Source organism: Ruegeria sp. HKCCSA071, assembly GCF_017872555.1.
Lineage (GTDB): Bacteria > Pseudomonadota > Alphaproteobacteria > Rhodobacterales > Rhodobacteraceae > Ruegeria.
This window is the reverse complement of the sequence record NZ_JAEDOX010000001.1, coordinates 680,331-736,172: the sequence shown is the minus strand read 5'-3', so window position 1 is coordinate 736,172 and position 55,842 is coordinate 680,331. Positions and strand designations below refer to the sequence as shown.

56 protein-coding genes, 3 tRNA genes and 1 pseudogene (2 of these 60 running past the window's edge) are annotated in these 55,842 nt (G+C 56.6%); 28 read left to right on the top strand and 32 right to left on the bottom strand.

Annotated elements, in window-relative coordinates; translation table 11 throughout:
• A protein-coding gene (locus I9188_RS03700; protein WP_209504078.1) for a molybdopterin-binding protein crosses the window boundary here: on the top strand, positions 1-189 show its final stretch. Its footprint begins 813 nt before the window's first position; the window shows 189 of its 1,002 coding nt (coding positions 814-1,002); its start codon lies beyond the left edge, outside the window; its stop codon occupies positions 187-189.
• Between the two features lie 64 nt (positions 190-253).
• Here the strand turns inward: I9188_RS03700 and I9188_RS03695 are convergent, their stop codons facing one another.
• Positions 254-1,153, bottom strand: coding sequence for a MurR/RpiR family transcriptional regulator (locus I9188_RS03695; RefSeq protein ID WP_209504897.1), 900 nt, complete (start codon positions 1,151-1,153; stop codon positions 254-256).
• A gap of 86 nt (positions 1,154-1,239) precedes the next feature.
• Here I9188_RS03695 and I9188_RS03690 point away from each other — a divergent pair, with 86 nt between their 5' ends.
• Complete coding sequence (locus I9188_RS03690) at positions 1,240-2,013, top strand: 3-keto-5-aminohexanoate cleavage protein (protein WP_209504077.1); 774 nt, start codon at positions 1,240-1,242, stop codon at positions 2,011-2,013.
• The gene (locus I9188_RS03685) at positions 2,010-3,326 is read left to right on the top strand and encodes an aspartate aminotransferase family protein (protein ID WP_209504076.1); all 1,317 of its coding nucleotides are present in this window, start codon (positions 2,010-2,012) and stop codon (positions 3,324-3,326) included. Before I9188_RS03690 ends, I9188_RS03685 begins: the two co-directional genes overlap by 4 nt.
• A 67-nt stretch (positions 3,327-3,393) precedes the next feature.
• On the opposite strand, the gene infC is transcribed toward I9188_RS03685, so the two are convergent.
• The 7 genes and pseudogenes from infC to cobA form a co-directional block, all read right to left on the bottom strand.
• On the bottom strand, positions 3,394-3,942 hold the full coding sequence (gene infC, locus I9188_RS03680; protein WP_209504896.1) for a translation initiation factor IF-3: 549 nt from the start codon (positions 3,940-3,942) through the stop codon (positions 3,394-3,396).
• Positions 3,943-4,100: 158 nt separating this feature from the next.
• The gene (locus I9188_RS03675; protein WP_209504075.1) at positions 4,101-4,934 is read right to left on the bottom strand and encodes a ferredoxin--NADP reductase; all 834 of its coding nucleotides are present in this window, start codon (positions 4,932-4,934) and stop codon (positions 4,101-4,103) included.
• A 108-nt stretch (positions 4,935-5,042) separates the two neighbouring features.
• Complete coding sequence (locus I9188_RS03670) at positions 5,043-5,450, bottom strand: DUF934 domain-containing protein (RefSeq protein WP_209504074.1); 408 nt, start codon at positions 5,448-5,450, stop codon at positions 5,043-5,045.
• A complete protein-coding gene (locus I9188_RS03665) occupies positions 5,447-6,208 on the bottom strand; it encodes a phosphoadenylyl-sulfate reductase (protein WP_209504073.1) in 762 nt (253 codons plus the stop codon). The genes I9188_RS03670 and I9188_RS03665 overlap by 4 nt, the downstream gene beginning before the upstream one ends.
• A complete protein-coding gene (locus I9188_RS03660) occupies positions 6,198-7,862 on the bottom strand; it encodes a nitrite/sulfite reductase (protein ID WP_209504072.1) in 1,665 nt (554 codons plus the stop codon). Before I9188_RS03660 ends, I9188_RS03665 begins: the two co-directional genes overlap by 11 nt.
• A 66-nt stretch (positions 7,863-7,928) precedes the next feature.
• The gene (locus tag I9188_RS03655) at positions 7,929-8,243 is read right to left on the bottom strand and encodes a DUF2849 domain-containing protein (RefSeq protein ID WP_209504071.1); all 315 of its coding nucleotides are present in this window, start codon (positions 8,241-8,243) and stop codon (positions 7,929-7,931) included.
• Positions 8,243-8,989, bottom strand: a pseudogene (cobA, locus tag I9188_RS03650) (uroporphyrinogen-III C-methyltransferase); the annotation flags it as partial. The gene I9188_RS03655 and the pseudogene cobA, both read right to left, overlap by 1 nt.
• Positions 8,990-9,163: 174 nt before the next feature.
• On the opposite strand from cobA, the gene I9188_RS03645 reads away from it, so the two are divergent.
• Positions 9,164-9,646, top strand: coding sequence for an Lrp/AsnC family transcriptional regulator (locus I9188_RS03645; RefSeq protein WP_209504069.1), 483 nt, complete (start codon positions 9,164-9,166; stop codon positions 9,644-9,646).
• A 45-nt stretch (positions 9,647-9,691) separates the two neighbouring features.
• On the opposite strand, the gene I9188_RS03640 is transcribed toward I9188_RS03645, so the two are convergent.
• Complete coding sequence (locus I9188_RS03640) at positions 9,692-10,873, bottom strand: cytochrome P450 (RefSeq protein WP_209504068.1); 1,182 nt, start codon at positions 10,871-10,873, stop codon at positions 9,692-9,694.
• Positions 10,874-10,919: 46 nt separating this feature from the next.
• Between I9188_RS03640 and I9188_RS03635 the strand changes: the two genes are divergently transcribed.
• From I9188_RS03635 to I9188_RS03605, 7 genes are all read left to right on the top strand, one after another.
• Positions 10,920-12,653: an ATP-binding protein gene (locus I9188_RS03635; RefSeq protein ID WP_209504895.1), complete on the top strand. Its 1,734-nt coding sequence runs from the start codon at positions 10,920-10,922 to the stop codon at positions 12,651-12,653.
• The gene (locus I9188_RS03630; RefSeq protein WP_209504067.1) at positions 12,650-13,879 is read left to right on the top strand and encodes a sigma-54 dependent transcriptional regulator; all 1,230 of its coding nucleotides are present in this window, start codon (positions 12,650-12,652) and stop codon (positions 13,877-13,879) included. Before I9188_RS03635 ends, I9188_RS03630 begins: the two co-directional genes overlap by 4 nt.
• Positions 13,880-14,166: 287 nt before the next feature.
• Complete coding sequence (locus I9188_RS03625; RefSeq protein ID WP_209504066.1) at positions 14,167-15,168, top strand: DctP family TRAP transporter solute-binding subunit; 1,002 nt, start codon at positions 14,167-14,169, stop codon at positions 15,166-15,168.
• A 116-nt stretch (positions 15,169-15,284) separates the two neighbouring features.
• The gene (locus I9188_RS03620) at positions 15,285-15,962 is read left to right on the top strand and encodes a TRAP transporter small permease (protein WP_209504065.1); all 678 of its coding nucleotides are present in this window, start codon (positions 15,285-15,287) and stop codon (positions 15,960-15,962) included.
• Positions 15,962-17,338: a TRAP transporter large permease gene (locus tag I9188_RS03615; protein ID WP_209504064.1), complete on the top strand. Its 1,377-nt coding sequence runs from the start codon at positions 15,962-15,964 to the stop codon at positions 17,336-17,338. Before I9188_RS03620 ends, I9188_RS03615 begins: the two co-directional genes overlap by 1 nt.
• Before the next feature lie 153 nt (positions 17,339-17,491).
• Positions 17,492-17,803 carry a multidrug efflux SMR transporter gene (locus I9188_RS03610; RefSeq protein WP_209504063.1) on the top strand — a complete coding sequence of 104 codons (312 nt, stop codon included), beginning with the start codon at positions 17,492-17,494 and terminating at the stop codon, positions 17,801-17,803.
• Positions 17,804-17,868: 65 nt separating this feature from the next.
• On the top strand, positions 17,869-18,315 hold the full coding sequence (locus I9188_RS03605) for a nucleoside deaminase (RefSeq protein ID WP_209504062.1): 447 nt from the start codon (positions 17,869-17,871) through the stop codon (positions 18,313-18,315).
• 9 nt (positions 18,316-18,324) lie between these two features.
• Here I9188_RS03605 and tpiA read toward each other — a convergent pair whose 3' ends face one another.
• Entirely contained in the window at positions 18,325-19,074 is a 750-nt protein-coding gene (gene tpiA / locus I9188_RS03600; RefSeq protein ID WP_209504061.1) for a triose-phosphate isomerase, read from the bottom strand.
• A gap of 149 nt (positions 19,075-19,223) precedes the next feature.
• On the bottom strand, positions 19,224-19,589 hold the full coding sequence (locus I9188_RS03595) for an iron-sulfur cluster assembly accessory protein (protein WP_209504060.1): 366 nt from the start codon (positions 19,587-19,589) through the stop codon (positions 19,224-19,226).
• Between the two features lie 250 nt (positions 19,590-19,839).
• Between I9188_RS03595 and I9188_RS03590 the strand changes: the two genes are divergently transcribed.
• Positions 19,840-20,148, top strand: coding sequence for a hypothetical protein (locus I9188_RS03590; RefSeq protein WP_245220463.1), 309 nt, complete (start codon positions 19,840-19,842; stop codon positions 20,146-20,148).
• Between the two features lie 232 nt (positions 20,149-20,380).
• On the opposite strand, the gene I9188_RS03585 is transcribed toward I9188_RS03590, so the two are convergent.
• The 3 genes from I9188_RS03585 to I9188_RS03575 form a co-directional block, all read right to left on the bottom strand.
• Complete coding sequence (locus I9188_RS03585) at positions 20,381-20,743, bottom strand: SUF system Fe-S cluster assembly protein (protein WP_209504059.1); 363 nt, start codon at positions 20,741-20,743, stop codon at positions 20,381-20,383.
• A gap of 94 nt (positions 20,744-20,837) precedes the next feature.
• Positions 20,838-21,116: a hypothetical protein gene (locus I9188_RS03580; protein ID WP_209504058.1), complete on the bottom strand. Its 279-nt coding sequence runs from the start codon at positions 21,114-21,116 to the stop codon at positions 20,838-20,840.
• Positions 21,116-22,006, bottom strand: coding sequence for an SPFH domain-containing protein (locus I9188_RS03575; protein ID WP_209504057.1), 891 nt, complete (start codon positions 22,004-22,006; stop codon positions 21,116-21,118). Before I9188_RS03575 ends, I9188_RS03580 begins: the two co-directional genes overlap by 1 nt.
• A gap of 175 nt (positions 22,007-22,181) precedes the next feature.
• Between I9188_RS03575 and I9188_RS03570 the strand changes: the two genes are divergently transcribed.
• The 3 genes from I9188_RS03570 to lon all read left to right on the top strand — a co-directional run bounded on the left by I9188_RS03570 (position 22,182) and on the right by lon (position 26,975).
• Positions 22,182-23,093: a nucleoside hydrolase gene (locus I9188_RS03570; protein ID WP_209504056.1), complete on the top strand. Its 912-nt coding sequence runs from the start codon at positions 22,182-22,184 to the stop codon at positions 23,091-23,093.
• Between the two features lie 63 nt (positions 23,094-23,156).
• Entirely contained in the window at positions 23,157-24,287 is a 1,131-nt protein-coding gene (gene tgt, locus I9188_RS03565; RefSeq protein ID WP_209504055.1) for a tRNA guanosine(34) transglycosylase Tgt, read from the top strand.
• Positions 24,288-24,566: 279 nt separating this feature from the next.
• Positions 24,567-26,975, top strand: coding sequence for an endopeptidase La (gene lon / locus I9188_RS03560; protein ID WP_209504054.1), 2,409 nt, complete (start codon positions 24,567-24,569; stop codon positions 26,973-26,975).
• A gap of 140 nt (positions 26,976-27,115) precedes the next feature.
• Here lon and I9188_RS03555 read toward each other — a convergent pair.
• Positions 27,116-27,190: transfer RNA gene (locus tag I9188_RS03555), tRNA-Val, on the bottom strand.
• A gap of 181 nt (positions 27,191-27,371) precedes the next feature.
• On the opposite strand from I9188_RS03555, the gene I9188_RS03550 reads away from it, so the two are divergent.
• From I9188_RS03550 to uvrA, 3 genes are all read left to right on the top strand, one after another.
• Positions 27,372-27,448: transfer RNA gene (locus I9188_RS03550), tRNA-Asp, on the top strand.
• A 45-nt stretch (positions 27,449-27,493) separates the two neighbouring features.
• Positions 27,494-27,570: transfer RNA gene (locus I9188_RS03545), tRNA-Asp, on the top strand.
• A gap of 177 nt (positions 27,571-27,747) precedes the next feature.
• Complete coding sequence (gene uvrA, locus I9188_RS03540; protein WP_209504053.1) at positions 27,748-30,606, top strand: excinuclease ABC subunit UvrA; 2,859 nt, start codon at positions 27,748-27,750, stop codon at positions 30,604-30,606.
• A gap of 16 nt (positions 30,607-30,622) precedes the next feature.
• Here uvrA and I9188_RS03535 read toward each other — a convergent pair whose 3' ends face one another.
• The 5 genes from I9188_RS03535 to I9188_RS03515 all read right to left on the bottom strand — a co-directional run bounded on the left by I9188_RS03535 (position 30,623) and on the right by I9188_RS03515 (position 35,346).
• Positions 30,623-30,946, bottom strand: a complete 324-nt coding sequence (locus tag I9188_RS03535; RefSeq protein WP_209504052.1) for a hypothetical protein — start codon at positions 30,944-30,946, stop codon at positions 30,623-30,625.
• Positions 30,947-31,053: 107 nt separating this feature from the next.
• Positions 31,054-31,926 (bottom strand): 3-hydroxyisobutyrate dehydrogenase, encoded by an 873-nt coding sequence (gene mmsB, locus I9188_RS03530; protein ID WP_209504051.1) that lies wholly within the window; start codon positions 31,924-31,926, stop codon positions 31,054-31,056.
• Between the two features lie 3 nt (positions 31,927-31,929).
• Positions 31,930-32,970, bottom strand: a complete 1,041-nt coding sequence (locus I9188_RS03525) for a 3-hydroxyisobutyryl-CoA hydrolase (RefSeq protein WP_209504050.1) — start codon at positions 32,968-32,970, stop codon at positions 31,930-31,932.
• A gap of 7 nt (positions 32,971-32,977) precedes the next feature.
• Entirely contained in the window at positions 32,978-34,120 is a 1,143-nt protein-coding gene (locus I9188_RS03520; protein WP_209504049.1) for an acyl-CoA dehydrogenase family protein, read from the bottom strand.
• 110 nt (positions 34,121-34,230) lie between these two features.
• The gene (locus I9188_RS03515) at positions 34,231-35,346 is read right to left on the bottom strand and encodes a carboxylate-amine ligase (protein ID WP_209504048.1); all 1,116 of its coding nucleotides are present in this window, start codon (positions 35,344-35,346) and stop codon (positions 34,231-34,233) included.
• A 137-nt stretch (positions 35,347-35,483) separates the two neighbouring features.
• Here I9188_RS03515 and I9188_RS03510 point away from each other — a divergent pair, with 137 nt between their 5' ends.
• On the top strand, positions 35,484-36,335 hold the full coding sequence (locus tag I9188_RS03510) for a class I SAM-dependent methyltransferase (RefSeq protein ID WP_209504047.1): 852 nt from the start codon (positions 35,484-35,486) through the stop codon (positions 36,333-36,335).
• A 71-nt stretch (positions 36,336-36,406) separates the two neighbouring features.
• Positions 36,407-36,883: a fasciclin domain-containing protein gene (locus I9188_RS03505; protein ID WP_209504046.1), complete on the top strand. Its 477-nt coding sequence runs from the start codon at positions 36,407-36,409 to the stop codon at positions 36,881-36,883.
• Positions 36,884-36,951: 68 nt separating this feature from the next.
• On the opposite strand, the gene I9188_RS03500 is transcribed toward I9188_RS03505, so the two are convergent.
• Positions 36,952-37,551, bottom strand: coding sequence for a L,D-transpeptidase (locus I9188_RS03500; RefSeq protein ID WP_209504045.1), 600 nt, complete (start codon positions 37,549-37,551; stop codon positions 36,952-36,954).
• 185 nt (positions 37,552-37,736) lie between these two features.
• Positions 37,737-39,236, bottom strand: a complete 1,500-nt coding sequence (locus I9188_RS03495) for a CoA-acylating methylmalonate-semialdehyde dehydrogenase (RefSeq protein WP_209504044.1) — start codon at positions 39,234-39,236, stop codon at positions 37,737-37,739.
• A 104-nt stretch (positions 39,237-39,340) separates the two neighbouring features.
• Between I9188_RS03495 and I9188_RS03490 the strand changes: the two genes are divergently transcribed.
• The 3 genes from I9188_RS03490 to coaD all read left to right on the top strand — a co-directional run bounded on the left by I9188_RS03490 (position 39,341) and on the right by coaD (position 41,318).
• Complete coding sequence (locus I9188_RS03490; RefSeq protein WP_209504043.1) at positions 39,341-40,243, top strand: LysR family transcriptional regulator; 903 nt, start codon at positions 39,341-39,343, stop codon at positions 40,241-40,243.
• A 60-nt stretch (positions 40,244-40,303) separates the two neighbouring features.
• The gene (locus tag I9188_RS03485; RefSeq protein ID WP_209504042.1) at positions 40,304-40,741 is read left to right on the top strand and encodes a CBS domain-containing protein; all 438 of its coding nucleotides are present in this window, start codon (positions 40,304-40,306) and stop codon (positions 40,739-40,741) included.
• Positions 40,742-40,826: 85 nt separating this feature from the next.
• Entirely contained in the window at positions 40,827-41,318 is a 492-nt protein-coding gene (coaD, locus tag I9188_RS03480) for a pantetheine-phosphate adenylyltransferase (RefSeq protein WP_209504041.1), read from the top strand.
• On the opposite strand, the gene gap (I9188_RS03475) is transcribed toward coaD, so the two are convergent.
• The 3 genes from gap (I9188_RS03475) to gap (I9188_RS03465) form a co-directional block, all read right to left on the bottom strand.
• Positions 41,310-42,314: a type I glyceraldehyde-3-phosphate dehydrogenase gene (gap, locus tag I9188_RS03475; protein ID WP_209504040.1), complete on the bottom strand. Its 1,005-nt coding sequence runs from the start codon at positions 42,312-42,314 to the stop codon at positions 41,310-41,312. The two genes, coaD and gap (I9188_RS03475), sit on opposite strands and share 9 nt — an antisense overlap.
• An 81-nt stretch (positions 42,315-42,395) precedes the next feature.
• Positions 42,396-42,539, bottom strand: a complete 144-nt coding sequence (locus tag I9188_RS03470; RefSeq protein WP_209599562.1) for a hypothetical protein — start codon at positions 42,537-42,539, stop codon at positions 42,396-42,398.
• Between the two features lie 71 nt (positions 42,540-42,610).
• Positions 42,611-43,612 carry a type I glyceraldehyde-3-phosphate dehydrogenase gene (gap, locus tag I9188_RS03465; protein ID WP_209504039.1) on the bottom strand — a complete coding sequence of 334 codons (1,002 nt, stop codon included), beginning with the start codon at positions 43,610-43,612 and terminating at the stop codon, positions 42,611-42,613.
• A gap of 181 nt (positions 43,613-43,793) precedes the next feature.
• On the opposite strand from gap (I9188_RS03465), the gene I9188_RS03460 reads away from it, so the two are divergent.
• Together I9188_RS03460 and I9188_RS03455 are read left to right on the top strand one after the other, a co-directional pair.
• Positions 43,794-44,753 (top strand): DUF808 domain-containing protein, encoded by a 960-nt coding sequence (locus I9188_RS03460; RefSeq protein ID WP_209504038.1) that lies wholly within the window; start codon positions 43,794-43,796, stop codon positions 44,751-44,753.
• Positions 44,740-45,162 (top strand): hypothetical protein, encoded by a 423-nt coding sequence (locus I9188_RS03455; protein ID WP_209599561.1) that lies wholly within the window; start codon positions 44,740-44,742, stop codon positions 45,160-45,162. The genes I9188_RS03460 and I9188_RS03455 overlap by 14 nt, the downstream gene beginning before the upstream one ends.
• Before the next feature lie 45 nt (positions 45,163-45,207).
• Here I9188_RS03455 and tkt read toward each other — a convergent pair whose 3' ends face one another.
• Positions 45,208-47,232, bottom strand: a complete 2,025-nt coding sequence (gene tkt / locus I9188_RS03450) for a transketolase (protein ID WP_209504036.1) — start codon at positions 47,230-47,232, stop codon at positions 45,208-45,210.
• Between the two features lie 236 nt (positions 47,233-47,468).
• Between tkt and I9188_RS03445 the strand changes: the two genes are divergently transcribed.
• The 3 genes from I9188_RS03445 to I9188_RS03435 are packed head-to-tail and all read left to right on the top strand — an operon-like array spanning position 47,469 to position 48,951.
• Positions 47,469-48,212 carry a hypothetical protein gene (locus I9188_RS03445; protein WP_209504035.1) on the top strand — a complete coding sequence of 248 codons (744 nt, stop codon included), beginning with the start codon at positions 47,469-47,471 and terminating at the stop codon, positions 48,210-48,212.
• Positions 48,212-48,607 carry a cell division protein ZapA gene (locus tag I9188_RS03440; protein ID WP_209504034.1) on the top strand — a complete coding sequence of 132 codons (396 nt, stop codon included), beginning with the start codon at positions 48,212-48,214 and terminating at the stop codon, positions 48,605-48,607. Before I9188_RS03445 ends, I9188_RS03440 begins: the two co-directional genes overlap by 1 nt.
• Positions 48,604-48,951, top strand: a complete 348-nt coding sequence (locus tag I9188_RS03435; RefSeq protein WP_209504033.1) for an MliC family protein — start codon at positions 48,604-48,606, stop codon at positions 48,949-48,951. The genes I9188_RS03440 and I9188_RS03435 overlap by 4 nt, the downstream gene beginning before the upstream one ends.
• Before the next feature lie 6 nt (positions 48,952-48,957).
• Here I9188_RS03435 and grxD read toward each other — a convergent pair whose 3' ends face one another.
• From grxD to I9188_RS03405, 6 genes are all read right to left on the bottom strand, one after another.
• Positions 48,958-49,320: a Grx4 family monothiol glutaredoxin gene (gene grxD, locus I9188_RS03430; protein WP_209504032.1), complete on the bottom strand. Its 363-nt coding sequence runs from the start codon at positions 49,318-49,320 to the stop codon at positions 48,958-48,960.
• On the bottom strand, positions 49,307-49,597 hold the full coding sequence (locus I9188_RS03425; RefSeq protein WP_209599560.1) for a hypothetical protein: 291 nt from the start codon (positions 49,595-49,597) through the stop codon (positions 49,307-49,309). The genes grxD and I9188_RS03425 overlap by 14 nt, the downstream gene beginning before the upstream one ends.
• A gap of 185 nt (positions 49,598-49,782) precedes the next feature.
• A complete protein-coding gene (locus I9188_RS03420; protein ID WP_209504030.1) occupies positions 49,783-50,019 on the bottom strand; it encodes a BolA/IbaG family iron-sulfur metabolism protein in 237 nt (78 codons plus the stop codon).
• A 135-nt stretch (positions 50,020-50,154) separates the two neighbouring features.
• A complete protein-coding gene (gene purL, locus I9188_RS03415) occupies positions 50,155-52,314 on the bottom strand; it encodes a phosphoribosylformylglycinamidine synthase subunit PurL (RefSeq protein ID WP_209504029.1) in 2,160 nt (719 codons plus the stop codon).
• Between the two features lie 180 nt (positions 52,315-52,494).
• Positions 52,495-54,741 carry a mechanosensitive ion channel family protein gene (locus tag I9188_RS03410; RefSeq protein ID WP_209504028.1) on the bottom strand — a complete coding sequence of 749 codons (2,247 nt, stop codon included), beginning with the start codon at positions 54,739-54,741 and terminating at the stop codon, positions 52,495-52,497.
• 271 nt (positions 54,742-55,012) lie between these two features.
• On the bottom strand, positions 55,013-55,842 hold the 3' portion of the coding sequence (locus I9188_RS03405; RefSeq protein ID WP_209504894.1) for a LysR family transcriptional regulator. Its footprint extends 79 nt past the window's final position; the window shows 830 of its 909 coding nt (coding positions 80-909); its start codon lies off the right edge, out of view; its stop codon occupies positions 55,013-55,015.

Genomic DNA, 55,842 nt, shown 5'->3' with positions numbered 1-55,842 from the left:
CAGGGCCAACCTGTGATCGGTTTGCCGGGATGCGCCCGCTCTCCGGCGTTGAATGGGGCGGATTGGGTGCTTTCGCGTGTTGCATGCGGGATTGAAACAACAGGTGCAGATATTGCCGGAATGGGTGTTGGCGGATTGCTGAAGGAAATCCCGACCAGACCTCAGCCGCGAGCGAAACGAAACGACTGACCGCCGCCAAGGTTCGTGATATGGCATATCACACCGCGCTTGCGGCCAATTTATTACTGATATTCTAGGGTTTTCTCATCCTTGGCAACACGCCGGGTCGCCAATACGCGCCGGTGTCCTCCCGCGCTTTCTGAAACTGTTCGACCCTATCCCGGGCAGCTTCGCCCCCTGCATCAAAGAGATGACCGAGCAGGCATTCCAGAACCGCCATCGCGCCAGAAAAGCTTGAAAACGGATGTAATGTGCGGGTGCTGACGCTCAGAACCACATCCGGATTGACGCCGGGGGCAATCACCTCGCTATCCGACAGCAACACAATCTTCATGGCGCGGTCGCGGGCAAAGCGCATCGACTGGATCGTATCTGCGGAATAGGGATGGACCGTGACGGCAAACAAACAATCCTCGGACGTGGCCTCGACAAGGTCATCGATGGCCGAGCCCATGTGCCGAGGTATCAGCTGTAATCCGGGATGGGCCATGCGGCCGGCGTAGTGAAAATAATAGGCCAGCGCATGGCTGGCCCTTGTGGCGGTCACATAACAGCGACGTGCAGACACCATGTACTCAACGGCACGCTTGGCCAAATTCGGCTCCATCAGACGCAGAGAGCGGGACACAACATTCATCTCATTGCGCGCGAATCTGGCCTGTGCGCCGTGGAAAAGGTCTTGGCCGGGTGATGTGGTTAGCCACCCTTGACCTATCCTGTCTTCGCTGTCTGTTGTGAGGGCAAGGCGAAATGGGTGGCGGAAGGCGTCAAAACTGTCGAAACCCATACGCTGCGCCAGTCGAACAAGAACACTGGTGCTGATGCCGATCCGGTCAGCGGTCACCCGGACCGGGTTCAGGCCGAAATCACCGGGATGGTCGATGATATATTTCGCCGCGACTTGCATCTGCGCAGGCATCTCGTCGATCTCGCGTCGAATTTGGCTGGTCAAAGCTGTAAGGGTGGGTGCCATACCAAAAAGAAACATATGTTTTCTTTTGTGTAAATTGAAAACGGCGTCCAGCGACTCTAACTGAAGGCAAAGACTTGGGTGGTGCTATGACATCAATAACAACTGACAGCTTGGACAGGCCCTACATTCTGGTTGCGCCAAACGGTGCCCGGCGGAACGCGTTGGATCATCCCGCCTTGCCGCTCAGGATTGACCAGATCGTCATATCTGCACGGGATTGCCATGCCGCAGGTGCGGATGGGTTGCATCTGCATATTCGGGATTCTGACGGACTGCATTCACTGGACGCCGGATTGTACCTGGAAATGCTCGCGGAATTGCAGCGAGAGGTTCCAAAAATGGAGCTACAGATCACGACCGAAGCCGTTGGACGGTTTGACGTAGCATCGCAACTGGACTGTTTGCAAAAGGTGCGACCTGAATGGGCCTCAATCTCGGTGCGTGAAATCGCCCGCGACCTGAACCTTGCGCCCAGGGTCTATGCACAATGCGCGGATCAGGGCACGCGGGTTCAGCATATTCTGTATGATGCTGACGATGCACGACTACTGGACCAGTGGCTCGCTTTGGGAATCGTACAGGCGGATCAGACAGATCGTTTGCTTGTTCTGGGGCGATACAGCGATGGCCAACAATCTATGCCATCCGATCTCGACGCCTTTCCAAAATGCCAGGCTCGTTGGATGGTGTGCGCCTTTGGAGCGCAAGAACATGCCTGTCTGGCCGAGGCTGCGCGACACGGTGGTGACTTGCGGGTTGGTTTTGAAAACAGTCTGACGGGGGCCGATGGCAGACCGTGGGCAGATAACGCGGCTTCGGTCGCAGCATTAGTTGAATTGCTTGGAAGGGCACAGAAATGAGTCATGTTTTCCCACGTCACACGAAATCGGACCTCCCTGTCGCGATTTGCGGCGATGGCTGTTATCTGATTGATGCAGAGGGCAAGCGTTACCTGGATTGCGGTGATGCGGCGGTGTCATGTCTGGGCCATTCGAATCAGGCCGTGATCCAAGCGGTACAGCAACAGGTGGAACAGATCGCTTTTGCACATACCGGGTTCATGACATCGGAACCGGCCGAAGCTTTGGCTGAATTGTTGATCCGGCACGCGCCGGGTGATCTGGACCGGGTGTATTTTGTTTCGGGCGGGTCCGAGGCGACCGAGGCGGCAATCAAACTGGCGCGCCAGTACTTTCTAGAAATCGGACAACCTGAACGCCGTCACGTTATCGCGCGAAAGCAAAGCTATCACGGCAACACTTTAGGGGCTTTGTCCGCTGGGGGTAACGCATGGAGACGGGCGCAATTCGCCCCGATGCTGATCGAGATGACCCATATCTCAGCCTGCTACGAATATGCCGAAAAACCGGAAGACGAGAGCAGCTTTGACTATGGCCAGCGTGTGGCGAATGAGCTGGAAACCGAAATCCTGCGGTTGGGTCCCGATACGGTCATGGCATTTATGGCCGAACCAGTGGTTGGGGCCACCCTTGGCGCGGTCCCGGCGGTTGAAGGGTACTTCAAGCGTATTCGCGAGATCTGCGACCACTATGGTGTGTTGCTGATTTTGGATGAGGTGATGTGCGGTATGGGCCGAACCGGTCACATGTTTGCCTGCGATCATGACGGAATCGCGCCAGATATTTTGTGTATCGCCAAGGGGTTGGGGGCCGGATATCAACCAATCGGAGCTATGCTGTGCACCGGCAAAATCTATGACGCGATCCGCGACGGATCAGGGTTTTTCCAGCATGGGCACACCTATGTCGGTCATCCGGTCGCCACAGCGGCTGCATTGGCGGTAGTCCGTGAGTTGACCGAACGGGAATTACCTGCGCGTGCCGGGGTCATGGGCAACAAGCTGCAATCCGCCCTCGAGGCTGCATTCGGACAGCACCCGAACGTGGGAGATATCCGTGGGCGCGGGTTGTTCCGTGGTGTTGAACTGGTCGCTGACCGTGACTCCAAGGCACCCTTTGATCCATCACGTGGCGTCGCAGGAAAGGTGAAAAAGGCAGCGCTGTCCGAAGGGTTGATTTGCTATCCCATGGCTGGCACGCGGGATGGCCGGAATGGCGATCATGTCCTGCTGGCGCCGCCCTTTATCATCGAGGATGCCCAGATTGAGGAGCTAGTACAAAAACTTGGTCGCGCACTGGCTGTTGCTATCTAACACCGTGACAACAAAAAAGGCTCTCGCTAAATCAGCGAGAGCCCTTAGTCTTTCAACTGGTTTTCGATTACTTCTGCGGAAGCGGGCCGATCATCATGACCATCTGACGGCCTTCCATCTTCGGCATGTTTTCTATCTTGCCGACCTCTTTGATGTCTTCAGCCACACGTTCCAGCAATTCGCGACCCAGATTCTGGTGTGCCATTTCACGGCCACGAAAGCGCAAGGTGACTTTGACCTTGTCGCCCTTTTCCAGAAACTTAAAGACGTTCTTCATTTTGACGTCATAGTCATGCGTGTCGGTGTTTGGTCGGAACTTGACCTCTTTTACCTCGATGATCTTTTGCTTCTTGCGGGCTTCGGCTTCGCGTTTTTGCGTTTCGTATTTGAATTTGCCGAAATCCATGATCTTGCAGACCGGCGGGTTTGCGTTAGGCGAGATTTCGACCAGATCAAGACCTGCATCTGCGGCCATCTGCATGGCTTTGGCGGGATGAACCACCCCGACGTTTTCACCTTCGGCGCCAATCAGGCGAATTTCGGGGGCACGGATCTTATCATTGACGCGCGGGCCGGTGTCTCTTTGTGGCGGCGCGTTGTGAGGTCTGCGAGCTATGGGTTCATTCCTTTGATGATTGCAGAATTTCGAGCCCGGAATTTAAACCGGGCAGGGCCGCACTTCAAGCGGCATAAATACAGGGTAATGCGAAAAAACTTGTTTTCTGCCGGTGTTTTTCGCGTTCAGGGCGGCCAAGTCCTGAACGCAAGCCCACTTTAACCGACAAAGGCTTTTTCGATAACAAACTCCTTGGGTTCCGAGTTGGCACCTTCGCGCAATCCAAACCCTTCTAGGATTTCCTTGATATCCAAGTTGAAAGCCAGCGAGCCGCAGACCATTGCACGATCGGTTTCAGGCTTGATGCCGCCGTCAATACCCAGGTCGGAAAACACGGTGCCGTCCTGAAGCAAGGTAGTGATGCGGCCCATCTTGGGGCTCTCTTCCCGTGTGGTAGTCGGGTAATAGCGGATCTTGTCGGCAAATCCTTCACCGATCAGTTCGGCCAACAGTTCGTCCTGACGGATGCTGTCGATCAGTTGACGGCCATATTCCAGCTCTGCCACTTCGCGACAGGTGTGGGTGATGATGACCTCATCATAATCCTCATAGGTCTGCGGTTCACGCAGCAGCGAGGCAAAGGGCGCAAAGCCGGTGCCGGTCGCAAAGAACCACAGGCGTTTGCCGGGCAGCAGGGCGTCATGCACCAAGGTGCCAACCGGTTTTGGACGCAGGATGATCTGGTCACCCGGTTTGATATGTTGCAATTTCGAGGTCAGCGGGCCGTTCTGAACCTTGATCGAATAAAACTCCAGCTCTTCATCCCACGAGGGCGAGGCGATGGAATAGGCGCGCAGCAACGGCTTGCCGTTGTCGCCCAGAAGACCAATCATCACAAACTCGCCCGAGCGGAAACGCAGCGAGGCCGGGCGCGACACCTTGAAAGAAAACAGGCTGTCGGTCCAGTGTTTGACATCGGTTACAGTTTGCGCGTCCGGCAGGACGGGGACTTTTACGGCGGTTGCTTCGCTCACGGGCTTCATCTCTGTCATCGTTTACCTGCCGGTCTGCTAAACCGACATCTCCGTTTAATCTTTGATCCAAGTCAGGAAAAGGGGACAGATTGCCCCCTTTGCGTCACAAGCTGGCGAGTTCGGGGCTCAGCCGCGCAGGCGGGCCTGATAGTTATTCTCTTTCCAGTTCGCGCGGGCCAGCCACTGATCTTCGGGTTGGCGGTCCGCCAGTTCTCCGTCGATCTCGACCTCGTCAAAGCCGCTGCGGCGCGCCATGGCGTATTGATCGGCAAGCACATGCCCTTTGGCGCGCAACCGGCCTTTGTAGCCCTTCAAGCGCAATGTGCGGGCGATGGTAAAGCCGCGACCATCTGCGAAAGACGGGAAGTCTATCCGAACCAGCCTGGTGCCGCCCAACCGATCAAACAATTCGTCTGGGTCAGTCTCGGAACTGACGTCCAGCGCGACCACGTCATTGGCGGCGTCATCCAGAGTGACAAAGCCGTCGGTCCAGTCATCGGGCGAAAAGCCCTGATCCGTTACGATTACGTTCATGTTTTCTCTCCGACGCGCATCATCTTGCCATCGACAAAATGGATGCCGCATTCTTCCTTGTTCTGGTCGCGCCAGCGTCCGGCGCGGGGGTCTTCGCCCTCTTTGACCGGCGAGGTGCAGGGCGCACAGCCGATCGAAGGGTATCCTTTGGCCACCAGCGGGTGCCGGGGCAGGTTGTTTTCTTCCATATAGGCCCGCACATCCTCGGGCGCCCAATGGGCAAGCGGGTTGACCTTGATCCGGCCTGTTCCATCCTCGACCTCGAAGAATTCCAGCGTGGCGCGCGTGCCTGCCTGAAACCGCTTGCGTCCGGTTATCCAGCCATCGAACCCCACCAGTGCTTTTTGCAGCGGGAACGTCTTGCGCAGGTTGCAGCACGCGTCCGTGTCGCGCAGGCGCAACGCGCCGTATGGGTCTTCGCGCTCAACTTCTGCATCCTCGGCCCGGATGATGCGAATGTTGGTAAGCCCCAGACGCTCGCTCACCTCCTGCTGGTATTCCAGCGTTTCGGTGAAAAGCATTTGCGTGTCCACGAAAAGAACGGGCGTTGCCTTGTTCACCACCGCCGCCATGTGCAACAGAACGACGGATTCCGCACCAAAGCTCGAGACCAGAGCAAGCTCATCGATCTCATCGATCGCTCCATGCATGACATCATGGGCGCTGTGGTGCCGGAACCGGGCATTCAGGTCTTCGACACGTTCAGTCAGTTCGCGTCTGTCCCGGCCCAGTTCCGTCTGGATCAGGTCAAGCGGCATTTGCGCGGGCCTCGGGGTAGAGGGCGTCTTTGAACGGCGCCATGCCCACCCGGCGATATGTTTCCAGGAATGTCTCCTCTGCGCTTGCACGCTGGTTCAGATAGGTGTCGACAATGCGCTCCACGGCAGGAACGATTTCGTCATAGGCAAAGCCCGGACCGGTGCGATCACCAATTGCCGCAGTTTCGGTCGCATCGCCACCCAAAGTGATTTGGTAGTTTTCGACACCTGCGCGGTCCAGACCCAGAATGCCGATGTGGCCAACATGGTGATGACCGCAGGCGTTGATGCAGCCTGAGATCTTGATCTTCAGGTGGCCGATGTCATGCTCAAGCTTCAGGTTTTCAAACCGCGTTGCAATTTCCTGAGCAACCGGGATCGAACGCGCCGTCGCCAGCGCGCAATAATCCATACCGGGGCAGGCGATGATATCGCTGATCAGGCCTATATTGGCGGTGGCCAGTTCGTGCTCTTTCAGCTTGGCGTGGATCGCGGGCAGGTCCGATTTGTGGACATGCGGCAGGATCACGTTCTGCTCGTGGCTGATGCGCAGCTCGTCATAGGCGAACTCTTCGGCCAGACCGGCCATCACGCGCATCTGCTCGGCAGTTGCATCGCCCGGCGTTGCCCCATGCTTCTTGATCGAGATCGTGACAATCGCATGGTCCGCGTTCTTGTGCGGCGCGATGTTGGTGTCGACCCACGACCGGAAGACCGGATCGTTGGTATAGGCGCTTTCAAACGACGCGACCGAAGCCTGGCGGTAGGCAGGTGGTGCAAAGTGGCCCTTGATCTCTTCCAGCAGGTTCATATCCGCGCCTTTGAACTGCGGGCGGACCTTCAGGAAGCGTTCGTTGACCTTGGCGCGGATAGCGTCGATGCCATGCTCGTGAACGGTGATCTTGATACGTGCTTTGTACTTGTTGTCGCGGCGACCAATCTGGTTCCATACGGAAACGGTGGCTTCCAGATAGGCCAGCAGGTCGTCAAAGGCGACGAACTCGGACAATTCCTTGCCGATCATGGGCGTACGGCCAAGGCCACCACCAACAATGACGCGAGCGCCCAGAACGCCGTCTCGTTCGACCAGTTGCAGGCCGATGTCATGCGCTTTGATCACGGCGCGGTCGTTTTCACTGCCAGTGATGGCGATCTTGAACTTTCTCGGCATGAACTGGAATTCCGGGTGGTCGGTCGACCATTGGCGCAGAAGCTCAGCATAGGGGCGCGGGTCGGCGACCTCATCCGCGGCGGCACCGGCGAAATGGTCGGCCGTCACGTTGCGGATGGTGTTGCCCGAGGTCTGGATGGCGTGCATGCCAACCTCGGCCAGCGCGTCCAGCATATCCGGTACGTCGTTCAGCTTTGGCCAGTTGTACTGGATGTTCTGACGCGTGGTGAAATGGCCATAGCCTTTGTCCCACTTCTCGGCCAGCAGCGCCAGTTGACGCATCTGCGCACTGTTCAGCGTGCCGTAGGGAATGGCGACACGCAGCATGTAGGCGTGCAGTTGCAGGTACAGCCCATTCATCAGGCGCAGCGGCTTGAATTCGTCTTCGGTCAACGAGCCGTCAATGCGACGCTCGACCTGGGCACGGAACTGCGCGTTACGTTCTGCCAAAAATGCTGTGTCGAACTCGGAGTAGCGATACATGTCTAGCTGTCCTTGTTTGCAGCCCCGAACCTAGGGGCCTTGAAAGGGGAGAGTGATGGCCAGAGGTCAGGCCCGGGGCTGCGGGGAAGTTTCCTGTTTGCCGTGGGCATAGTTGGACGGACCAGTCCGGCGGAAATCTTCCCGAAAATGGGTGGGTTCTGGGCCGTTTTTGCCAGCAACGGCATCGGCCAGATAGGCGCCCACGACTTTACTTGCCTGACGCGCCGCATCCAGCAGACGCACCTGTGCATGTGCTTCGTCAGTGATCAGTTCCGCCTGCGACAGTTCACGCGTCCAACTGTCATCTTCGGTCTGGTAAATGACGTCACCTACCAGCAAGTCATTTGCGGTGACGACTTTGGGGGTAAAAGCGCGGGCCATCAGGCAAGCTCCTTGTTGAATTCGGTTACAGCCTGCGCCGCTTCGCGCGGGGCAAGGCCATAGAATGTCAGGGCCGGTCCATCCATTTCGGCGGCGGCCAGATCGGCGGGCAGTTGATCCAGTGTGGTGGCCAGTATCCGCTGGTTCGGACGCGAAGCGTTTTCGACCAGTGTGACAGGGGTGGCGCGATCGGCGCCATGCATGATCAGGCGACCCTGGATAAAGCGGGCAGATTTCTTGCCCATATAGATCGCAGCAACCGAACCGGCCCTTGCCAGGGCATTCCAGTCATGATCGGCAAAACCTTTCATGTCGTGCCCGGTCAGGAACCGCAACGAGGAATTCCGGCCGCGTTGAGTCAGGCTTTGGCCGATGCCTGCCACCGCGGCAGAGGCCGCTGTGATCCCAGGAACGATCTGCCACGAAATACCCGCCGCCTCGACGGCCTCGATCTCTTCATCCAGACGGCCAAAGACAGTGGGATCGCCAGATTTAAGGCGGACCACGCGGTTACCTTTCAAGGCATATTCGACCAAAAGCGCGTCGATATCACTTTGCTTCCAGGATGGGCCGAACCCGGCTTTGCCGACATCAACCAAGGCGGCGCTTTGACCGGCTATGTCCAGTACGGGTTCACTGATAAGGCGGTCATGCAGCACAACATCAGCCCGCTCAAACGCAGTCAACGCCTTGAGCGTCAGTAACTCAGGGTCGCCCGGACCTGCGCCGACAAAGTCGACATGTCCTTTGGGGCCTGTTGTGCGAACGTCCTGCATCGGATCATCTCGGGTGTGGTTTGACTTGATCCTCAATATAGGAAATATTCCCACCAAAGTGCCATATGGGCGCTTAAATAAGGACAAACGTTCCATCAAAACGAAAATTTGGAACGAAAGCTTCGATGCGGAAGGAAAATTGGAATGTCGGTGCGGATAGATGATACGGATCGGAAAATTCTGGCCGAGCTGCAGCGCGATGCAGGGCAGTCACTGGACGAAATAGCGGCTCGTGTCGGCAGTTCAAAGACGCCTGTCTGGAATCGAATACGCAAGCTCAAGAGTGCGGGAATCATTGGTCAGCAAACGGTTTTGCTGGATGCCGAGGCGCTTGGGTTTGAAGCGACTTTCTTTGTTTTGATCCGAACGTCGGAGCACGAAGCTGAGTGGCAGCGAAAGTTCCTTAAAGCACTGCGCGATCATCCCGAAGTGCAGGAGGCGCACCGGCTGGCGGGTGACATTGATTATATCCTCAAGGTTCGGGTCAAGAACGCGCGCGCCTATGATCAATTCTACCAGTCGCTGATTTCGGAAGTGCGGGTGCACAACGTGACCGCGCTTTTGTCGATGGAAGAAATCAAGTCCACAACGATGCTTCCCCTCAGCGCATTGGCTGAAGGGGTATAGAAGGCAGGTGCTGCCAGCGCCGGATCGAGCGGCGCCTTATACAGGTCAGACCTGAACCATTAACCGTTCCAGACCATGGAAGTGATAGCTGTCTGAATAGGTTGGCGTTACGGCGAGCCGCAGGTTCGGGCAGCTGCTATACAGAAAGGGCAGGGCAATGCGCATTTCCAACCTTGCCAAAGGGGCGCCGACGCAGAAGTGGATGCCTCCACCAAAACTTGTGTTGACCTCAATCGAGCGCGTCGGATTAAACCTTTCGGGTTCATCCCAGACGGCAGGGTCGCGGTTTGCAGCGCCAAGCAAAAGCGCGACCTGGTCACCGCGCCTGAACGAATGCCCAAATATGTCAACGTCTTCATACGCATACCGTGTGAACATATGCAAAGGCGGGTCATAGCGCAGGATTTCTTCGATCGTTGCGTCGATCTGGTCCGGTGCCAGAACGTCGGGGCTGGTATGGGTTTGCAACAGGGTTTTCACACCGTTCGCCAGCGAATGCACGGTTGCTTCGTGTCCTGCATTCAGTAGCAAGATGCATGTTGCGACCAGCTCGTCGATGGACAGCTTTTCGCCTTCCTCCTCGGCGCTGATAAGCCGGGTGATCAAATCGTCACGCGGATCATTGCGTCGCTGGTTAATGTATCCTAACAGGAACTCAGTGAACTCCTGAGACGACTTGGCGGCCTTATCCTCGGTCGCCTGCGTCCGGTTGGCCTGATACATTGCGACCATGTCATGTGACCACTGCAACAGGTTGGGTGCCATGTCTTCGGGAACGCCCAGCAGTCGGCAGATGGTTATCACCGGGACCTGCGTGCAGTAAGCACTCAGCAAGTCGAAAGGTGTATTCGGAAACGTCTCGATAAGACTGTGGCATAGGGATTCAATGGAAGGCTGTAATGCAGAAATTTCCCGCGACGTGAAAGCGCGCATGACAAGCGCTCTTAGGCGGGTATGTCGCGGGGGTTCAGCTTCAAGCAGCGAATGGGCCTCGATAGCCAGCCAGGGGGCCAGATGGGCAGGGCCCTGTGTTGCGCATTCAGGCGGAGCTTCCCGCCCAAACCGGCGGTCGCGAAGAAGTGTCCGCACCGCCTGGCAGGACGTCGCAGCAACCATATCGTAGTCGCGCCAATAGAACAGATCACCAGCAGCGCGGGCCTGATCATAGAAAGGGTAGGGGTTCTGAACGAAACCCGGGTCTGTCGGGGATTGCGAGAATGACTTCATGCGACGCACACTTGCCACGAGCCGCGTTGAATGCAAGACCCTGTCTATGCAGAGAGTTTGGATCATTGCCGGTTTTTTGTCCGCTGTCGGGCTGCTGTCAGGTTTTGTTTGGTCTTATGGCTATCGTCAGGCGCTGTCTCAGCTAAGTGACAAGGCCGAAGCTGACCTTGAACTGGCGGCGGATCGGCTCAGCACCCAGATGCAGGTCTACCAAGAATTGGCGGTTCTGATGGCGACACATCCCGCTTTGCACGCGTTGGATACACCAACACAGGTACATGACGCGCAAGCGATGTTGCTGGACGTTGCTGACAAGACAGCGGCCGTCAACATGATGTACCTGGATCGCAAGGGTCGGGTTCTGGTCGCTGCACAGCCAGTGACACAGCGAGACATGTCCGCACATCCAGCGTTCAGGCGCGCTATGCAAGGGGCGGCGGGCACCGCGCATGAGGTGGTTACAGACAGTGGCGACCGGATATACTCCTATGCCGCTCCGACTTTTGCTCCGTCTGGGCAAGTCGAAGGAGCAGTGATGGTGGTTGCCGATGTCCAGGACATTGAACAAACCTGGCGGGGCAGTACCGAAGCCGTTTTCTTTGTTGATTCTGACGGTGTCGTCTTCATCTCGAACCGGTCGGACTTGCTGTTCTGGAGCCGCGAGGTTGGCCAGTCCGGGCTGTCACCGCCAGAGGGTGCGCCAGTGGATTTTGCTGAGACGCGGGTCGGCCAGCATGAATTGTGGCGGCTGAACTGGGGGCGGTACTTGCCACGCGATGCGTTGCACCTAACGCTTGAATTGCCTGTCATCGATATGACCGCCGAGGTTCTGGTGGACGTGGCCCCGGCCCGGCGACTTGCCGGGTTGCAGGCGGCGGCGGTCGCAGCGATCTGTCTGGCGTTTGGTGCGATGTTGTATCTTGCCATGGAGCGGCGACGGACGCTGGCTAATGCCAACACGGTTCTGGAAAGCCGGGTGGCGCAGCGTACCCGAGCATTGACCCAAGCAAACACCGCGTTGCGCCGCGAAGTTGCAGAACGTCAGGAGGCCGAAGCCGCACTGAAAAAAGCGCAGGCCGAGCTGGTGCAGGCAGGTAAGCTCAGCGCGTTGGGGCAGATGTCGGCGGGGATCAGCCACGAACTTAACCAACCGTTGATGGCGATCCAGCAATTCGCCGACAATGGTACGGCCTTTCTTGAACGTGGCAAAGGCGACAGGGCCAGCGAAAACCTTGGGCGTATTTCGGAAATGGCCGCCCGCATGGCCCGCATCATCAAGAACCTGCGCGCGTTTGCGCGCAACGAAAGCGAACCGATGGGCCGGGTCGATCTGGTGCAGGTTCTGAAAACTGCCGTCGAATTGACCGAAACCCGATTGCGTGACGATGATGTGACGCTGGAATGGGAACCGGGACAGTCTGCGGTTTATGTTTGGGGGGGTGAAGTCCGTTTGGTGCAGGTCTTTGTTAATCTGATCAACAACGCGGCGGATGCAATGCTGGGGCGACCCAAGCGGCACATATCGATTGTGATGCACGAAGAAGACCGGTTGCGTGTTTCTGTGCAGGATACCGGTCCGGGGATTGAAGACCCCGACCGGGTGTTCGAGCCGTTTTATTCGACCAAAAGCGTAGGATCCTCTGAAGGTCTGGGGCTTGGTCTTTCAATATCATATGGTCTTGTTCAAAGCTTTGGGGGTGAAATCCGCGGAGCAAACACGGCTGATGGCGCAGTGTTTACTGTCGAGTTGGAGCCCTATGGAAAAGAAGAGGCAGCATGATGCGCAGGGTTCTGTTGGTCGATGATGACGCAGCTGTTCGCGAGGCATTGGCGCAAACCATTGAACTGGCGGATTATGCACCGACAACAGCCGGATCTTTTGTGGCGGCCAAGGATCATATTCGGCGGGATTTCCCCGGTGTGATTGTTTCGGACATCCGAATGCCCGGTCGTGATGGCTTTCACTTGTTGGCGTTTGCTCGGGAAATCGACCCCGAGCTTCCAGTGATCCTTTTGACCGGAGAAGGAGATATCCCAATGGCCGTGGAAGCCATGGGAAAAGGAGCGTTCGATTTTCTCGAGAAACCCTGCGCTGCGTCTGACCTGATGGACGTTCTTGAACGCGCATTCGCAGCCCGCACCCAAGTGTTGGAACAGCGCGCCTTAAAATCCGAACTTGAAAGGGGGGACCCGGCAGCACGTTTGCTTTTTGGTCTGTCTCCGCAAGCCGAAGCGCTGCGGGACCGCGTGCGGACCGTCGCACCGACAGGGGCCGAAGTTCTTGTTACAGGCCCACCGGGCAGCGGCATATCCAAAGTGGCCGAAGTGGTTCACCTGATGTCACCCGCTGGTCAGGGGCCTTTTGTCAAACGTCCGGCTTCAAGCCTAAGCCCCGATGATCTTGCCCGAAGCTGCGGCGATGCCGTGGGTGGTTCCCTGTTTCTGGACGAAGTGTCCGCCATGCCCCAAGCCACGCAGTTTGCGGCGTTGGAGATCATCGAGCGCGGTCCGGGGGGGCGTATTATTGCAGGAACAACCGCCGACCTATCCGCGTTAAGTTCGGAAGGGCGGTTCAACGCTGATCTGTTTTATCGTTTGGATGTAATGCGGGTGCGTGTTCCTTCACTGGCGGAACGCCCCGACGACATTCCGGTCATCTTTCGCCACTATGTGGCGCAAGCGGCCGAGCAGGCAGGCATCGCAATTCCCGAGATTTCGTCTGAACATCTGGCGGCCTTGATGGCCAGCGATTGGCCGGGCAACGCCCGTTCTCTGATGTCAGCAGCAATGCGGTTTGTTCTTGGAATGCCCGAGGAGGTTACGCAGGCAACGGATCTGGGGTTGAGCGAACAGATGGCGCGGGTTGAACGATCCTTGTTGATTGCAGCTTTGGGCCGCCACAATGGAAAAGCGTCAGATGCGGCCAAGGCGCTGAAGCTGCCGCGCAAGACCTTTTACGACAAGCTGGCGCGCTATCAGATTCGTCCCGAGGATTACCGCAGATAAGCAGGAACCGGATTGGCGCATCTGATTCGGATGAACTGATTCGAAATTTGTGCGGAAATCCGCACAAGCCTCTCTGAGAATGTGCGAGTTTTCGCACGGCTCAGAACTGTGAAGTGCATAACCCGAACCAACAAAGCCGTAACGCTTTGGTATTAAACAGGTAATCAGACATTTCATGTAGTCGCAGTCAAAAGTTGTGTGCTTTACCCTGAGTCGCTTCACTGCACGCCATACGGCGCTTACCCGGCGTCGACTGCAAGTTTCAAAGAACTCTGGGAGGATATCAGATGAAGCTTTTGACAACGGCAGCAACTGCGCTTGCTCTGACGGTAACCGCAACGGCTGGTATGGCTGCATGCGATGAAGGCGAAATCGTCGTTAAGTTCGCACATGTGACGAACACCGACAAACACCCCAAAGGCATCGCGGCATCGCTGTTAGAGCAGCGGGTCAACGATGAAATGAACGGCACAATGTGTGTTGAGGTCTACCCGAACTCGACTCTCTACAACGATGACAAAGTTCTCGAAGCGATGTTGCAGGGCGACGTGCAACTGGCCGCGCCCTCGCTGTCGAAATTCGAGAAGTTCACCAAACAGTTCCGCCTGTTTGACCTGCCGTTCATGTTCAAGAATGTCGACGCTGTAGACGCGTTCCAGGCCTCGGCCGAGGGGCAGGCGATGAAAGACAGCATGCAGCGTCGTGGCCTGCAAGGTCTGGCGTTCTGGCACAATGGCATGAAGCAGATGTCGGCCAACAAGGCTTTGGTTGATCCGTCGGATGCAAACGGTCTGAAGTTCCGCGTGCAGTCGTCAGATGTGCTGGTTGCACAGATGGAAGCCATCGGTGGTAGCCCGCAGAAAATGGCATTCTCGGAAGTGTATGGCGCGCTCCAACAGGGCGTTGTGGACGGGCAGGAGAACACTTGGTCGAACATCTACGGCAAGAAGTTCTTTGAGGTGCAGGACGGTATCACCGAAACCAACCACGGCATCATCGACTATCTGGTCGTGACATCGGTGGATTGGCTGGACAGTCTTGATCCGGCGGTGCGGGATCAGTTCCTGACTATTCTGGCCGAAGTTACAGAGACCCGGAACAAAGAAGCCTTTGCTGTGAACGAAGCGGCCAAAGCGTCGATCATCGATGCAGGCGGCGTCATCCGTGAACTGACCCCTGAACAGCGTCAGGCCTGGGTCGACGCGATGAAACCGGTTTGGGACAAATTCGCCGGTGACGTGGGTCAGGACAAGATCGACGCGGCACAGGCCATCAACGCCGGGTTCTGATCCGGTCAAAGACCGCGCGTCCGGGGACTGGGGAGTATTCGACGCGCAGGCCGGGCGGGCTGAAATGGCCCGCCCCATTCTCAACTCTCTCTTCAATAAAATGCGGGGACTGAAAGATGTCTGGTGCGAACTCCGGCCAGGGCGGGCTGATCGACCATATCGAAGAAACCCTGATCGCGTTGCTTTTGGGCCTTATGACGGTCGTTACATTTGCCAACGTGATTGCGCGGTTTGTCTTTAATTCCAATATCCTATGGGCACTTGAGTTGACAGTGTTCACGTTTGGCTGGCTGGTGCTCCTGGGCGCGTCTTACGCAGTCAAGAAACATGCTCATCTGGGCGTGGATGCAATCCTGAACATGCTGGCGCCAGCACCGAGGCGCCTAATGGCGCTGGTCTCGGTTGGATGCTGTCTGGTGTTTTCTCTGCTGATGCTCAAAGGGGCATATGATTATTGGGCCGTCTTTGCAGATCTGCCGCCAACATCGGGCCGCTGGTTCCCTACCGGGTTTGATTTCGGCGCACGCAGCCAGAGTTTCTACGAGGTAGACGACATCCCCATGGTCGCGCCGCTGCGCTTTCTGGAAGACCTGATCAACTATGGCGAGGGGTATGAAAAACTGCCCAAGGTCGTACCTTACCTGGTTCTGCCGGTATCCATGCTGCTGCTCGTGATCCGGTTTACGCAGGTCGCCGTTCAAATTTGGCGTGGTGAGACCGATCGCCTTGTCGCCAGCCACGAAGTCGAGGACGAGATTGAGGAAGTCCGCGCACAACAAGGGGTGCATGACTGATGGACGTTATCCTTCTTTTCTCGATGGTCATCGGCCTGCTGCTGATCGGCGTTCCGATTGCGGTTGCACTTGGCCTCAGCTCGACCCTGTTCCTGCTGATCTATTCCGACAGTTCGCTGGCTTCAGTCGCAGGCACGCTGTTTGAGGCGTTCGAGGGGCATTTCACCCTGTTGGCGATCCCGTTCTTCATTCTCGCCTCGTCCTTCATGACGACAGGCGGCGTAGCGCGTCGGATCATCCGTTTCTCGATTGCTTGCGTAGGGCATCTGCCCGGCGGTCTGGCGATTGCGGGCGTGTTTGCTTGTATGCTGTTTGCCGCGCTGTCAGGATCGTCCCCGGCCACGGTTGTAGCTATCGGTTCGATCGTCATCGCAGGTATGCGCCAGGTTGGGTATTCCAAAGAGTTTGCCGCCGGTGTGATCTGTAACGCGGGTACGCTGGGCATCCTGATCCCACCGTCCATCGTGATGGTTGTGTATGCCGCCGCCGTCGAAGTTTCAGTTGGGCGCATGTTTCTGGCTGGCGTTATTCCCGGTCTGATGGCTGGTTTCATGCTGATGATCACCATTTATGTCATGGCAAAGGTCAAGAACCTGCCCAAGGGTGAATGGAAGGGGTGGGGTGAGGTCTTCACCTCGGCCCGCGAGGCCGGTTGGGGCCTCTTCTTGATCGTTATCATTCTGGGTGGCATTTATGGGGGTATCTTTACCCCGACCGAGGCTGCCGCGGTTGCTGCCGTCTATGCCTTCTTCATTGCCAGTTTCGTCTATAAGGACATGGGGCCGCTGAGTACGGAAGGGGACGCACAGAACCTGCCGCTGCTGAAAAAGCCCTACGCTTTGGTCACGGCGTTCTTTCATCCCGACACCAAGCATACTCTGTTCGAGGCAGGAAAGCTGACGGTGACGCTGTTGTTCGTGATCGCTAACGCGCTGATCCTCAAACATGTTCTAACGGACGAACAGGTGCCGCAGCACATTGCTAGCGCCATGCTTTCAGCGGGTCTTGGACCGGTAACCTTCCTGATCGTGGTCAACGTAATCCTGCTGATCGGTGGTCAGTTCATGGAGCCGTCGGGCTTGCTGGTGATCGTCGCACCGCTGGTGTTCCCGATTGCCATCGAGTTGGGTATTGATCCGATCCATCTGGGCATCATCATGGTTGTGAATATGGAGATCGGGATGATCACACCTCCGGTCGGTTTGAACCTGTTCGTAACGTCGGGTGTTGCGGGTATGCCGATGATGAGCGTTGTGAAGGCGGCGCTGCCGTTCCTTGCTGTCCTGTTCGTCTTCCTGATTATGGTGACATATATCCCTTGGCTTTCGACCTTCCTGCCCAACACGTTCATGGGGCCGGAAATCGTGACCAACTAGGCAATTTGACCACGTGCAAAGCCTGGCGGTTTCGACCGTCCGGCTTTTTTGCATCTTGAAACCGCGCACCGGGTTCATATCTCGGGTTCAGAGGACGACCTCCCCATATCGGGACATCATTCGGGACGACCCGAACGGATACGAGGTTGTCTTATGCCCTGGGTATTCCTTCTATTTGCTGGCCTGTTGGAAATCGTCTGGGCCGTAGCGATGAAGCAATCGGCTGGTTTCACCCGATTGTGGCCTACAGCCTTGATGGGGCTTTCGATGATCGGGTCTTTCGGTCTTCTTGCGCTGGCGATGCGGGACCTGCCGTTGGGCACAGCTTATACCATCTGGACGGGTATTGGGGCAGTGGGGGCGTTCTGTGTAGGTATCCTGTTTCTGGGCGAAGCCCTAAGCCCTGCGCGGATTCTCGCGGCCCTTCTGATCGTGTCAGGTCTTATCGTGATGAAGCTGTCGTGAGGCCGTCATTGACCAAGTCTTTGCGCTTGGGCAGGGTTTGGGAAACACGGGAAATGGAGACCGGAATGTTGACCGAGACCGACAAGCGCTTGCTACGCGTGGCTTATGACGAGGCCAAAGCCGGGTTTGATGAAGGTGGATGCCCGATCGGGTCAGTTCTGGCGCGGGGTGGCGAAATTGTTTCACAAGGGCGCAATCAACGTGTGCAGGGCGGGGATCCGATCGCACATGGGGAAATGGATGCCTTACGCAAAGCGGGGCGTCAGAAAACCTATCGGGATACGGTTCTTTACACGTCATTGTCACCTTGCATGATGTGCTCGGGCACTATCGTTCAGTTTGGTATCCCGCGTGTGGTGATCGGCGATACCCAGAACTTTGGTGGCAACGAAGACTTTCTGCGCGAACGCGGCGTCGAGGTGGCGATAGCCAACGATCCCGACTGTATCGCGCTGATGCAGCGGTTCATCGAAGAAAAGCCAGAGCTTTGGGCCGAAGATATTGCCGAGTAAAGGCGAATCCTAGGCGCTCTCCAGTGCCTGAATAATGCCCGTGAAACCCCCAGCCTTCAGGCTGGCGCCGCCCACAAGCGCACCATCGACATTTGAAACCGCAAAGATCTCCGCCGCGTTGGAGGGTTTGACTGAACCGCCATACAGAAGACGGACAGAGCGACCCACACCTTCGCCAAAGCGGCGCTCTAACCGGGCGCGGATGAAGTCGTGAACCTCTCCGATCTCATCAAGCGTTGGAACCTTGCCAGTGCCGATGGCCCAGATCGGTTCATATGCAATTATCAGGTTCTCGCCGGTTGCCTGATCCGGGATCGACCCCGACATCTGACCGCCGATAATGTCGAGCGTATTGGCCGCCTCTCGTTGCTCCAGACTTTCGCCTACGCAAATGATCGCTTTTAACCCCGCGTCCATCGCTGCACGGGCCTTGGCGCGTATATCCTCGTCATGCTCTTCATGGTCCACGCGCCGTTCGGAATGACCCAGAATGACTGATGTCGCGCCCGCGTCCAACAGCATCCCGGCGCTGATGTCGCCTGTATGCGCGCCCGCGCTTGCGGCGTGGCAATCCTGCCCGCCGATGGTAACCGCTGACCCGCGTACGGTGTCAGCTGCGCGGCTGAGCAATGTTGCCGGAGGGCAGATTAGGATATCGACCGAAGCGTCTGGGTGGGACTTGCACAGTGCTTCAAGTTCGCTCAGCGCAGCACCGGTTCCGTTCATTTTCCAGTTTCCTGCCGCAAGCTTGCGCCGCATACCCATATCTCCCTGATCATTCGATAATTTAGGATGCGGATAACATTGTCGGCGCGATCTTACAATTCCACGGATCGGGTGGGTTCACGCGCTTTGATCGACAACACGGCGTTCGGGCGGGCCCGTGTCACAGAATTATCCGGTGCAAACTAGGATTGCTGCGCGATACTGTCATCGAACTTGATGGATTCACCGCAGCCGCAGGCGTCGACAACATTCGGGTTCCTGAACTTGAAACCTGATTCCAGCAACGACACCTCGTAATCGATTTCAGTCCCAAACAGGAACATCTGCGCCATTGGCGCGATCATGACGCGTGCTCCATCCTGTTCGACAACTTCGTCATGCGGATCAGCCTGATCGACATATTCCATGGTATATTCCATGCCTGCACAGCCGCCTTTCTTGACGCCAATGCGCAAGCCAGCGTGGCCACCCGAGTTCATCAGGCGGGTGATTTGTTCTGCGGCTTTAGGCGTCATGGTCACAGCCTGCTTGCCGGGAATGCCGAACATGTAAGTCTCCGTTGTCGCGCGTTGCATTTAATTTAGGGATCAGGGGGCCAAGGCTCAAGACGGTGTGTTATAAAGAGTTTTATCCGGATGAAACAACCCGGCATTCAGAGTGGGTTCGCTGAAAGCATTCGACCGTGGGTCCGTGGAACCGAATAGGTTCAAGTTGGTCGGCCGTTAACTCGGTTTGTTTTAGCGCACCATCGGAAAGGATAATATTGTGAAAAGCTTACAGGCGATTTTTAATTCGATCTTGACGGGTGCGGTACTTGCTGTTGCAGTTCTTCTGTTTGTCCCGGATGTTGCGGTGGCCGCCAATGATGGAGAGAGGCATCCGGTAAACTGCGCAACCGCCGAGGGCGATCTGCGCGCCATCGCGGCCGAGAGGAAACACGCGCAGGACCAACAGTTGGAAAGCGTTGCCGCCATAACCCCCGCCGGAGCACTTTTGGGGCTGGTGACGGGAACCGAGCACAAACGGCTGCAAATGCTATCGGGGGACTACATCAATCAACTGGATGCCAGATCTGCGGAAATCAAAAAGACCTGCAACTTGAACTGATCACCCGACGTTTGGTGATCTGGATAAGAAAAGGACCGTTCTCGGGCAAGAACGGTCCGTATTTCGGGGCCGGAACTCGAGGGGGGCGGTCAAATCATGTCTGGCCCGAGGTACGGCACCAATTGATGCCGTCCGCAGGCCTTGTCCCGCATCATTGTGACAAGGACAGCACGAGCAGGTAACAAAAACGCCAATGTTTTGTGACAAATAGCCGGGAAACTGTGGTGGGTGCCTACATAAACCCCAGTTCCAGACGTGCTTCGTCTGACATCATCTCCATACCCCAGGGCGGCTCCCAGGTCAGTTCCACGTCGACCTCTTTGACGCCTGCAACAGGCTCGATCGCTTCCATGATCCATCCGGGCATGTCGCCTGCAACCGGGCATCCGGGGGCTGTCAGCGTCATGATCACCTTCACGGCGTTGTCCGTGGAAATGTCGATCGTGTAGATCAGGCCGAGGTCATAGATATTCACGGGGATTTCCGGGTCATAGACCGTGCGGCACGCCTCGACCACGGGCTCGTACAGGGGGTGCTCAATGGTTGACGGCGCAATCAGCGGTGTGCCTTCAAACTGTTCGCTGGGGTGAGTCATCTTTGCCTCGGGTCAGTTGCCTGAGTGATTATATAGGGAATTGGCGCAACAGGGTCCAGTAGGGCGGCGGCGCCGATTGGGGCGCCGCGGCAATTTAGTCGTTGATGTCGTGGTTGAAGGTTTTGACCTGACCGTGTGGCAACGCAAACAGTTTCCGCAAAACAAGCCACGCAATCAGCGACAATACGGCAAAGATCAACGCCAACACATTCAAAGACAGAGCCATTCCGGGAATGGCAAGGATAAGGCCCGTGATTGCGGCGCCGATTGCAAAGCCCAGAAAAATGAAACCGGGCAGGACAATCTCAAGGATACCCAGCGCCAATGCGGCGGCCAGCCAGATCCACCAGGTCAACCAGAAGGGGTCAGCCATCACTTTCCTCCTTTTAACATTTTGAACGCGTCACCAAAGGCTTCCAGTGCGTTGGCAGGCACAACAATGGTTTGCTTGCCAGTTCCGTTTCCAAGCGCGTTCAGGGCTTCAACCTGTTTCAACGCAACCTGATACTGCGCAGCTTCGATGCCGTTATCCTGGATGGCCTTGGCGACAACACCAGTGGCGAAAGCCTCGGCTTCGGCCTGAATACGCCGCGCCTTGGCGGTTTGTTCCGCGGCGTAAAGCTCAGCATCGGCGTGCAGTTCGACTGCGCGCTTCTTGCCCTCGGCTTCTGTCACCTGTGCGCGGCGGGCACGTTCGGCGTTCAGCTGTTGCAGCATGGCATCGCGGGTGGCCTGATCCAGATTTACGTCCAGAATCTCGGCGCGGGTAACTTCGATGCCCCAGTCATCGACAGCGGTTTCAACGCTTTCCTGTATACGCGTGATCAATTGGGACCGGTTTGATTGAACCTCATCCAGATCCATCTTACCAATCTCGGCGCGAACGATCCCGGCGACCGTGGTAGCAATCGCGCCATCAACGTCGCGGATTCGGTAGACCGTCTTTTCAGGTTCGAGAATACGGTAGAAGACCGATGTATCGATCTGCACCAGAACGTTGTCCTTGGTGATTGCGTCCTGTGTCGCGTTTGGCAGCTGGCGTTCCAGGATCGAGATCTTGTGGCGCGCAACGTCCAGCAGTGGAACGATAAAGTTGATGCCGGGGCCAAGCACGGAGTGCAGGCGCCCAAACCGTTCAATCACATATTTTTCGGACTGAGGTACAATCTTGATGCCTTTGAAAATGATAACAATTACCAGCACTGCTGCCAGCAGGTAAATGATGTTCGACGAAAGCAATCCGATGATTTGGTCTTCGGTCATTCTGTCCTCTTATTGTTGTGTACTATAGTATACATGTGGCAATTGAATCGCTCGATTTCAACTCTGGTATGAGGGGAAAGCAGCGTCATGCAAATGCCCAGATAGTGAAACGCGGCTTTGAAAATTAGCGCTGTGACCGCTTTGCATCCCTAATTGTTTGCGGTATCGGGCGGGGATGAAACTGATAATCGATACAGATCCTGGCATCGATGATGCCATGGCAATCGCCTATGCCGCCGCAGCACCCGAGATCGAGCTGATCGGCTTAACCACCGTGTTTGGGAACACACATGTACATCAATCCAGCCGCAATGCCCGGTTCCTGCTTGATAAGCTGGGTCTGGATTTGCCAGTCGCGGAAGGGGCTGCGGTTGCCTTGGGTGCCGATACGCATTCGCCATCCGAGCATGTGCATGGCCCCGAAGGATTCGGTGACCTGACTGATATACCCGAGATCGGAAGAAACCACGCTCTGCCAGCTGCGGAATTTCTGGTCGATATGGCACGAACCCATAAGAAAAAGCTGGTGGTTTGCGCCGTGGGCCCCCTGACCAACATCGCCAACGCTATTCGTCTGGATCCGGAATTTGCCGGGAATCTTGGGCGTTTGGTGATCATGGGCGGCGCTGTGTACTGCCCGGGCAATATAACCAACCATGCCGAGGCCAACATCTACCATGATGCTATTGCGGCTGAAGAGGTCTTTGCCACACCGCCGGATACCGTACTTGTCGGTTTGGATGTTACGCTGAAAACGCTTTACGAGACTGCGGATTTCGAAAGCCTGGCAATGCGATCACCTGACATGGGATCCTTTCTGCGCGATATCTCACGCTTTTACCTGAAGTTCTACAAGGACGTCGGTGGTCTGGAAGGCTGCGGCCTGCACGATTCGACCGCTGTGATTGCTTGTTCTCACGGTGCCATGTTCGACATGGTTGAAACAGGTCTTCGGGTTGTCACCGAAGGCGACCAGAAGGGGGCGACGCAACCTGACCCGGAACGTCCCACAGTTCGGGTCTGCCGCGATGTGGATGGGGCAGGGGTTGTGCAGCTGTTTACAGACCGTGTTGCCTCGCTACCCTGACGGGTTGCAAAGACCGATCGGATCGGGCAAAGCCTGCCCGGTTCGGTGACCCGAGGCGATGACATGACCCAGCACTTTTCATTTGAACTTAAGGCCACAGACGGCAAAGCCCGGACGGGTGTGATCAGCACACCGCGCGGCGACGTTCGAACGCCTGCCTTTATGCCGGTTGGCACTGCGGCAACGGTCAAGGCGATGATGCCGGAAAGCGTTCGGGCGACAGGTGCAGACATTCTTCTGGGGAACACCTATCACCTGATGTTGCGCCCGACCGCTGAGCGTATTGATCGACTGGGTGGACTGCACAAATTCATGAACTGGGATCGGCCCATTCTGACAGATTCCGGCGGATTTCAGGTCATGTCGCTGGCCGGTTTGCGCAAGCTGACTGAAAAGGGCGTGACCTTCAAATCCCATATTGACGGGTCAAAGCACGAATTGACGCCGGAACGGTCGATGGAGATTCAGCGCCTTCTGGGGTCGGACATTGTCATGTGTTTCGACGAATGCCCCGCGTTGCCAACTGATCGTGATCGCATTGCCGAGTCGATGCGCCTGTCGATGCGTTGGGCCGAACGGTCGCGTGATGCGTTCGGCGATCGTCCGGGGCATGCGCTTTTTGGCATCATGCAAGGTGGGTTAGAAAAAGACCTGCGCGAAGAAAGCGCCGAGGCGCTGAAATCTATAGGTTTCGAGGGCTATGCAGTTGGTGGCCTAGCCGTCGGCGAAGGGCAGGAGGCCATGTTCTCTTGTCTCGATTATGCCCCCAAGTTTCTGCCATCGGACAAGCCGCGCTATCTGATGGGCGTCGGCAAGCCCGACGATATCGTCGGTGCCGTTGCCCGCGGGATCGACATGATGGACTGCGTGTTGCCCTCGCGGTCCGGGCGTACAGGGCAGGTTTTCACCCGCTACGGCGTGGTGAACATCAAAAATGCCCGTCACGCAGATGATCCGCGCCCGCTGGACGCGCAGTGCACTTGCCCGGCCTGTTCGAATTACTCTCGCGCTTATTTGCACCACGTGTTCCGCGCGAATGAGATGATTTCCGGCATGTTGCTGACATGGCATAACCTGCATTATTTTCAGGAGATCATGGCCGGCATGCGCGACGCGATTGCGGAAGGTGTGTTCGAAGCCTGGCAGGCCGATTTCCACGCGCGGCGCGCGCAGGGGGATATCGAACCGCTGTGATGTTTTGCCCCCTCCAAGGTGAAAACGGCCAGTTCTGAACAGCCGGGCTATTTTCTGGCGACTGATCGCGCAAGAGCAGGGTGTATTCTACTATTTTGGTGGATATGTTCCCGGCACGCCTTGCAGTCGGCCGATCCTCGGTTCATTCTGATCGGTGATACATGGCGATAAGGTTGAAAATGGGCGATGAGGCCCCACCTTTATCGTCCAAGACAGGAGACGGTCAAATGTTGCCTCGATGAGGGACAAGTGCCGTCTTGCCAACGATAAGGATAGAGCATGCAAGAGCCTCTGAATTCCTCCTACCCCGTCCTGCCGCTGCGCGATATTGTGGTGTTCCCACATATGATCGTGCCGCTTTTCGTAGGCCGTGACAAATCGGTCCGCGCGCTGGAAGAGGTGATGCAGGATGACAAGCAAATTCTGTTGTCCAGCCAGATCGATCCCGGCGTTGACGACCCTGATGAAGAAGGCATCTACCGCACCGGCGTTCTGGCAAATGTGCTGCAACTGCTGAAGCTGCCCGATGGCACAGTAAAGGTGCTGGTCGAAGGGCAGGCGCGCGTTCAGATCACCGAGTTTCTGGAAAACGAAGAATTTTTCGAAGCCCGTGCAGAATACCTGACCGAAATTCCCGGCGACGTCACCACAACCGAAGCACTGTTGCGCACTGTCGCGGATGAGTTCGAGCGTTACGCTAAAGTGCGCAAGAACATCCCCGAAGAGGCACTGACCGCAGTAGGCGATACAACCGAGCCTGCGAAACTGGCCGACCTTGTGTCGGGGCATCTGGGCATCGAAGTCGAACAAAAGCAGGAGCTTCTGGAAACCCTTAGCGTCAGCGAGCGGCTTGAGAAGGTCTATGGCCTGATGCAGGGCGAGATGTCTGTTCTGCAGGTCGAGAAGAAGATCAAGACCCGCGTCAAATCCCAGATGGAGAAGACGCAGCGTGAATATTATCTGAATGAGCAGATGAAAGCCATTCAGAAGGAACTTGGCGATGGCGAGGACGGCAGCAACGAAGTTGCTGAACTGGAAGCCAAAATCGCCGAGACCAAGCTGTCGAAAGAAGCGCGGGAAAAGGCCGAGGGCGAGCTTAAGAAGCTCAAGAACATGTCGCCCATGTCGGCCGAAGCCACAGTTGTGCGCAACTATCTGGATTGGATTCTTGCTCTGCCTTGGGGCACTAAATCCCGTGTCAAAAAGGATCTGGGCCGCGCGCAGGAGATTCTGGACGCGGACCATTATGGGCTTGAGAAGGTTAAGGAACGGATCGTTGAATACCTTGCGGTTCAGCAGCGCTCGAAAAAGCTGAAAGGGCCGATTTTGTGCCTTGTCGGCCCTCCGGGCGTGGGCAAGACCTCGCTGGGTAAGTCGGTTGCAAAGGCAACCGGGCGCGAGTTCATTCGCATCTCATTGGGTGGTGTACGCGACGAATCCGAAATCCGGGGCCATCGTCGGACTTACATTGGCTCGATGCCCGGCAAGATCATCCAGGCGTTGAAGAAGGCGAAAACCACGAATCCTCTGATTTTGTTGGATGAAATCGACAAGATGGGGCAGGATTTTCGGGGTGATCCGGCATCAGCAATGCTTGAGGTGCTGGACCCGGAACAGAACAACACGTTCATGGACCATTATCTAGAGGTTGAATATGACCTGTCCAACGTGATGTTCCTGACCACGTCGAACAGCTACAACATGCCCGGGCCTCTGCTTGACCGGATGGAGATCATCCCGCTGGCCGGTTACACCGAGGACGAAAAGCGCGAGATCGCCAAGCAGCACCTGATCAGCAAACAGGTCAAGAACCATGGTTTGAAAGCCAAGGAATTCGAGCTGACCGATGAGGCGCTGCAAAAGATCATCCGCACCTATACCCGTGAGGCTGGCGTACGGAACCTTGAACGTGAAATTGCCAAGGTTGCGCGGAAGTCGCTGACCAAGATCATCAAGAAGGACGCGGAGACCGTTAAGGTCACGCCCGAAAACCTGCAAGATTTCCTGGGTGTTCCGAAATTCCGTTACGGTCTGGCCGAGCAGGACGATCAGATTGGTGTTGTCACCGGTCTTGCGTGGACATCAGTGGGTGGCGACCTGCTGCATATCGAAGCGTTGAAACTGCCCGGCAAAGGGCGGATGAAGACGACTGGTAAGCTGGGTGATGTGATGAAGGAATCCATCGACGCCGCTTCGTCCTATGTGCGCTCGATTTCGCCTCAGATCGGGGTGAAGCCGCCGCAGTTTGACAAGATAGACATTCACGTTCACGTGCCGGATGGCGCGACACCCAAGGATGGCCCATCCGCTGGTCTGGCCATGGTCACGTCTATTGTCTCGGTTCTGACCGGTATTCCCGTTCGGAAAGACATTGCCATGACCGGCGAAGTCTCACTGCGTGGGAATGCGATGCCGATTGGTGGTTTGAAAGAAAAACTGCTGGCCGCGCTGCGTGGTGGGATAAAGACCGTTCTGATCCCGGAAGAGAATGAAAAGGATCTGGCGGATATCCCGGACAACGTCAAAGAAGGGCTGAAGATCATCCCGGTCAAACATGTCTCGGAAGTTCTGGAACATGCTTTGGTACGCAAACCCGAGCCGATCGAATGGGACGAAGCCGCGGAAGAGGCCGCAGCAGCGGCGGCCGCGTCGTCCGGTAATACCGGACCTTCCGCAACCGCGCATTAAGTCTTTGGTAAATGGAAAAAAAGGCGAAGCATGAGCTTCGCCTTTTTTTGTCGTGGGATGTAGTGAAGACTGCACCACTCAGCGCCAAAACGCGGCATGAATCCAGCGTTTCATTTTGGGCATCGGCGTGCTTTGAAAAATGGTGGGTGATAACGGATTTGAACCGCTGACATCTTCGATGTGAACGAAGCGCTCTACCACTGAGCTAATCACCCATGGGACGGGGTGATATCTTTCCCGAAGGTTGGCTGCAAGGGAAATAGAACCCGCGGCATCCGCAAAAAATCGCGCCGTATACAAAAATCTGGAATCTGACAAAAAACTTGAAAACGCCGCTTGACGCTGCCCGAGCGTAGCCATAATACACCCAAACGTTCAGCAGTGAACATGCAGCGGGCGGTTGTAGCTCAGTTGGTTAGAGTACCGGCCTGTCACGCCGGGGGTCGCGGGTTCGAGCCCCGTCAACCGCGCCATCGCTGCCATCCTTGGTCCAGGCAAAAGGCCACGAAAATAGATGCGCGGTTGTAGCTCAGTTGGTTAGAGTACCGGCCTGTCACGCCGGGGGTCGCGGGTTCGAGCCCCGTCAACCGCGCCATTTTCCTCCTCAAAAAGATCAACGGTTGCGCCATTTCTGGCAACTTTTTGCAATCCTGTGTTCATTGCAGGTGCTAATCGGTGAAATTTCGATTGTTCACTAAATGTTCTAACTTTTCTGTTGGAGTCTTGGTCTGGCTCGCCTATCTCTTAACCACTTGTTTGTTGGGGGCCGCATATGGCTGAGCTGAAGAATATCGAGGTGCGCGGCGCGCGCGAACATAACCTCAAAGGTATAGACGTTGATATCCCTCGGGATCAGTTGGTGGTCATCACCGGACTGTCGGGTTCGGGGAAGTCCTCATTGGCGTTTGACACCATCTATGCCGAAGGCCAGCGCCGGTATGTCGAAAGCCTTTCGGCCTATGCCCGGCAGTTCCTGGATATGATGGAAAAGCCGGATGTCGACCATATCAGCGGCCTGTCTCCGGCAATTTCGATTGAACAAAAGACGACGTCCAAGAACCCGCGTTCAACTGTGGGCACGGTAACCGAAATCTATGACTATCTGCGTCTGCTGTTTGCCCGCGCCGGAACGCCCTACAGCCCAGCCACCGGGCAACCGATTGAGGCGCAGCAAGTGCAGGACATGGTCGACCGGATCATGGCAATGGAAGACGGCACACGCGGCTATCTTCTGGCCCCCATCGTGCGCGACCGGAAAGGTGAGTACAAAAAAGAATTCCTGGAGCTGCGCAAACAGGGTTTCCAACGCGTCAAGGTGGACGGAGAGTTCTACGAACTGGATCAACCGCCAGTGTTGGATAAGAAATTCCGCCACGATATCGATGTGGTTGTTGATCGACTGGTTGTGCGGGAAGGTATGGAAACGCGCTTGGCCGACAGTCTGCGCACCGCTCTGGATCTGGCCGACGGGATTGCCATATTGGAAACCGCCCCGCGTGAGGGTGATCCGGAACGCATCACATTCAGCGAGAATTTTGCCTGCCCGGTCAGTGGTTTCACCATTCCCGAAATCGAACCACGCCTGTTTTCGTTCAACGCGCCCTTCGGTGCCTGCCCGGATTGTGACGGTCTCGGGGTCGAGTTGTTCTTCGATGAGCGCCTGGTGGTGCCGGACCAGACGCTGAAACTCTACGATGGTGCTTTGGCCCCATGGCGCAAGGGTAAATCCCCTTATTTCCTGCAAACCATCGAGGCCATTGCGCGCCATTACGAGTTTGACAAGAACACGCCCTGGAAAGACCTGCCTAAAAATGTGCAGGAGGTCTTTCTGCGTGGGTCCGGGGATGATGAAATTCAATTCCGGTACGACGAAGGCGGGCGTGTCTATCAGGTGACCCGCAGCTTTGAAGGCGTGATCCCGAATATGGAACGCCGGTACCGCGAAACCGACAGTGCGTGGATTCGTGAGGAATTTGAACGATATCAAAACAATCGTCCCTGCGGCGCCTGCGAAGGCTACAGGCTGCGGGCCGAAGCGCTGGCGGTAAAGATCGCCGGGCTGCATGTGGGGCAGGTGGTGCAGATGTCGATCCGTGAGGCTTTGGCGTGGATCGAAGATGCGCCCAACCACCTGAGCGCACAGAAGAACGAAATTGCGCGCGCCATTCTCAAGGAAATTCGCGAGCGGCTAGGATTCCTGAATAATGTTGGTTTAGAATACCTTACGCTGTCCCGTTCAAGTGGAACGCTGTCAGGAGGCGAAAGCCAGCGTATTCGTCTGGCCAGTCAGATCGGCTCGGGGCTGACCGGGGTTCTCTATGTGCTGGATGAGCCTTCGATCGGGCTACATCAGCGAGACAATGACCGGCTTTTAGGCACGCTCAAGAACCTGAGGGATCAGGGCAATACGGTGATCGTCGTAGAACATGACGAGGAAGCCATCCGCGAGGCTGACTATGTTTTCGACATCGGTCCGGGGGCAGGTGTGCATGGCGGGCAGGTGGTCAGTCACGGAACGCCTGCGCAAATCGCGGCAGATGCGGCCTCCATTACCGGGCAGTACCTAGCGGGAGCGCGTGAAATCGCAGTTCCGGTGCAGCGTCGGAAGGGGAAAAAGCAGAAAGTCACAGTGGTCAAGGCCACGGGTAACAACCTGAAGAATGTCACCGCCGAATTCCCCTTGGGCAAATTCGTTTGCGTCACAGGTGTGTCGGGCGGAGGTAAATCCACCCTCACGATCGAGACATTGTTCAAAACCGCGTCAATGCGGCTGAACGGGGCGCGTCAGACACCAGCACCCTGTGAAACCATCAAGGGGCTGGAACACCTCGATAAGGTCATCGACATCGACCAGCGCCCCATTGGGCGAACGCCGCGTTCAAACCCGGCGACTTACACCGGGGCCTTTACCCCGATCCGAGATTGGTTTGCCGGTCTGCCCGAGGCTAAGGCACGCGGGTACAAACCGGGTCGATTCAGCTTCAACGTCAAAGGCGGGCGGTGTGAGGCATGTCAGGGTGACGGTGTCATCAAGATCGAGATGCACTTTCTGCCGGACGTCTATGTGACTTGCGAAACCTGCAAAGGCGCGCGGTATAACCGCGAAACGCTTGAGATCAAGTTCAAGGGTAAATCCATCGCGGATGTGCTTGATATGACAGTGGAAGATGCGCAGGAATTCTTCAAGGCCGTGCCCTCAATCCGGGACAAGATGGACGCCCTTGCGCGTGTGGGTCTTGGCTATATCAAGGTGGGTCAACAAGCCACGACGTTGTCAGGTGGCGAGGCGCAGCGGGTAAAATTGTCAAAGGAACTGTCGAAGCGTTCAACCGGGCGAACGCTCTATATTCTCGACGAACCGACAACAGGTCTGCATTTCGAAGATGTTCGCAAGCTGCTGGAAGTGCTGCACGAACTTGTCGATCAGGGCAATACTGTCGTGGTGATTGAACATAATCTGGATGTGGTTAAAACCGCGGATCATATCATCGACATTGGACCTGAAGGTGGTGATGGCGGTGGCGAAATCGTCGCCACAGGAACACCGGAAGACATAGCCGATGTTGAACGCAGCCACACCGGGCGATACCTGAAGTCGATGCTGAAAGGCGCGCGCGTCGCGGCAGAATAAGTGCCCAGACGCGGCCTCAGTTCAGGATATCTGCGATCGCGCCGATCAGGTTCAGGACTTTGCGTGTCTCGGGGTCGACCCGGTACACATAATCACCGGCACGGACATAAGAGTAGTTTCGGTTCAACCCATAGCGATAAGGGTCATTGATCCAACGGTAATCATTGGTAATGAAGTCACCATCGCGATAGATTTTCTTTGCCTGACCAGGCGGCACGCAGGGAACGGATTTCTTGGCCAGACCCGGAGGGCAATGCCCGGCCTTGTTCTTTGCAACCGCGGCAACCGGGGAAAGGGCCAAAGCCGCCAGAGTTGCCGTCGTCACCAAAAATCTCGTCATGTCGCCGTCCTTTGCGAATTGGCCAGCCGGGCCTTTTGTTCATGACTGCCTAGATGGTCGCTTGCCCAAGATCTGTCAAATCGTTGGGCAAGATGCCGCCAGTTGTTTTAGTCACGTCCGCGGTTTTCGAACCGTGGCAACATGGCACTGAAATCGCGTCCCTTGCCATCTTCGTTCTCGACAAATTGCTCATAAAGCGCGGTGGCCGCCTGACCCATCGGTGTATCTGCATCTGCACTCTCAGCCGCCTGCTGGCTGAGGCGCAGGTCCTTCAGCATCAGCTCGGCCGCAAAACCGGGGGCGTACCCATTGTCGGCCGGGCTTTGCGGGCCGACACCGGGGGCAGGGCAATAGGCGTTCATCGTCCAGCTGTATCCGGACGACGTACTTACCACGTCAAACATCTTCTGCCGGTCCAGACCCAGTTTGTCGGCCAAAGCGAAGGCTTCACAGGTTGCAATCATGGTGACACCAAGGATCATGTTATTGCAGATTTTGGCAGCTTGACCGGCACCGGCCTCACCACAGTGAACAGCTTTCTGCCCCATGATATCGAAAAGAGGGGATGCCTTGGCAAACGCGGCCTCTGATCCGCCAGCCATGAAGGTCAGCGTGCCAGCCGCCGCACCTCCGATGCCGCCAGAAACTGGCGCGTCTACGGACAACAGTCCGGCACTGATGGCCTGATCCGCAACTGCCCGCGCGCTTTCCACATCAACTGTCGAGCAATCGATTAGCACGGCACCTTGTGCCATTGCAGGAATGATCTGATCCGCAACGGCCCTCAGAATCGCACCGTTTGGCAGCATCGTGATGACAGCATCGGCCGCTGCAACAGCTTCCGAAGCGGTTGCGGCTTGAGAAACCCCGTCAACCGTCACGCCTGCTGTGTCAAAGCCAACCACCTTATGACCGGCTTTTGCAAGATTGGCTGCCATTGGCGCGCCCATGTTTCCCAGTCCGATGAAACCGATTTGCATCTCTTAATCCTCTTCGAAAGTCAGGGCGTCCGCACCCAGGGGCTGAAGCATTTTCGACACGGCAACCAGAGGGACGTTCATGTCAGGAAACTGCCAGTCCGGGTTGCGATCCTTGTCGATGATCTGCGCGCGGATGCCTTCCAGAAAATCGCCATGCTCCATCGCGCGGTGTGTGAAACGATACTCCATCTCCAGAGCTCGGCGAATGGTCAGAGAAGGGGAGCGCAGGCGATGAAGAATCTCGATCGTGCAGGCCACGGAAAGCGGTGCGTTCTTTCTCAGCATGCCCAGAGTATTAGCCGAAAACTCATTGTCGTCGCTGTGCAGACTGTTCAGAACGTCGCCAAGGGTGTCACCGGAAAAATGCTGATCGATTTGGGCCTGCAAGTTCGCCAATTCACCAACAGGCGGTGTACCGGCATGGTCAGCCAATAGTTTTGCGTTTCCAGAGGCTTCGAGCAACTCGATCAGATCGGACCATTGCGATTGCGGGATGAAAAGATCGGCAAACCCTGCATAAATCGCATCCCCAGGCCCCATCCGATAGCCCGTTGTCCCTAGAAACTCACCCGCGCGTCCGGGTGCAAGGGCCAGCATCAACGAGCCGCCGACATCCGGCACCAGTCCGATGGAGCATTCTGGCATGGCAATCTTTGCGCTTTCACCCACAACGCGATGGCTGCCATGGCATCCGATGCCAACACCGCCGCCCATCGCGAACCCCTGAAGTAAGCTGATGACCGGTTTGGGATATTCGAAGATCAGGGCATTCAGACGGTATTCGTCCCGCCAGAATTTCTGACCGTAAGAAAAATCACCCTTGGTGCCGGTTTCATAAAGTTCAGCAATATCACCACCCGCGCAGAAGGCCTTTTCCCCTTCGGCGTCCAGGATGATCAGGTCAATCTCATCATCCTCGCGCCAGTTGCGCAGCGCCGTGTCGATGGCCATGCACATGTCATAGGTCATCGCGTTCAGCGCATGAGGACGGGTCAGGGTGATACGCCCGGCACGGCCTGTGGTGCGGATATCGATATCTGACATGGGTGCCTCAGCGATTGGCAAGCAACTGGCGCGATACGATCACACGCATGATCTCATTCGTGCCTTCCAATATCTGGTGCACACGAAGATCACGCACAAGCTTTTCGATGCCGTAATCCGCAAGATAGCCATAACCGCCATGCAATTGCAGGCACTGGTCCACCACTTTCGATCCGGTTTCAGTAACGAACTTCTTGGCCATGGCGCAGAATTTCGTGGCATCGGGTGCGCCCTGATCCAGCTTCCAGGCTGCCTGCCTAAGGAACGTTCGCGCGGCCTGCAATTCGATCTCCATATCCGCCAGACGGAACTGAAGGGCCTGAAACTGGTCGATGGATTGGCCAAAAGCCTTACGTTCGGACATGTACTGCAGCGTCATATCCAGCCCGGCCTGAGCGGCCCCAAGCGAGCAGGCAGAAATGTTAAGTCGTCCGCCATCCAGTCCCATCATCGCATATTTGAACCCGTCACCTTCCGTGCCCACAAGGTTTCCAGCCGGGATCTTGCAATCGTCGAACTGAACTTGCGCGGTGGGTTGGCTTTTCCAGCCCATCTTCTGCTCGAGCGCGCCAAAGCTGAGGCCGGGCGTGCCGTCTTCAACGTAAACGGTCGATATCCCCTTGGGCCCATCCTGTCCGGTACGCACCATGCAGACGTAAGCGTCGGAATATCCGCCGCCTGAAATGAAGGCTTTTGTTCCGTTCAGCGTATAGCCTTCGTTGGTCCGTTCAGCGCGTGTTTTCAGCGCCGCCGCATCCGATCCAGAACCGGGCTCGGTCAGGCAATAACTCAACACAGTTTTCAAGCTCAGAACATCGGGCATGATGCGCGCCTTGAGGTCATCGTCGGCAAAGTTGTCGAGCATCTTGGCGCACATGTTATGGATCGACAGGAAGGCCGCGACCGACGGGCAGGCCATCGATAGGGCCTCAAAAACCAGGGTGGCATCCAGACGGGTCAGGTTTGACCCACCGCTGGCCTCGGACACGTAAAGGGCGCCGAAGCCAAGCTCTCCGATTTGGGGCCACAAGGCTTTGGGGATTGTTCCATCAGCCTCCCATTGCCGGGCAAAAGGGGCGATATGTTCCTGCCCAAAGGCATGTGCCATGTCGAAAATGGCTGTTTGTTCCTCGCTGAGTGCGAAATCCATGGCGCTCCCTCCCATCGGCAATGAATTGAACAGTTGTTTATTTCTGAATTCTTACAGAAATTTTGCAGGTTCAACAATGGCTCTGGGCAGGGGACTGTTGTCGCCACTGTCTAAAGATCCGCGTGGAACTCTTCGATCAGGTGGCGCACGACGGCCTTGCCGGGATCTTCCCCGCGCGCGGCAGCCTCGGCATGAACGCGACGTTGGCGTGTGGCCGAGGTGCCGTTTTCGGCGATCTGCCGCAGCCGGGCCAGATCCGACATTGTTCCCAGTGCCTCGGCATCTTCGGCCAGCAATCCCATCAGATCACCGATCAAATCGGACATGGGTTTGATCGAGCGATCGCCGAAATCGATCAATCCTTCGCCCACACCGTATCGCTGCGCGCGCCAGCGATTTTCACCTATCAGAAAGCGATCATATTGCCGCCAGCGCAAGTTGCGATCTTTCAAGCGGCACAACATTCGTGTCAACGCCTGCACAAGGGCGGCCAGTGAAAGCGTGTGCTCCAACCTTGGTTGGACATCCATAATCCGCGTTTCAAGTGTTGGAAAGCGATGCGAGGGGCGAAGATCCCACCAGATCTTTGTGGTATCTTCAATGACCCCCAGTTCAATCAATATTCCCGTGGTGCGTTCATATTCGCCCCAGCTTGCAAAGACCGGCGGCAGACCGGTGCGCGGCAGATTGTCAAAGACGGTCAGACGGTACGACGACAGGCCCGTATCTTCGCCGTTCCAGAAAGGCGAGGACGTCGACAACGCCAAAAGATGCGGCAAAAAGTACGACAATTGCGGCATCAGATCAGAACGCAAGGCTTGGCTTTCAACCCCGACATGAACATGCATTCCGCAGATCAGCATCCGGCGGGCCACACCCCCCAGCGCGTGTTGCAGCGCATCATAGCGTTCCTTTCGAGTGTGATGCTGATCCTTCCAGTTCGCAAAAGGGTGGCACGACACGGCTATTGGCGACAGGTTGTATTCCGCGGCCCGTTCCGAAACACAGGAGCGCAGGCGTTTCAGGTCCTCGCGCGCCGAGGTGATGGTTGTATGTGGGCGGGTGCCGACTTCGATCTGGCATTGCAGGAATTCGGGGCTGACCTGTCCTTCGAAATCATTCTGACAGGCTTCCATCAGCGCTTCGGGAGCTTCGGACAATTGGAGGCTGTCGCGGTCTACAAGAAGGTATTCTTCTTCGATCCCGATCGTGAATTCCTGCTGCATGGCGGCCCTCGCGGTAGTTATTTTGATCAGTGAATACGGAAATTTTCTTTTTGCCAAGGGTTTGCCCGGCTTGTCCTTGCAGAGGAACGACCAGCAAAGGTATGGAATATCGCAGCAAAGACTACGGAGCCAGCGACTTGAAACCCAGAAAATTCCCACAGATCAACGCCGCCCTGGATGAACTGGGGGTAAGACTGGTCGACAAGATCACCGAACAGGATGAGCGCGCGCGGCTGGAAGCCTTTGAGGCTGCCGGAGGTCTGACGCGCCCCGTCTATGCCTTGTCGCCGGGAATGGACGGGTTTGATATCTCTCAGCTGGTCAGTGAATACACTGCGCACAAGAATGCGCTAGAGGAGCTGAAGGATCCTGAGCGCAATCAGACCGGCTATCGTGCTGGAAACGGCTATTACGACAGCCCGGATGCGGATGCCCTGTATCTGATGATCCGACGCTTTCAGCCCCGGCGGGTGATCGAGGTTGGATGTGGTAACTCGACCCGAGTAACCCGGCAGGCGGCCATCGATGGCGGGTTTGACACCACGATTACGGCAATCGATCCGTATCCCCGCGCTGACATTGCCCATGTTGTTGATCGGTTCGAGCAAAAACGGCTGGAAGAGGCCGACCCGGTACTGTTTTCAGAGCTGGAAGCCGGCGACGTCCTGTTTATCGACTCCAGCCATGTTGTGCGGATGAGCAACGACGTCGCGCACTTGTTCTGCCGCATCATTCCGACACTGAAGCCCGGAGTAGTGATCCATCTGCACGATGTTTTTCTGCCCTACGAATACCCCAAGCGGTTCTTTTATGACTGCCCGGGCTGGGGTGAGCAGTACATGTTGCACGCTTTGCTGCAATCTGGCGCGTATTCAATGCTTTGGCCGGGATATTACCTGCAACAGGATCGGCCCGATGCTGTCGCCAATTTGCCCTTTTTGGCTGAAGGGCGCGCGCAAAGCATCTGGGTGCAGCTAAAAGAAAAGTGATCTCAGACTGATCCGGCGTGACGAAAGCCCCGTACCTCTTTCCATAACAAGCTGAAGAGGAGAAGACAGCCATGTTACGTCGTACTTTTATGGGCGCAGCCGCCGCATTTGCATTTGCCATGCCGCTCAAGGCGCAGGCAGCAGATATCGTTGATACCGCTGTAGCGGCCGGATCATTCAACACGTTGGTTGCCGCAGTTCAAGCTGCAGGTTTGGTAGATACCCTGAAAGGAAAAGGTCCATTCACCGTCTTTGCCCCAACAGACGAGGCGTTTGCTGCATTGCCCGAAGGCACGGTGGAAACGTTGTTGTTGCCGGAGAACAAAGATCAGCTCGTGTCGATCCTGACGTACCATGTTGTACCAGCCAAGGTGATGTCTGGCGACATCGCTGGCAAGCGCGCGAAGGTTCTGACTGTTCAGGGTGATCGGCTGAGCGTGAATGCCAAAAACGGCGTCAAAGTGAATGATGCCAAGGTCATACAGGCAGATATTGAAGCAAGCAATGGTGTGATCCACGTGGTCGACACTGTTATCCTGCCGGAATGATGCTCTGTTCCTGAAGAGTCAAAAGCCCCGGCGTATGACCGGGGCTTTTGCTTTTCTGAGCTGGTAGATCAGACCAAACGAACCTGTGTGCCAATCTGGACCAGCGGATACAGTTCCTCGACATGTTGGTTGTACAGGCCGATACAGCCAGACGAGCTCTGCCGGCCGATCTTGCGGGTATCATGCGTGCCATGAACCAGGTAAGCGGGCCAATCCAAATACATCGCGCGGGTGCCCAGTGGGTTTCCGGGATCACCGCCATCGATCCGAATGGGCAGGCTGGGGTCACGCTCGCGCATCGAGGCGGTCGGTGTCCAGCTTGGGAACTCGGTCTTGCGCACAACTTTTGTGTAGCCGCGTTTTGTAAGCTCTTCGCTCATGGGCACAGAGCTGGGGTACAGCTTATAAGTGCCATCCGGCGCCCAATAGTGAACCGCGCGGCTGGTAATGTCGGCCAACAGGCAACCTACGCCCAGCTCATCAAAATGGTCCTGCCAGTTTTGCTGCGAGAAGGACGACACATTGCGTCGGACCGGAAGCTGTGTGCTGATCGTGTCTTCTGTTTCCGGAAACGCGTCCGTGCTTTGTGCCCGAACAAGGGCAGGGGTTGCCATCAGGGATGCAGCGCCCAGCAGGGCGGAACGACGGGTTATTTGGGATTGGGCCAAGGTTGCCTCCGGTAAGTTCACTGCTCGCTGTGTATTTGGCGGCAAGATATTTCCATTGGTCGCAATTTTCCAGAGAGACGCACCTGAATTTCTTGTGAGCGTGGGGAATTTGAATGCTGTTCGGCGGAAAGATGCGAAAACCCGGCCCTGAATGGGGCCGGGTTCCATAGTCGTGCAGGCTGAAATCAGTCCATGGCTTTGAAGTTGAACTCGCCACCTTCCTTGATGCCCGACGGCCAGCGTGCGGTCACTGTTTTGGTGCGGGTGTAGAACTTGAAGCTGTCCGGGCCATGCTGGTTCAGATCACCAAACATGGATTTTTTCCAGCCTCCGAAGGTGTGATAAGCCAGCGGAACGGGGATCGGAACGTTGATGCCCACCATGCCGATATTGATCCGGCTGGCAAAGTCGCGCGCTGTGTCACCGTCGCGGGTAAAGATTGCTGTGCCGTTTCCGTATTCGTGGTCCATCGCCAGGCCGATCGCCTCTTCGTAGGAACCTGCACGGACAGTCGACAGAACCGGGCCAAAGATCTCCTGTTTGTAGATGTCCATGTCCGGAGTGACGTGGTCAAACAGGTGCGGGCCGACAAAGAATCCGTCCTCATAACCTTGCAGGCTGAAATCACGGTTATCGACAACCAGCTTTGCGCCTTGCTCGACACCCGAATTGATCAGACCAAGGATACGCTCTTTCGCGGCCGCTGTTACAACGGGGCCCATGTCGACATCGTCACCAGCGGTGTAGGGGCCCACTTTCAGCTTTTCGACGCGCGGGATCAGCTTTTCGATCAGCTTGTCCGCGGTTTCTTCACCAACCGGAACCGCAACAGAGATTGCCATGCAGCGTTCGCCAGCTGCACCGAATCCGGCACCGACCAGCGCGTCGGCAGCCTGATCCAGGTCTGCGTCGGGCATGACGATCATGTGGTTCTTAGCACCACCAAAACACTGGGCGCGTTTGCCGTTTGCGGTGGCACGGCTGTAGATATACTGAGCGATCGGGGTAGACCCCACAAAGCTGACGCCCTGAATGATCTCGCTGTCGAGAATGGTGTCTACCGTTTCCTTGTCGCCGTTCACGACCTGGAACACACCCTTGGGCAGACCGGCTTCGACGAACAGCTCAGCCAGCATCAGCGGAACCGAGGGGTCACGCTCGGACGGTTTCAGAACAACGGCGTTTCCGCAGGCCAGTGCAGGACCGACATGCCACAGGGGCATCATCGCAGGGAAGTTGAAGGGCATGATCGAACCCACGACGCCCAGCGGCTGGCGCATGGAATACATGTCGATGCCGGGGCCTGCGCTGTCGGTGAACTCACCCTTCAGCATCTGCGGTGCACCGATGCAGTATTCGATCACCTCCAGACCTCGCTGCAAGTCGCCTTTGGCATCAGGGATGGTCTTGCCGTGCTCGCGGCTAAGTGCTTCGGCCAGCTTGTCCATGTCGCGGTTCATCAGGCCGACCATTGCCATCATGACACGTGCACGTTTCTGAGGGTTGGTTGCGCCCCATTCGGGCTGGGCAGCGGCTGCGGCCTCAATCGCCGCCGTGGTTTCCGCAGCACTGGCCATCGGGCACTTGTATTGAACCTCGCCCGTTGCCGGGTTGTAGACGTTGTCGAAACGACCGGATGTACCGGCGACCATTTCGCCGTTCAGGAAATGGGTCAGATCTTGCATCAATAACTCCTCCGATAGATTTGTGCGCACAATAGGCTTGCAGAAATCCCGCGAACAGAGGCAATGTCTCAAAAGAGTTTTGCAAAAATGCAAAGGTTAACGGTATGACCCCAAACTGGGATGATATGCGGATCTTTCTGGCCGTGGCGCGCGAGGAAAGTCTTTCTTCCGCAGGTCGTATCCTGAAAATCGATCCCGCTACGGTAGGGCGGCGTGTTGCGCGATTGGAGACGACGCTGGATTCCACGTTGTTCACCAAGTCGCAGCAGGGCTATGTCCTGACACCGGCAGGGCAGCGCCTGTTGGAACATGGGTTGCATGCGGAAGAGGCGATGCGCGCAGCGGCCGGAGCTGTGGCCGGATCCACGAAATCACTCAGCGGGCAAATCCGGATCGGCGCGCCAGATGGCAGCGCAAATTACCTGTTGCCCCAAGTCTGTGCCAGGATCAGCGATTCAAACCCGGAACTGGATATTCAGATTCTGGCTCTGCCGAGGGTGATCAACCTTTCAAGGCGCGAGGCCGATATGGCCGTGACCGTCAGCGCGCCAACCGCAGGGCAGCTTTTGGTCAAGAAAGTCAGTGATTACAAACTGCACATGGTCGCGACCGACGAATATCTGAAACGTCACGATCCAATCCACTCGGTCGCTGACCTCAAGGGGCACCGGTTGATCGGTTATATCCCCGACATGATCTTTGACCGGGAACTGGATTACCTGAACGATATTGGGGTTGACCGTGTCGCGCTTGCATCGAACTCGGTCTCGGTGCAATTGCGGCAGGTCAGTTTGGGAACTGGCGTTTGTGTGGCACATGACTTTACGTTGCCTTTCCATCCGGGGCTTCGGAAAATCCTGACGGATCAAGTGAGTCTGACGCGCAGTTTCTATCTGGTCCGGCATGAAGGAGATCAGCGCAACGAACGGTTGAACCGCTTTGCCGATGCCCTGACACGCGGCATTCGCGAGGAAGTGCTTCGATTGGAAGCAGATGCCGGTGCTTGACAGGTCGCCACAATCGCGCAACGCTTTGGAATAAGTGTTATTATTCCGGAGGAGTTCTTCATGTTGGTACAGGCTATCCTGACGTCCAAAGCGACAGACGGCGTTGTAACGGTGGCGCCAACGGCGACAGTTTCAGAAGCCTCGAAGATTCTTGCGGAAAAGCGGATCGGGACGGTTGTTGTTTCTGACGATGGCGGAAAAACCGCAATTGGAATTCTGTCTGAACGCGACATCGTCCGCGAGCTTGCCGCCAGCGGTAGTGGCTGTCTCGACCAGCCTGTAAAATCTTACATGACGCAGGACCTGATCACGACGACGCGTCAGGCCTCTGTTCAGGATATCATGGCCCGCATGACAGAAGGGCGCTTTCGCCATATGCCGGTTGTCGAAGACGGTAAACTGATCGGCATCGTCACACTTGGTGACGTGGTAAAAGCCCAGCTGGCCGAACTGGCGATGGAAAAAGACGCCTTGGAAGGCATGATAATGGGGCACTAACAGCAAGGGGTGTCAAAGCAATCACTTGCACCTGCAGCAAAGTTGTGTTTGCTTGCGCAGAAATTTTGTTGCGCAGGAGGGCGTGATGCGGGTTGGTTTGTATCCGGGAACCTTTGACCCTATCACCATAGGGCACATCGATATCATTCGCCGGGCGGCTGCATTGGTGGATAAACTGGTCATTGGCGTCGCCATCAACCGGGACAAAGGCCCGTTGTTCTCGATGGAAGAGCGCGTCGCGATGATCGAGGCCGAATGCGCCGAACTGACCGAACAAACCGGCACAGAAATCATCGCTCATCCCTTCGAAAACCTACTGATCGATTGCGCAAGGGATGTCGGTGCACAGATCATCGTGCGCGGTTTGCGCGCTGTCGCGGATTTCGAGTATGAATTCCAGATGGTTGGTATGAACCGCGCACTGGACGACTCGATCGAGACTGTCTTTTTGATGGCCGAGGCACGCCATCAGGCGATTGCTTCAAAACTGGTGAAAGAAATTGCCCGTTTGAACGGGGACGTGTCAAAGTTTGTCACGCCCCGTGTCAATGCCGCACTGCGTGAGCGGTTAGGCTAGGGCGCCCATCGCGGCGGCCGTATCCAGCATCCGGTTCGAAAAGCCCCATTCGTTGTCATACCAGGCCAGCACGCGAACCAGCGTACCGTCAGTGACTTTGGTTTCTGCCAGTGACACCGTCGAGCTGTGCGAGTCGTGGTTGAAATCGACCGACACCAGAGGACGGCTTTCCGCCGCCAGAACACCGGGGATCTTTGCCGCGGCATCAATGAACAGTTGATTGACCTCATCTTCGGTCGTTGGGCGTGAAACCTCGGCAACCAGATCAACGACCGAAACGTTCGGGGTGGGTACCCGGATGGCCTGACCCGTCAGTTTGCCCTTGAGTTGCGGCAGCACCAGCCCCACAGCGGCGGCTGCACCGGTCGTGGTGGGGATCATCGACAGTCCAGCGGCGCGCGACAGGTAGGGGTCTTTTCCAACTGTGTCATGAACAGGCTGGCTGGCGGTATAGGCGTGAACGGTGGTCATGTTGCCATGTTTGATGCCAAGACCTGCGTCCAGAGCTGCGGCAACCGGAGAAAGGCAATTCGTGGTGCAGGATGCGTTCGAAACGATCAGATCTTCGGGCGTCAACTCGCTGTCGTTGACGCCAAAGACGATGGTTTTCACGCCACCGTCACCTCGTGCAGGGGCTGAGATCAGGACTTTCCGTGAACCGTTTTTGAAGTGACGTTCAGCCGCTTCGCGCGTGCGGAAAACACCGGTGCATTCCAGAACAACGTCGATGTCAGACCAGGGCAGGTCTTCGGGATTACGCTCACTGCTCAGGCGGATCGGGCCGCGCCCCACATCCAGACCGGCGTCTGTAAGCGTGACAGGGTTGGGATAACGGCCATGAACGCTGTCAAATTCGAACAGATGCGCGTTCATGTCGGGCTTGCCCAAGTCGTTGATCGCGACGATCTCAACGTCTGTACGCCCGCTTTCCAACACCGCGCGCAGAACCCCGCGCCCGATCCGTCCAAATCCGTTGATCGCTAGTTTCAGGGTCATGGCTCGCTCCATAAAATATCTCAGCTTTATGAGTTAGCGCTAACAATTACAGATCAAGCGAAATGTCAAGAAAAACCTCTCTCATCGCCAAAAAGCGAGCCAGTCCAGAAAGTCGTAAAGATTCTTGCCGAGGAACAACATGTGCTCGGTTCCATACAAGGCTACGTCCAGCATCATGCCCCCAAGCAGTAGGACGCCAAGCCAGATAGCAATTTGATTGTTCATGACGGTTCCGAACGAAAATGCCCGCCCAGATAACCTGAGCGGGCATCAAGGTACAAGCGAAGTCCGAAGGGTCAGTTAAGGCGACCCATGGCGACGGCTACGTCTGCCATGCGAACCGAGAAACCCCATTCGTTGTCATACCAGGCCAGCACGCGCACCATGCGATCATCGACGACGCGGGTCTGATCGGGTGCGAAGATCGAGCTTTCTTCGGTGTGGTTGAAATCGGTTGATACCAGCGGTGCGGGCTCATATCCCAGAACACGCTGCATCGGGCCTTTGGCTGCTTCTTCGACGATTGCGTTGATCTCGGCCACCGAGGTGTCACGCGATGCGCGGAAGGTCAGGTCAACCGCAGAAACGTTCGGGGTAGGGACCCGGATGGCGGACCCGTCCAGGCGGCCTTTCAGGTTTGGCAGAACTTCACCCAAAGCTTTGGCAGCACCGGTTGAGGTCGGGATCATCGACATCGCGGCAGCGCGGGCGCGATAGAGGTCACTGTGACGACGGTCCAGCGTGGGCTGGTCTCCGGTATAGGCGTGAATGGTGGTCATGATACCGTGTTCAATGCCGACACCTTCGTCCAGCACCTTGGCCAGTGGGGCCAGGCAGTTGGTGGTGCAGGAGCCGTTCGACACCATGTTGTCGTTTGCGGTCAGGGTGTTGTGGTTCACACCAAAAACGATGGTTTTGTTCACGTTCTTGCCGGGGGCGGACAGCAGCACCTTGCCCGCACCGCGATCCAGATGTGTTTTGGCCTTGGTGCCGTCATTGAATTTACCGGTGCACTCCAGAACGACGTCACAGCCTTCCCAGTCCAGTTCATTCATATCGTAGGTCGAAAACATCTGCATCGGGCCACGACCCAGATCCATCGTGTTGCCTTCGATCGAAACTTCGCGCGGGAACCGCCCGTGAACGCTGTCATATTTCAGCAGATGTGCAGAGGTTTCCAATGGGCCGGTTGCGTTGACTTTGATCACTTCGATGTCGTTACGCCCTGACGCGGCGATGTGCGACAGGGTGCAGCGGCCAATACGGCCAAAACCATTGATACCGACCTTGATGGTCATGTGACGTCTCCTGATGCGCTTGCGTTGAGGGCCATATAGCGGCGAAATGGGAATCTCAAAAGGGCAAAAACGGCATATTTTTAAGGTGTTAGCGCAAACCTGCGACGGTTGCGCTAACGCTTGCGCTAGCCGTTGGATCAGGTAGGGTCCAGATGCGGCAGCGAAAGGGAAAGGAAACGCAATGAGTGGTCTTTTGGCCTTGTTGGACGATGTGGCCGGGATCGCCAAGGTTGCGGCGACATCGGTGGATGATGTCGTGGCTGCGGCGGGCAAGGCTGGGGCCAAGACTGCGGGAGTGATCATCGACGACGCCGCAGTGACACCGAAATACGTTCAGGGCTTTGCCCCGGCGCGCGAATTGCCGATCATCTGGCGCATCGCGCGCGGTTCGGTTTTCAACAAAATCATACTCCTGTTGCCGGTGGCCTTGTTGCTGGCCAATTTCGCCCCGTGGCTGATCACCCCACTGTTGATGCTGGGTGGATCATATTTGTGTTTTGAAGGCGCAGAGAAGATTTTTCACGTCCTGTTTCCTCATGGTAGCCATGTCATTGAAGAGGATATGAAAAACCGGGACCCTGGCCATCTGGAAGAACAGAAGGTCAAGGGCGCGATCAAAACTGATTTTATTCTGTCTGCCGAGATTATGACCATTGCACTGGCGGCGATTGAAGCCCCGAACCTTTGGATGCAAGCCGCGACGCTGGCCGTTGTGGGGATCGGCGTGACGGTGGCCGTCTATGGGTCGGTGGCTCTGATCGTGAAGATGGATGATGCTGGGCTTTATCTGGCGCAGAACGCGCCGACACCTATCGGTCGCGGTTTGGGCCGAGGGTTGGTCAAGGCAATGCCCGGGGTGATGAAAACATTGTCCATTGTCGGAACTGCGGCGATGCTTTGGGTCGGAGGCTCGATTGTCATCCACGGGATGGAGGTGTTGGGCTTTGGATGGTTGGGCCATCATATCCATGATTGGGCCTATGCCATTGGGCATACTGTGTCTGATCAATGGGTTGGCGCGGTTGAGTGGGTATCCAAGGCCACGATGGATGGCGTATTTGGTTTGGCTTGGGGATTGGTTTTGATCCCTGTTGCGACCCGGATCATAGCACCACTGTTAAGTAAGAATGCGAAACACTGAATTGACCCGTTACCGTCTGGGCACGACCATCGATGGCCCGCTTATTCGAAAAGTGGGCACGCGCGGCTTAAACGGCAGATCCTCAATTATTTCTGCTTTGAGTGTTGCGGCCGACGAAGTCCCATTCGATGAATCCGAGCTTCTCAGTTTCTTGCATTTTCGTGTTGATTCCGCTTTCAGGGCGCAGGAGCGTAGCCGTTGGTTCGGGGGACGCTTTTACAACGCTTTAGTGGGTCAATCGGCTAATTATGTCCCGCTGTCTGGAACACATCTTCGCCAAGCGTTGTCTTGCCTCGGCCTGCAAGCACCTGAGAAAGTGGTGGTGCAAGGACAGTATGAGTTGCGGTTGGATTACGCTCTGAAAGCCTATGAAGAACTTGCACTTCGGGTTAAGGCTGAACCCAAATGAAAAGGGCGGCCAAGGCCGCCCTTTGCTCGATCAGATGGGACTGATTTACAGCCCCAACAATTCCTTGACCTTGGCCACGGTTGCTTCGACGGTTATGCCGAAATGCTTGTACAACTCACCGGCAGGGGCCGAGGCACCAAAGCTGGACATGCCGATGAACCCGGCTTTGGCTTCGCGGCCACGTTCACCCAGCAACCAACGATCCCAACCACCAGCACGAACCGCAGCCTCGATGCCAACGCGGACCGGACCTGCCGGAAGGACGCGCTTGCGGTAGGCTTCGTCCTGCTGCGCGAACAGCTCCATGCAGGGCATCGAGACGACGCGGGTGCCGATGCCCTCGGCTTCGAGCATCGCTTTGGCTTCCATGGCCAGCGACACTTCGGAACCTGTGGCAATCAGGATCGCCTGACGCTTGCCTTCTGCTTCGGCCAGAACGTAAGCACCCTGCGCGGTCAGGTTCTTGGTCTTGTGCTCGGTACGTACCGTTGGAACACCCTGACGGGTCAGCGAAAGGACCGACGGGCTGTCCTTGAAGGTCAGCGCCAGTTCCCATGCCTCGGCGGTTTCAATGGTGTCAGCGGGGCGGAACACAAAAGTGTTGGGTGTTGCGCGCGAAATCGCTAGGTGTTCCACCGGCTGGTGGGTCGGGCCGTCCTCGCCCAGACCGATCGAGTCATGAGTCATTACGAAGACAGACGGGATCTTCATCAGTGCCGCCAGGCGCATGGACGGGCGGGCATAATCTGTGAAGGCCATGAACGTGCCGCCATAGGGACGGATACCACCATGCAGGGCCATACCGTTCATCGCCGCCGCCATGCCGTGTTCACGGATACCGTAGTGGATGTAACGGCCCTTGCGATTTTCCGGCAGGAATACACCCATATCGGCCGATTTGGTGTTGTTCGATCCGGTCAGGTCCGCCGAACCACCAACGGTTTCGGTCATGATCGGGTTCACAACATTCAGGACCTTTTCTGACGAGGCGCGGGTGGCCAGTTTCGGCTGATCTTCGGACATCTGTTTTTTGAAAGCGCGAATGGCTCCGGCCAGACGTTTGGGGGCCTCGAACGCATAGGCGCGGGTGAACTCAGCCTGCTTGCGCTCGGACAGTTGTGCAAAACGCGCTTCCCATTCCGCACGCTCGGCAGCGCCACGCGATCCGATGGCTTCCCATGCGGATTTGACATTGGCAGGCACGTCAAACGCATCATGCGCCCAGCCATAGGCCTTTTTGGCGTCCTTCAGCTGATCCGCATCGGTCAGCGCGCCGTGCCCCTTTGACGTGTCCTGCGCCGCGTGGCCCAAAGCAATGTGGGTTTTACACGCAATCATGGTCGGCTTGTTCGACTTCTTCGCCTGAACGATGGCCGCGTCGACGGCCTTGGGATCATGACCATCGATTTCGATCACATGCCAGCCCGAGGCCGCAAAGCGACGAACCTGATCGGTGCGGTCAGCGATATCGACGGTGCCGTCGATGGTGATGTTGTTGTTGTCCCAGAAGACGATCAGCTTGCTCAGCTCGTGACGACCGGCCAGCGTGATTGCCTCCTGGCTTACGCCTTCCATAAGGCAACCGTCGCCTGCGATGACATAGGTATAGTGGTCAACAACCTTCTTGCCATAATGCGCGCGCTGTATTTCTTCGGCCATCGCAAAGCCCACGGCGTTCGAAATACCCTGACCCAGCGGTCCGGTCGTGGTTTCAACACCAGTGACCAGAAAGTTTTCAGGGTGGCCTGCGGTTTTTGCGCCCAGCTGGCGGAAATTCTTGATCTCCTCCAGCGTCACATCTGCATATCCTGTCAGGTACAGCAACGAATAAACCAGCATCGAACCATGGCCTGCGGACAGGATGAAGCGATCGCGATCCGGCCAGTTCGGGGCCGAGGCGTCAAACTTCAGGTGCTTTTCGAACAGGACGGTCGCGACATCCGCCATGCCCATGGGCATACCGGAATGTCCGGAGTTTGCAGCGGCGACGGCATCAAGGGTCAATGTGCGGATGGCCGCAGCTTTGTCCCAGTGTTCGGGGTTGGCTTTGCGCAGCGCAGTCAGGTCCACGGGCGTTGTTCCTTTGGATAAAAAGCAGATTGCGGGCTCAATACCACTCAGCACTCAAAGTGCAAGCAGAACCGGGGTTTATCCGCTTGGATTGCTTGAAGTGCGCGGCCCAAGTGGTTGAAAGCAAACAGTGGGTATTTTCTGTCGCATTCCGTTAGACTGGCGGCAGGCGGGATTCGATTTTGATTCGGATCACTTCGCGACAGAATGAACCTTGATAAAGAGGTGACAGGGGCATGAGCCAACTTGAGGAATTACAGCACCGCATAATTGCGGCGATGGACCGTATCGGAGCGGGCGTCGACGCATTGGGCGGCGCGACCGCAGACGCCCAGCCGGATGAAGGTGTCAAGGCGGCACTTGAAGATGAAAGAGTTGCGAACGCGCAGCTTCAGGAAAGGCTGAAATCCCTGAAGGAGCAGCACGAACAGGAAGTGGACGGGTTGCGTGCCGATCTTGAGGAGTTGCGTACTGCGTCTACCGATACAGCCGAAGTGGACGCCCTGCGATCCGAGTTGGAAGAAGCCCGTGCGAAAATCGCATCGGTCGAAGCCGCGCGCGCTGAATTGGCCGAAGCCAAGGCCGCATTGGACAACAGCACCGAGCTGGAGGCGCTGAAGGCGGAAAACAGCCGTCTAAAGGAAGAACTGTCAGACACTGTCCGCGTCGACGACCTGAGCGCCGAGCTTGAGATGCTGCGCGCTGAACGGACCAGTCACGGCGCTGCAATGTCGCGGCTGGACGACGATCTGCAACGGATGCGCAAGGCAAACGAGCAATTGCGCACTGCGATAGACGAGTTGCGCGCTGCCGCCGCCGAAGGTGTCGCAGATGCCGAACTGCTGAACCGGGCCACCGTCGCGGAACTGGAAGCAACGCGTGCAGCGCAAGCGTCAGACGCCGCCGAAGCGCAGGCCGTTCTTGCAAGGTTGGAACCTCTGCTGTCGCAGGCGAAACTTGTAGAAGGTGAGGTAGAGTAATGCCCGAAGTGACCATTCATATCGGCGGGCGCGGTTTTGACGTGTCCTGCCGGGACGGGGAAGAGCCCTTTCTGCACGCTGCCGCCAAAGTGTTGGACGACGAGGCGCAGGTGCTGTCCGATCAGATCGGTCGTATGCCGGAATCCCGCATGTTGCTGATGGCCGGCTTGATGCTGGCCGACAAGACTGCGGCCACAGAGGACAAGGTCAAGTCGCTCGAAGGGAAACTGGCCGAAGCCGAAGCCGAGCTTCAGGCGCTGCGAAGCGCCCCGGCGCCCGAACCTGAGCGCATCGAAGTGGCCGTGGTTCCACCATCCGTTACAGATACGCTGGCCGAACTGGCCGCACGAGCCGAAGCGCTGGCCGCAGTAGTTGAGGAGAAAAAGGCACGATGAGGTTCCTGCGCAAATTCATCTGTGCGGCGGCGCTGGTTATGCCCGCGACAACGGCACTGGCCGAAATCGATATTCTGTCTGTCACCTTCACCTGTGAAAACGGAATACCGCTGCCTGTTACCTATTTCAACGCGCCGGGTAGTACAGGGGCAGCGGCAACCTTGGTGGACAACTCACTGGTTGTGATGCGTCAGGTCGAAAGCGGGTCAGGTATCCGCTACGAATCCATTGGTGATGGCGGGACATACATCCTGCGCTCGAAAGGGTGGGACGCGTCCGTAAGCTATTTGGCGGCAGGCGCCGCCGTTGAGCAGGAGATATACCGGGGTTGTTCCAGCCGGTAGGCCGGATTACGCGTTCGCTTCGCGGATTTTGTCGGCTGCTTCCTTGTTGTAGCCGACGTTGTTTTCGTCGAACAACGCGTCCAGTTCGCCCGAAAGGGTCATCTCGGTGATGATATCGCAGCCGCCAACAAACTCGCCTTTGACATAAAGCTGGGGCACGGTCGGCCAATCGGAATAATCCTTGATCCCCTGACGCATTTCTTCGTCGGCCAGAACGTTCACATCCGTGTATTCAACGCCCATGTAGTTCAACACCCCAGCCACGCGCGAGGAGAACCCGCATTGCGGCATTTCCTTGGTGCCTTTCATATACAGCACCACATCGTTGGCTTTGACGGTTTCGTCGATCTGGGTCTTAACGTCGGTCATTTTGTTTTTCCTTTTCATCCGCATCTGCGGGGATTGTTCCATCACTGGGCAAGCTGGGTGCCCATCCTTCCGTTTCAAGTCGCCGGTGTTCTGCCTGCGCCATTTTCACTGGATCAAGCCCGTATCTCTCAAGGCCGCCCACTTTGCTGAGTTCACCCGGATCCGGACGCATATCGGCGAGGTTGCGTTTTCTGTTCCGCTTCACATAGGCTTCGATCACTGCGGCGGCAACTATCAAAGCTGCGAATAAACCTATCCAGAACAACAAGCCATTCATAATTGGGCGCTCTCAATCTTTGCGCCGTGTGAGTTTACGCTGTCTCATATTCCTTGTGACGCGCCAATATCTGGGCCCATACTTAAGAAGCTTTGGCAGATCACAAAACAGGATCGCCAAGGAGTTGAAAATGTCTAAGAACAGAAAGGTTAGTCTCAGTAGAGCCCATCCTATCGGTTCGTCCACTATTCAGGCACTTTCGTCGTCAACGCCAGTGCGTGCAGCTCTCCATCCGGGCCATCCATCTTGCCCTTCAGGGCCGCGTAAACCGCGCGTTGCTGCTGCACCCGGTTTTTGCCGCGAAAGCTTTCGTCCACCACCAGGGCGGACATATGAACACCGTCGTTGCCGCCGACCTGAATATCCGCATCAGGAAAAGATTCTCGCAGCAGGTGTTCGATTTGATGGGCGCTCATCGGCATGTAGGTAACTCCTGAAGGTCTTTCCAAAGATGTAGAGCGCCTGAACCGGGCGCGCAAGGGCACATGAATATGCCAAAACGACGAAACCTGCGCTTATTCAGAACGCAGGTTTCGAGCGAGATTTATTCAGCCTGATCAGGCGACGGCGTCGGCAAAGCTGTTGCGGAAAACGGTCGTCAGGTCTTCTAGCGAGGCCTCCGAACCGCCGATCCTGACGGTATCTCCAGTAAAACGACCTACAGAGACCAGCGGCACACCTGCCTGACCTGCCGCGATCATCAACGCCTCGGCCTGATCAAAGTTGCACGCGACCAGATACCGTGCCTGATCTTCCCCGAACAGGAATTCCGTCGGTGCATCATCGAGACAAACGCCAACCCCGGCGGCCTCGGCCAGTTCGAAGGCCGCAAGCGCAAGGCCGCCATCACTCAGGTCTGTGCAGGCCTTGATCATTCCTCGATTGGCGCGAATGAAATCACCATTGCGTTTCTCGGCATCCAGATTCACATGTGGCGCGTCGCCATCTTCTCGGTTGAAGACCTCGGCCAGAAGGGCGGACTGACCCAGATGGCCTTTGGTTTCGCCGATAACCAAAGCCACGTGGCCTTCGCGCACCTCGTTGCCGATGATTTCATCACTGTGGTTCAGCAGCCCGACAGCGCCAATTGTGGGGGTGGGCAGGATCGCCTGACCGTCGGTTTCATTATACAGTGACACGTTGCCTGACACGATCGGCATATCCAGCGCGCCGACTGCGGCGCCGATGCCCTGAATGGCGCCGACAAACTGACCCATGATTTCGGGCTTTTCCGGGTTGCCGAAGTTCAGGTTGTCTGTTGTGGCCAGTGGTTTGGCCCCAACAGCCGTCAGGTTGCGGTAGGCTTCGGCCACCGCCTGTTTGCCGCCCTCAACCGGGTTGGCGCGGACGTAGCGCGGGGTCACATCAGAGGTAAACGCCAGCACCTTGTCGGTGCCGTGGACGCGCACCATACCCGCACCCAGGCCCGGTGTTCGGTTTGTATCCGCCATCACCATCGTGTCGTACTGCTCATAAACCCACTGCTTGCCCGCGTAGTTGGGCGACGATAGCAGGGCGCGCAGGCCGTCAATCGGGTCGATCTGAGGCACTTCGGCCAGGTCCTCGGCTTCGGGCGTCGGCACCCAAGGGCGATCATATTCGGGCGCGGTCGAAGACAGTTTGGACAGGACGAGATCGGCCTTGACCTCACCGTTATGCATGATCAGGAAACGGTCCTCGGCAATCGTTTCGCCGACGATGGCAAAGTCCAGGTCCCATTTCTCGAATACGGCGCGGGCTTCGGCTTCAAGCTCGGGTTTGAGAACCATCAGCATGCGTTCCTGAGATTCGGACAGCATCATTTCATAGGCTGTCATGTTCTCTTCGCGCTGGGGGACGTTTTCCAGATCCAGACGCACGCCCAGACCGCCCTTGTCGCCCATCTCAACCGCGGAACAGGTCAGGCCAGCGGCACCCATGTCCTGGATCGAGATCACGGCACCGGTCTGCATCAGCTCCAGCGTCGCTTCCATCAGGCGTTTTTCGGTGAAGGGATCACCCACCTGAACAGTGGGGCGTTTTTCCTCGATGGTATCGTCAAACTCGGCCGAGGCCATCGTTGCGCCGCCAACACCGTCGCGTCCGGTCTTGGCGCCAAGATAGACAACCGGCATGCCCACGCCCGACGCGGCAGAGTAGAAGATCTTGTCACTGTCGGCCAAACCGGCGGCAAAGGCGTTCACAAGGCAGTTGCCGTTGTAAGCGAGGTGAAAGCGGACCTCGCCCCCTACGCAGGGAACACCGAAACAGTTGCCATAGCCGCCAATACCTTCGACCACGCCGTTGACCAGCTGGCGGGTTTTGTGGTGGCCGGGTTCACCGAAGGACAGCGCGTTCATCGAAGCGATCGGGCGCGCACCCATGGTGAACACGTCCCGAAGGATGCCGCCGACACCCGTTGCCGCACCCTGGTAGGGTTCGATGTAAGACGGGTGATTGTGACTTTCCATCTTGAAAACCACTGCCTGTCCGTCGCCGATATCCACGACACCGGCATTCTCGCCCGGGCCGCAAATGACCTGAGGCCCCGAGGTCGGAAGAGTGCGCAACCATTTCTTCGACGACTTGTAAGAACAATGTTCGTTCCACATAGCCGAGAAAATACCAAGCTCGGTAAAGGTCGGTTCACGCCCGATGATCTCGAGGATCATATCGTATTCCTCGGGCTTGAGCCCATGTGCTGCAATCAGATCGGGTGTGATGGCGGGCTCTTGCATCTTCTGTCCTGTGTCCAAGTGGGCCGAGATTGCGCGCCTTGTAGGGCAAGCGCGCGCGTGTGGAAAGGGTCAAGACGGCGCAGGCCGCGTCTTTCAAAGAAAAACGGAACCGGCTTCACGGCCGGTTCCGAAAAAACGCATAGCAGTCCTGCTGCAAATCGCAGACGTAAACCCCGAAGGTTACGCCGATCCCTGGTCCTTGTTGACCTCGGCAGCGGCTGCGGCGCCAACAGCAGCCTTCTGCTCGGGCGTCAGATGCTCGACCTCATCCAGGCCCGGAATCGCAACGCGCACCTCGCGGCGGGCAAAGTCGATGCCGTTTTCCTTGAAGGCTGCTTTGACCCGGTTGAAGATTTCCTTGCGTAAGGTGAATTGCTTGCCCGGTTTGGCCATAAATTTACCGCGAATGATCATGCCCACATCATCAAAGTCGAACACACCCTGAGATTTGAAGGGCTGTAGGAAGCCTTCTTTGTGGGTTTCGTCCTCCATCATTTCGGCCCCGATCTTTTTGAAGATTTTCTTGACCTTGTTGGGATCGGTATCGAAGGGCACGGTGAATTTCAGCTTCATGATCACCCAGTCACGGCTGTAATTTGTCAGTTTCTGGATTTCTCCATAGGGGATCGTGTGCACAGGCCCCCTGTGATGGCGCAGTTGCATCGAGCGGATCGAGATTTTTTCGACCGTCCCGGTGGTTCCGCCCACATCAACATATTCGCCGACGCGGAAGGCATCATCGATCAGGAAGAAGACACCGCCGACGACATCCGCCACCAGTTTCTGAGCTCCAAAGCCGATGGCAAGACCCAGAACACCGGCACCGGCCAGAAGCGGCGTGATGTTGATACCCAACGCACCCAGGGCCAGCAGGCCAAAGATGACCGAGATGGTGATCTGGGCCGTAATCCGCATCAGCGGCAGGACCGTCGCCAGACGAGAGCCTCCGGTGCCGCCGCCTTCACCGCTTGCTTCCTCGTCGACTGCCTCGGCTGCGGTCTGTTCTTTGGCCAGCCTGCGGTTGATCCATAGCGAGACGACCTCGTTTAGGATGTAACCGACCGCGATGATTAGAAGGAACTCAATGACAGCGCCGCCAACTTCGGCACTGACACCGGCCGAGGCGACATTGCGCAGGTCAAGATGCCACGCGCGGGCGATCATGAAGACGACGATCAGCCCGGCAATGACCCGCCCAATCCGGATATAGCTGCGCTTGGCCGCGCGATGCGCGCGTTCGGCCAGCGGGCCTTCGCCAGACATCGGCGGCTGCAAATGGCGTACCAGCCCGCGGATCAAAGTGTCGAGAGCAGGGGCAATCAGCAACCAGAACATGGTTGTGAAATGCGCACCACCTGCAAGCAATCTTAGCGTCGATGGATCGCGTTGTGCGACCAGGAATTCGACCAGCAGCCAGATTGTCACCGAAACGCCAATGGCGAAGTAGGGATAATAATGCGCGACTTCTTCATCAAACTTCGTGCGGTCCGGGTCTGTTCCCAGCATCATCTGAGACAACCCTTGGCGCGCGGTCCAGGCGATGACGGCGATATAGACATGGGTTGCCGCATTCAGCCAGAAGGCGATGCGTGTATCGTCCCCTGTGATGCCATTTAGGGCGTTGAAGCGCACAATAAACAGCGTGAACCCGATCAGGATCAACAGCCCGATCAGATTGCGATGCAGGTACTTTGCCCAATGGTCGTCAATACTGACCAGCCGATATTTTGGTTTCTCCGGTGCCAGAACAAAACGTGAGGCCGCCGCCCCCAGGCGCGGAATCCAGATCAGATAGAATACAAACGGACCGGCATAGGTGATCTGTTCGGGTGTCAGAAGCCCGCGCCCAATCGCGCGAATGACAACATAGAACACGATCAGCCCGGCAATTTCGCGACAGAACCTGCGGAACAGGTAACTGACAGCGCCCTTGAGATCGGCCTCATCCCCAACTTCGGTCGCTTCATGCCAGCGGCGGGTCAGGAAAATGAACAGCTTCTCTGCCAGAAAGCCTGCAATCAATACAGAAAGAATAAGCCCGAACAGTTTAAAGACACCGTTCGTTCCAAAGGTGTCGCTGAAGTTGCCAAACGCAGTAACTTGTGCCGACACAATGTTGGGGAGCGTGGTCAGAACGTGTGTCCAGGACGAGACCATCTCGGCCCATATCTCGCTTATTTCGGTCAGCGGGTCTTCCACGTTCGCCTTCTCGGCAGCCTGCTTTTCGGCTACCGCATCAAGGCGCTCTAACAAAATGGCGCGCACTTGGTCATCTGACATGCGGGCAACCAAACCATCGACCTGTTCGGGCGTTAAATCGTCCGGGATGGTCACTGAAGACGTTGAGCCGGTGTCTTGCGCATATAGTGGAACCGCCAACAATAAAGCAGAGACAATCGCCAACAAAAGGCGGAATGGGTGGAACATGGATTCTCCCTCGAACACGAAATTATTTCGTTTTTTAGGGATCATATGCCTATGCGTGTATTTTTCCCAGAGCTTTCGCTGACTTGATGCAATGCCTTGAGCAAAAAAAAAGGCCGAGCAATAAGCTCGGCCATAGTCCAACAGGGAGGTATGAAGATGATGAGCGTTTCAGCATCACCGCCTTCGAGTGCTCATTTAGGGGTCAGTTTGTGAACGTTCAAGGAATTTAACCCTGAAATGTCCTCATGTCCGCTATGCTATTTGTGCATAGCTATAGTTTTCCCATCTTTTTCAGCTGTTTGCGCTGTGCGATGATCTCGTCCTGTACAAAGTCGCGGAACGCCCCGACGCGTTTTGAGTGTCGAAGTTCTTCGGGATAGGCCAGATACACAGGCACGTCAGCGGTTTCGATGTCCGACAAAACCGGAACAAGATGCGGAAAATCCTGTGTGACGTAGTCTGGCAAAACTCCAATCCCGAGATTGTGCAATACTCCCTGAAGGACACCGAAGTAGTTGTTCACCGTCAACAGGGATGCGGGATTGTACGTCATAAGATGGCGTACCATGGCTGCGCTGGCGCCTACCTGAGGTGCCGCGGGCGTCTGACAGATCAGCCGGTGATTTTGGATATCCTCCAGCGATTTCAGCATTCCGCCATGGGCTTCGATGTAGTTGTGCGTTGCGTAAAGTGTCATCTGAACCGTCATCAGGCGCTTGCGCACCAGATCTGCCTGACTGGGTTCCTTCATGCGAATGGCGACATCCGCCTCTCTCATGGGGAGGTCCAGAACACGTTCTTCCAGCATCAGATCGATGTTGAGATCAGGGTATTGTTCATAAAGCTTGGGCAGGCGAGGGGCGAGCCAAAGCGTGCCAAAGCCAAAGGTCGTCGTGACCCGCAGAACGCCAAAAACTTCTTCCTCACTGTCGCGAATGCGTGCAGCAGCTGCGTCCAGCCGTTTTGACATGGCGGATGTGGCGTCGAACAACAGTTCACCCTGTTCGGTGAGAATCAGCCCCCGGGCGTGGCGGTGAAAAAGGGTGGCATCCAACGACTCTTCCAGCGCACGGATCTGTCTGCTTACGGCGGATTGAGACA

Coding starts and splice junctions, on each gene's coding strand:
- I9188_RS03585 (WP_209504059.1), bottom strand. CDS start 20,743: ATGACTCACCCCAGCGAACAGTTTGAAGGCACACCGCTGATTGCGCCG.
- I9188_RS03515 (WP_209504048.1), bottom strand. CDS start 35,346: ATGCAGCAGGAATTCACGATCGGGATCGAAGAAGAATACCTTCTTGTA.
- I9188_RS03490 (WP_209504043.1), top strand. CDS start 39,341: ATGACCCCAAACTGGGATGATATGCGGATCTTTCTGGCCGTGGCGCGC.
- I9188_RS03425 (WP_209599560.1), bottom strand. CDS start 49,597: ATGAATGGCTTGTTGTTCTGGATAGGTTTATTCGCAGCTTTGATAGTT.
- I9188_RS03435 (WP_209504033.1), top strand. CDS start 48,604: ATGAGGTTCCTGCGCAAATTCATCTGTGCGGCGGCGCTGGTTATGCCC.
- tgt (WP_209504055.1), top strand. CDS start 23,157: ATGACCCAGCACTTTTCATTTGAACTTAAGGCCACAGACGGCAAAGCC.
- I9188_RS03445 (WP_209504035.1), top strand. CDS start 47,469: ATGAGCCAACTTGAGGAATTACAGCACCGCATAATTGCGGCGATGGAC.
- tpiA (WP_209504061.1), bottom strand. CDS start 19,074: ATGCGGCGCAAGCTTGCGGCAGGAAACTGGAAAATGAACGGAACCGGT.
- I9188_RS03495 (WP_209504044.1), bottom strand. CDS start 39,236: ATGCAAGATCTGACCCATTTCCTGAACGGCGAAATGGTCGCCGGTACA.
- I9188_RS03420 (WP_209504030.1), bottom strand. CDS start 50,019: ATGCCGATGAGCGCCCATCAAATCGAACACCTGCTGCGAGAATCTTTT.
- I9188_RS03520 (WP_209504049.1), bottom strand. CDS start 34,120: ATGGATTTCGCACTCAGCGAGGAACAAACAGCCATTTTCGACATGGCA.
- I9188_RS03695 (WP_209504897.1), bottom strand. CDS start 1,153: ATGGCACCCACCCTTACAGCTTTGACCAGCCAAATTCGACGCGAGATC.
- lon (WP_209504054.1), top strand. CDS start 24,567: ATGCAAGAGCCTCTGAATTCCTCCTACCCCGTCCTGCCGCTGCGCGAT.
- I9188_RS03575 (WP_209504057.1), bottom strand. CDS start 22,006: ATGACCGAAGACCAAATCATCGGATTGCTTTCGTCGAACATCATTTAC.
- I9188_RS03470 (WP_209599562.1), bottom strand. CDS start 42,539: ATGAACAATCAAATTGCTATCTGGCTTGGCGTCCTACTGCTTGGGGGC.
- I9188_RS03535 (WP_209504052.1), bottom strand. CDS start 30,946: ATGACGAGATTTTTGGTGACGACGGCAACTCTGGCGGCTTTGGCCCTT.
- I9188_RS03675 (WP_209504075.1), bottom strand. CDS start 4,934: ATGACAGAGATGAAGCCCGTGAGCGAAGCAACCGCCGTAAAAGTCCCC.
- I9188_RS03625 (WP_209504066.1), top strand. CDS start 14,167: ATGAAGCTTTTGACAACGGCAGCAACTGCGCTTGCTCTGACGGTAACC.
- I9188_RS03620 (WP_209504065.1), top strand. CDS start 15,285: ATGTCTGGTGCGAACTCCGGCCAGGGCGGGCTGATCGACCATATCGAA.
- I9188_RS03645 (WP_209504069.1), top strand. CDS start 9,164: ATGTCGGTGCGGATAGATGATACGGATCGGAAAATTCTGGCCGAGCTG.
- I9188_RS03610 (WP_209504063.1), top strand. CDS start 17,492: ATGCCCTGGGTATTCCTTCTATTTGCTGGCCTGTTGGAAATCGTCTGG.
- I9188_RS03595 (WP_209504060.1), bottom strand. CDS start 19,589: ATGTTCGGCATTCCCGGCAAGCAGGCTGTGACCATGACGCCTAAAGCC.
- I9188_RS03580 (WP_209504058.1), bottom strand. CDS start 21,116: ATGGCTGACCCCTTCTGGTTGACCTGGTGGATCTGGCTGGCCGCCGCA.
- uvrA (WP_209504053.1), top strand. CDS start 27,748: ATGGCTGAGCTGAAGAATATCGAGGTGCGCGGCGCGCGCGAACATAAC.
- I9188_RS03605 (WP_209504062.1), top strand. CDS start 17,869: ATGTTGACCGAGACCGACAAGCGCTTGCTACGCGTGGCTTATGACGAG.
- grxD (WP_209504032.1), bottom strand. CDS start 49,320: ATGACCGACGTTAAGACCCAGATCGACGAAACCGTCAAAGCCAACGAT.
- I9188_RS03485 (WP_209504042.1), top strand. CDS start 40,304: ATGTTGGTACAGGCTATCCTGACGTCCAAAGCGACAGACGGCGTTGTA.
- I9188_RS03630 (WP_209504067.1), top strand. CDS start 12,650: ATGATGCGCAGGGTTCTGTTGGTCGATGATGACGCAGCTGTTCGCGAG.
- I9188_RS03570 (WP_209504056.1), top strand. CDS start 22,182: ATGAAACTGATAATCGATACAGATCCTGGCATCGATGATGCCATGGCA.
- I9188_RS03455 (WP_209599561.1), top strand. CDS start 44,740: ATGCGAAACACTGAATTGACCCGTTACCGTCTGGGCACGACCATCGAT.
- I9188_RS03660 (WP_209504072.1), bottom strand. CDS start 7,862: ATGTATCGCTACTCCGAGTTCGACACAGCATTTTTGGCAGAACGTAAC.
- purL (WP_209504029.1), bottom strand. CDS start 52,314: ATGCAAGAGCCCGCCATCACACCCGATCTGATTGCAGCACATGGGCTC.
- I9188_RS03655 (WP_209504071.1), bottom strand. CDS start 8,243: ATGGCCCGCGCTTTTACCCCCAAAGTCGTCACCGCAAATGACTTGCTG.
- gap (WP_209504039.1), bottom strand. CDS start 43,612: ATGACCATCAAGGTCGGTATCAATGGTTTTGGCCGTATTGGCCGCTGC.
- I9188_RS03670 (WP_209504074.1), bottom strand. CDS start 5,450: ATGAACGTAATCGTAACGGATCAGGGCTTTTCGCCCGATGACTGGACC.
- I9188_RS03665 (WP_209504073.1), bottom strand. CDS start 6,208: ATGCCGCTTGACCTGATCCAGACGGAACTGGGCCGGGACAGACGCGAA.
- I9188_RS03505 (WP_209504046.1), top strand. CDS start 36,407: ATGTTACGTCGTACTTTTATGGGCGCAGCCGCCGCATTTGCATTTGCC.
- mmsB (WP_209504051.1), bottom strand. CDS start 31,926: ATGCAAATCGGTTTCATCGGACTGGGAAACATGGGCGCGCCAATGGCA.
- I9188_RS03635 (WP_209504895.1), top strand. CDS start 10,920: ATGCAGAGAGTTTGGATCATTGCCGGTTTTTTGTCCGCTGTCGGGCTG.
- gap (WP_209504040.1), bottom strand. CDS start 42,314: ATGACCCTGAAACTAGCGATCAACGGATTTGGACGGATCGGGCGCGGG.
- I9188_RS03410 (WP_209504028.1), bottom strand. CDS start 54,741: ATGTTCCACCCATTCCGCCTTTTGTTGGCGATTGTCTCTGCTTTATTG.
- I9188_RS03525 (WP_209504050.1), bottom strand. CDS start 32,970: ATGTCAGATATCGATATCCGCACCACAGGCCGTGCCGGGCGTATCACC.
- I9188_RS03615 (WP_209504064.1), top strand. CDS start 15,962: ATGGACGTTATCCTTCTTTTCTCGATGGTCATCGGCCTGCTGCTGATC.
- I9188_RS03440 (WP_209504034.1), top strand. CDS start 48,212: ATGCCCGAAGTGACCATTCATATCGGCGGGCGCGGTTTTGACGTGTCC.
- I9188_RS03460 (WP_209504038.1), top strand. CDS start 43,794: ATGAGTGGTCTTTTGGCCTTGTTGGACGATGTGGCCGGGATCGCCAAG.
- coaD (WP_209504041.1), top strand. CDS start 40,827: ATGCGGGTTGGTTTGTATCCGGGAACCTTTGACCCTATCACCATAGGG.
- I9188_RS03690 (WP_209504077.1), top strand. CDS start 1,240: ATGACATCAATAACAACTGACAGCTTGGACAGGCCCTACATTCTGGTT.
- I9188_RS03640 (WP_209504068.1), bottom strand. CDS start 10,873: ATGAAGTCATTCTCGCAATCCCCGACAGACCCGGGTTTCGTTCAGAAC.
- I9188_RS03685 (WP_209504076.1), top strand. CDS start 2,010: ATGAGTCATGTTTTCCCACGTCACACGAAATCGGACCTCCCTGTCGCG.